Annotated in this window: 36 protein-coding genes and 2 pseudogenes; 19 read left to right on the forward strand and 19 right to left on the reverse strand. The window is 69.4% G+C overall.

Features of this window, described 5'->3' with window-relative positions; translation table 11 throughout:
* A pseudogene (locus R6V09_RS03585) lies at window positions 1-297 on the reverse strand (MFS transporter); the annotation flags it as partial.
* A gap of 99 nt (window positions 298-396) precedes the next feature.
* On the opposite strand from R6V09_RS03585, the gene R6V09_RS03590 reads away from it, so the two are divergent.
* Window positions 397-1,413, forward strand: coding sequence for a LacI family DNA-binding transcriptional regulator (locus R6V09_RS03590; RefSeq protein ID WP_317879856.1), 1,017 nt, complete (start codon window positions 397-399; stop codon window positions 1,411-1,413).
* A 78-nt stretch (window positions 1,414-1,491) separates the two neighbouring features.
* Here the strand turns inward: R6V09_RS03590 and prcA are convergent, their stop codons facing one another.
* From prcA to arc, 6 genes and pseudogenes are all read right to left on the reverse strand, one after another.
* Window positions 1,492-2,250 (reverse strand): proteasome subunit alpha, encoded by a 759-nt coding sequence (gene prcA / locus R6V09_RS03595; RefSeq protein WP_317879857.1) that lies wholly within the window; start codon window positions 2,248-2,250, stop codon window positions 1,492-1,494.
* Window positions 2,251-2,319: 69 nt separating this feature from the next.
* Window positions 2,320-3,165: a proteasome subunit beta gene (prcB, locus tag R6V09_RS03600; protein WP_317879858.1), complete on the reverse strand. Its 846-nt coding sequence runs from the start codon at window positions 3,163-3,165 to the stop codon at window positions 2,320-2,322.
* Window positions 3,117-3,308, reverse strand: a pseudogene (locus tag R6V09_RS03605) (endonuclease VII domain-containing protein); the annotation flags it as partial. The gene prcB and the pseudogene R6V09_RS03605, both read right to left, overlap by 49 nt.
* Before the next feature lie 173 nt (window positions 3,309-3,481).
* Entirely contained in the window at window positions 3,482-3,700 is a 219-nt protein-coding gene (locus R6V09_RS03610) for a ubiquitin-like protein Pup (RefSeq protein WP_317879859.1), read from the reverse strand.
* A 155-nt stretch (window positions 3,701-3,855) separates the two neighbouring features.
* Window positions 3,856-5,367, reverse strand: a complete 1,512-nt coding sequence (gene dop / locus R6V09_RS03615; protein ID WP_442809963.1) for a depupylase/deamidase Dop — start codon at window positions 5,365-5,367, stop codon at window positions 3,856-3,858.
* 245 nt (window positions 5,368-5,612) lie between these two features.
* Complete coding sequence (arc, locus tag R6V09_RS03620; RefSeq protein WP_317879860.1) at window positions 5,613-7,379, reverse strand: proteasome ATPase; 1,767 nt, start codon at window positions 7,377-7,379, stop codon at window positions 5,613-5,615.
* Between the two features lie 386 nt (window positions 7,380-7,765).
* On the opposite strand from arc, the gene R6V09_RS03625 reads away from it, so the two are divergent.
* Complete coding sequence (locus R6V09_RS03625; RefSeq protein ID WP_200680201.1) at window positions 7,766-8,071, forward strand: ferredoxin; 306 nt, start codon at window positions 7,766-7,768, stop codon at window positions 8,069-8,071.
* 28 nt (window positions 8,072-8,099) lie between these two features.
* Here the strand turns inward: R6V09_RS03625 and R6V09_RS03630 are convergent, their stop codons facing one another.
* The 3 genes from R6V09_RS03630 to R6V09_RS03640 form a co-directional block, all read right to left on the reverse strand.
* Window positions 8,100-8,684: a hypothetical protein gene (locus tag R6V09_RS03630; RefSeq protein WP_317879861.1), complete on the reverse strand. Its 585-nt coding sequence runs from the start codon at window positions 8,682-8,684 to the stop codon at window positions 8,100-8,102.
* Window positions 8,685-8,927: 243 nt separating this feature from the next.
* Window positions 8,928-9,833: a tRNA (adenine-N1)-methyltransferase gene (locus tag R6V09_RS03635; RefSeq protein WP_317879862.1), complete on the reverse strand. Its 906-nt coding sequence runs from the start codon at window positions 9,831-9,833 to the stop codon at window positions 8,928-8,930.
* A 50-nt stretch (window positions 9,834-9,883) separates the two neighbouring features.
* The gene (locus R6V09_RS03640) at window positions 9,884-11,719 is read right to left on the reverse strand and encodes a site-2 protease family protein (protein ID WP_317879863.1); all 1,836 of its coding nucleotides are present in this window, start codon (window positions 11,717-11,719) and stop codon (window positions 9,884-9,886) included.
* Window positions 11,720-11,894: 175 nt separating this feature from the next.
* On the opposite strand from R6V09_RS03640, the gene R6V09_RS03645 reads away from it, so the two are divergent.
* Window positions 11,895-12,902, forward strand: a complete 1,008-nt coding sequence (locus R6V09_RS03645; RefSeq protein WP_317879864.1) for a RecB family exonuclease — start codon at window positions 11,895-11,897, stop codon at window positions 12,900-12,902.
* 164 nt (window positions 12,903-13,066) lie between these two features.
* Window positions 13,067-13,738, forward strand: coding sequence for a response regulator (locus R6V09_RS03650; protein WP_019066105.1), 672 nt, complete (start codon window positions 13,067-13,069; stop codon window positions 13,736-13,738).
* Window positions 13,739-13,806: 68 nt separating this feature from the next.
* On the opposite strand, the gene R6V09_RS03655 is transcribed toward R6V09_RS03650, so the two are convergent.
* The 4 genes from R6V09_RS03655 to metH all read right to left on the reverse strand — a co-directional run bounded on the left by R6V09_RS03655 (window position 13,807) and on the right by metH (window position 21,791).
* Entirely contained in the window at window positions 13,807-15,387 is a 1,581-nt protein-coding gene (locus R6V09_RS03655; protein ID WP_317879865.1) for an ABC transporter substrate-binding protein, read from the reverse strand.
* A gap of 78 nt (window positions 15,388-15,465) precedes the next feature.
* On the reverse strand, window positions 15,466-17,064 hold the full coding sequence (locus tag R6V09_RS03660) for an ABC transporter substrate-binding protein (protein ID WP_317879866.1): 1,599 nt from the start codon (window positions 17,062-17,064) through the stop codon (window positions 15,466-15,468).
* A 414-nt stretch (window positions 17,065-17,478) separates the two neighbouring features.
* Window positions 17,479-18,177, reverse strand: a complete 699-nt coding sequence (locus R6V09_RS03665) for an HAD family hydrolase (protein ID WP_317879867.1) — start codon at window positions 18,175-18,177, stop codon at window positions 17,479-17,481.
* A 98-nt stretch (window positions 18,178-18,275) separates the two neighbouring features.
* On the reverse strand, window positions 18,276-21,791 hold the full coding sequence (metH, locus tag R6V09_RS03670; RefSeq protein WP_317879868.1) for a methionine synthase: 3,516 nt from the start codon (window positions 21,789-21,791) through the stop codon (window positions 18,276-18,278).
* A gap of 307 nt (window positions 21,792-22,098) precedes the next feature.
* Here metH and R6V09_RS03675 point away from each other — a divergent pair, with 307 nt between their 5' ends.
* From R6V09_RS03675 to R6V09_RS03690, 4 genes are all read left to right on the forward strand, one after another.
* Complete coding sequence (locus tag R6V09_RS03675; protein WP_019066101.1) at window positions 22,099-22,872, forward strand: IclR family transcriptional regulator; 774 nt, start codon at window positions 22,099-22,101, stop codon at window positions 22,870-22,872.
* A gap of 379 nt (window positions 22,873-23,251) precedes the next feature.
* Complete coding sequence (locus R6V09_RS03680; RefSeq protein ID WP_317879869.1) at window positions 23,252-24,031, forward strand: MIP/aquaporin family protein; 780 nt, start codon at window positions 23,252-23,254, stop codon at window positions 24,029-24,031.
* Window positions 24,032-24,114: 83 nt separating this feature from the next.
* Window positions 24,115-25,653: a glycerol kinase GlpK gene (gene glpK, locus R6V09_RS03685; protein ID WP_317879870.1), complete on the forward strand. Its 1,539-nt coding sequence runs from the start codon at window positions 24,115-24,117 to the stop codon at window positions 25,651-25,653.
* Between the two features lie 9 nt (window positions 25,654-25,662).
* Entirely contained in the window at window positions 25,663-27,279 is a 1,617-nt protein-coding gene (locus R6V09_RS03690; RefSeq protein WP_317879871.1) for a glycerol-3-phosphate dehydrogenase/oxidase, read from the forward strand.
* 116 nt (window positions 27,280-27,395) lie between these two features.
* Here R6V09_RS03690 and mtnK read toward each other — a convergent pair whose 3' ends face one another.
* From mtnK to R6V09_RS03710, 4 genes are read right to left on the reverse strand one after another with little or no spacing between them, the layout of a single operon-like run.
* On the reverse strand, window positions 27,396-28,565 hold the full coding sequence (gene mtnK / locus R6V09_RS03695) for an S-methyl-5-thioribose kinase (protein WP_317879872.1): 1,170 nt from the start codon (window positions 28,563-28,565) through the stop codon (window positions 27,396-27,398).
* A gap of 22 nt (window positions 28,566-28,587) precedes the next feature.
* Window positions 28,588-29,634 (reverse strand): ABC transporter permease, encoded by a 1,047-nt coding sequence (locus tag R6V09_RS03700; protein WP_317879873.1) that lies wholly within the window; start codon window positions 29,632-29,634, stop codon window positions 28,588-28,590.
* 25 nt (window positions 29,635-29,659) lie between these two features.
* The gene (locus tag R6V09_RS03705) at window positions 29,660-31,180 is read right to left on the reverse strand and encodes a sugar ABC transporter ATP-binding protein (RefSeq protein WP_317879874.1); all 1,521 of its coding nucleotides are present in this window, start codon (window positions 31,178-31,180) and stop codon (window positions 29,660-29,662) included.
* Window positions 31,167-32,264, reverse strand: a complete 1,098-nt coding sequence (locus R6V09_RS03710; RefSeq protein ID WP_317879875.1) for a substrate-binding domain-containing protein — start codon at window positions 32,262-32,264, stop codon at window positions 31,167-31,169. Before R6V09_RS03710 ends, R6V09_RS03705 begins: the two co-directional genes overlap by 14 nt.
* A 439-nt stretch (window positions 32,265-32,703) precedes the next feature.
* Between R6V09_RS03710 and R6V09_RS03715 the strand changes: the two genes are divergently transcribed.
* From R6V09_RS03715 to mtnB, 3 genes are read left to right on the forward strand one after another with little or no spacing between them, the layout of a single operon-like run.
* A complete protein-coding gene (locus tag R6V09_RS03715; RefSeq protein ID WP_317879876.1) occupies window positions 32,704-33,303 on the forward strand; it encodes a 1,2-dihydroxy-3-keto-5-methylthiopentene dioxygenase in 600 nt (199 codons plus the stop codon).
* A complete protein-coding gene (mtnC, locus tag R6V09_RS03720) occupies window positions 33,300-34,025 on the forward strand; it encodes an acireductone synthase (RefSeq protein WP_317879877.1) in 726 nt (241 codons plus the stop codon). Before R6V09_RS03715 ends, mtnC begins: the two co-directional genes overlap by 4 nt.
* Window positions 34,022-34,642 carry a methylthioribulose 1-phosphate dehydratase gene (gene mtnB / locus R6V09_RS03725; RefSeq protein ID WP_317879878.1) on the forward strand — a complete coding sequence of 207 codons (621 nt, stop codon included), beginning with the start codon at window positions 34,022-34,024 and terminating at the stop codon, window positions 34,640-34,642. Before mtnC ends, mtnB begins: the two co-directional genes overlap by 4 nt.
* A gap of 90 nt (window positions 34,643-34,732) precedes the next feature.
* On the opposite strand, the gene mtnA is transcribed toward mtnB, so the two are convergent.
* A complete protein-coding gene (mtnA, locus tag R6V09_RS03730; RefSeq protein WP_317879879.1) occupies window positions 34,733-35,764 on the reverse strand; it encodes an S-methyl-5-thioribose-1-phosphate isomerase in 1,032 nt (343 codons plus the stop codon).
* 309 nt (window positions 35,765-36,073) lie between these two features.
* Here mtnA and R6V09_RS03735 point away from each other — a divergent pair, with 309 nt between their 5' ends.
* The 8 genes from R6V09_RS03735 to R6V09_RS03770 all read left to right on the forward strand — a co-directional run bounded on the left by R6V09_RS03735 (window position 36,074) and on the right by R6V09_RS03770 (window position 44,579).
* Window positions 36,074-37,126 carry a BMP family ABC transporter substrate-binding protein gene (locus tag R6V09_RS03735; protein ID WP_317879880.1) on the forward strand — a complete coding sequence of 351 codons (1,053 nt, stop codon included), beginning with the start codon at window positions 36,074-36,076 and terminating at the stop codon, window positions 37,124-37,126.
* Window positions 37,107-38,630, forward strand: coding sequence for an ABC transporter ATP-binding protein (locus R6V09_RS03740; protein ID WP_317879881.1), 1,524 nt, complete (start codon window positions 37,107-37,109; stop codon window positions 38,628-38,630). The genes R6V09_RS03735 and R6V09_RS03740 overlap by 20 nt, the downstream gene beginning before the upstream one ends.
* A gap of 1 nt (window position 38,631) precedes the next feature.
* Window positions 38,632-39,684, forward strand: coding sequence for an ABC transporter permease (locus R6V09_RS03745; protein ID WP_317879882.1), 1,053 nt, complete (start codon window positions 38,632-38,634; stop codon window positions 39,682-39,684).
* Window positions 39,684-40,556: an ABC transporter permease gene (locus tag R6V09_RS03750; protein ID WP_317879883.1), complete on the forward strand. Its 873-nt coding sequence runs from the start codon at window positions 39,684-39,686 to the stop codon at window positions 40,554-40,556. Before R6V09_RS03745 ends, R6V09_RS03750 begins: the two co-directional genes overlap by 1 nt.
* A complete protein-coding gene (locus R6V09_RS03755) occupies window positions 40,553-41,305 on the forward strand; it encodes a nucleoside phosphorylase (protein WP_317879884.1) in 753 nt (250 codons plus the stop codon). Before R6V09_RS03750 ends, R6V09_RS03755 begins: the two co-directional genes overlap by 4 nt.
* Window positions 41,302-42,597 carry an amidohydrolase gene (locus R6V09_RS03760; protein WP_317879885.1) on the forward strand — a complete coding sequence of 432 codons (1,296 nt, stop codon included), beginning with the start codon at window positions 41,302-41,304 and terminating at the stop codon, window positions 42,595-42,597. The genes R6V09_RS03755 and R6V09_RS03760 overlap by 4 nt, the downstream gene beginning before the upstream one ends.
* An 85-nt stretch (window positions 42,598-42,682) precedes the next feature.
* Window positions 42,683-43,354: a FadR/GntR family transcriptional regulator gene (locus R6V09_RS03765; protein WP_019066078.1), complete on the forward strand. Its 672-nt coding sequence runs from the start codon at window positions 42,683-42,685 to the stop codon at window positions 43,352-43,354.
* A 208-nt stretch (window positions 43,355-43,562) separates the two neighbouring features.
* Entirely contained in the window at window positions 43,563-44,579 is a 1,017-nt protein-coding gene (locus R6V09_RS03770; protein WP_317879886.1) for a PAC2 family protein, read from the forward strand.
* Window positions 44,580-44,737: the final 158 nt, after the last annotated feature.

A 44,737-nucleotide genomic window follows, 5' to 3' on the forward strand; every position in this document is an offset into this window, starting at 1 on the left:
GGTTCCCCAGCAGGCGAAGACGGTCATCGCGAGGGCCGACAGGACCGCGGCGGGCAGCTGCACACGCGGCTGTCCGTGGATGTCCACCAGCCGGCCGAGGAGGGGCTGCCCGACGGCGTTGGCGACGCCGTAGACGGCCGCCAGTGCCCCGGCGAGGCTGTACGTGCCGCCCTCCGCACGGATGAACAGCACGATCGCGATCGCGGCGGTGGCGTTCGGCAGCCGGCCGACCAGCGTGCCCACCAGCAGACGAGTGGCGTGTCTCGCCCTGAGGATCTCCAGATATCCCACGGCCATGCCCCACCCTCACGTTTTACGTATAACTTCCACTGTCATACGTACCATGTGCCCTGTTCACGAGTCCAGACGGAGCACAGCCGAAGGAGCAGTCCCACGGTGGCACGAGGCAGCACCCGCCCCACGAGCCGCGACGTCGCCCGGGCCGCGGGGGTGTCCCAGGCCGCGGTCTCGCTGGTGCTCGGCGACAAGTGGCGGGGCCGCGTCTCGGAGACCACCGCCGAACGCGTCCGGGAGGCCGCACGCGACCTGGGGTACCGCCCCAACCTCGCGGCCCGCAATCTCAGGCTGGGACGCACCCGTACCGTCCTCCTGGTCGTCCCCGCGCTGACCACGGAGTTCTTCGCCGGCGTCTACACCGGCGCCGCCCGCCTCGCCGCCGAACACGGCTTCGGCGTGGTCCTCTACCCCTCCCCCGAGGGCATCGGCCCCGCCCGAGACCCCTTCGCCTCCGCGCAGGCCGCCCTGGACGGCGTCATCGCCTCCTCCATGGCCGCCGACGCCCTCACCGCGATCCGCGGCGACCAGCTGCCCCTGGTGATGCTCGACAGCGACCCTGAGGGCAGCCTCGGCGCCGCGACCGTCAACCTGGACATCGCCGACGGCGTCCGCCAGGTCGCCGAGCACCTGCTCACCCTGGGCCACCGCCGCTTCCTCCACCTCGCCGCGGACATCCCGTCCTGGACCTTCGAGGTACGCGCGCGTGAACTGGCCGCACGGGTGGGCGAGTTCGAGGGCACCACGATCCGTACGATCCGCGCCCCCATCTCGATCGAAGGCGCCCTGACCGCCGCCGAGGCCGCCCTCTCGGCGCCGGGTCCCCGGCCCACCGCCCTGGTCTGCGACGACGACAAACTCGCCGCCGGCGCCTACAAGGCCGCCCGCCGCCTGGGCCTGCGCATCCCGGAGGACGTGTCGATCACCGGCCTCGACGACCTGGCCCTGGCCACTGCCATCGACCCGGAACTGACCACGGTCCGCCTCGACGCCGAGCTCTTCGGCGAACACGGCATGCGGGCCCTCCTGGCGGTCCTGGACGGCCGTGTGCCGGAAGAGGGGGACATCCCGGTGGAACTGGTCGTACGAGGTTCCACAGCGCCGCCGAGCGGCCTCTGACGCCCTCTGCTACGCCGTGCGCCCCAGCCGGTGACCGGCTGGGGCGCACGAGGGGCCAGTGACTGGGCGAACCCCGACTCACTTCTCGGCGTCGTCCTCGTCCTCGGCGTCGTCGGACTCCGACGAGGCGTCCGCGTTGCCACCGTCGAGCAGCCGGGACAGCTCGCCGCCGACGATGCGCTTGAACTTGCGGGCCTGCGGGCGGGTACGGTCCAGCACCGCGACCTCCAGGCGCTCGGCGGGGATCTCCCGCTCGCTGCCGTTCGTGTCGCGGGACAGGGACTGCACGGCCAGCTTGAGCGCCTCCGCGAGGGTCATGCCGTCGCGGTGGCGCTGGTCCAGATAGCTGCTGATCGTCTCCGCGTTGCCGCCGACCGCGACCGAGCCGTGCTCGTCCACGATCGAACCGTCGTGCGGCAACCGGTAGATCTGGTCGCCGTCGGACGTGTCCCCGACCTCGGCGACGACCAGCTCCACCTCGTACGGCTTCTCGGCCGCACTGGAGAAGATCGTGCCGAGCGTCTGGGCGTAGACGTTGGCGAGACCGCGGGCGGTCACATCCGCCCGGTCGTAGGTGTAACCGCGCATGTCGGCGTACCTGACGCCGCCGATCCGCAGGTTCTCGTACTCGTTGTATTTTCCGGCGGCCGCGAACCCGATCCGGTCGTAGATCTCGCTGAACTTGTGCAGCGCACGGGACGGGTTCTCGCCGACGAAGACAATGCCGTCGGCGAACTGCAGCACGACCAGGCTGCGGCCACGGGCGATGCCCTTGCGGGCGTACTCCGCCCGGTCGGCCATGGCCTGCTGGGGTGAGACATAGAACGGCGTCGACACCGGTATCCGTCCCTCTCTTTAAAGTTCCGTCGAAGTCACTGGATCACCTTGATGAGAACGGGCCCGCGGTCAGAGCAGCGCGGCGCGCGGGCCGTCGGGCTGCTGCAGTCGCCGCTCCAGGATCGAGGCGGCGATCTCGGAGGACTCGTCGTCGGTGAGCCGGCGGAAGCCGTCCTCGGTGATCACGGTGACGATCGGGTAGATCCGGCGGGCCACATCGGGACCACCGGTCGCCGAGTCGTCGTCAGCGGCGTCGTAGAGGGCCTGCACCACGAGGGTCGTGGCCTCGGACTCGGTCAGTCCGTCGTGGAAGAGCTTCTTCATGGCGCTGCGGGCGAAGACCGAGCCGGAGCCGGTGGCCGCGTAGCCGTGCTCCTGGGAACGGCCGCCCGTCACGTCGTAGGAGAAGATGCGGCCGACGCCGCGGTCCACGTCGAAGCCGGCGAAGAGCGGGACCACGGCGAGGCCCTGCATGGCCATGCCGAGGTTGGAACGGATCATGGTGGACAGTCGGTTCGCCTTGCCCTCCAAGGAGAGTTGGGCGCCTTCGACCTTCTCGAAGTGCTCCAGCTCCAGCTGGAAGAGCCTGACCATCTCGACGGCGAGGCCGGCGGTGCCGGCGATACCGACGGCCGAGTACTCGTCCGCCGGGAAGACCTTCTCGATGTCCCGCTGTGCGATGACATTGCCCATGGTGGCCCGTCGGTCACCGGCGAGCACCACGCCGCCGGGGAACGTGACGGCGACGATGGTCGTGCCGTGCGGGGCCTCGATGACACCCTGGGTGGGCGGCAGCTGCCGGTTGCCCGGGAGCATCTCCGGCTGATGATCAGAGAGGAAGTCCATGAAGGACGACGACCCAGGCGTCAGGAAGGCAGCTGGTAGACGCCCGGTGCTACGAGTGTTGGCTTCCACGAGGATCCTTCCAAGTAGGCGGCAGCCCGACGAACAGCGTCGGGATCATCTCCCAACTTGCCGATGGCCGAATTGCAGTTGAAGCACAGTACGCCACGGACCCTACCCGTCTGATGGGAGTGATCCACATGAACGGCGGAGGCATTCCCATGCCGCTCAGAACGCGGCCGGCTCGCCCCGAATCGCACGCGATTCGTACGCCCGGATGCGAAGACTGCGTGCGGCTTGGTCTCGCCGCACCGCACGCAGCACTTCATCTTCGACTCGCGCGCCACCACGCCACCCCGTCCACCTTCGAATCGAAGGGTAGAGCGGCCTACTGGCCGCCCTTCTGAACGAAGGAACGCACGAAGTCCTCTGCGTTCTCCTCCAGGACGTCGTCGATCTCGTCCAGGACGGAGTCGACATCGTCGCTCAGCTTCTCGTGGCGCTCCTTGAGGTCGTCCGTGGCCTCCGTCTCAACGGCCTGCTCTTCGACCTCCTCCGTGGAGCGCGTCGCCTTCTGCTGTCCGCCGCCGGTGTCCTTGGTCGCCATAACCCTCACCCCGCTCGGTTCGACGTTCTTGATCAGACCCTACTTGCAGGGACTGACATCGGCCCCGCAGTTCCTACAACGTACGGCGGCCACCTCGATGATTCCCGGCCACCGGACATTCCACCCTGTCCGGCGCCCCGGACCCAAGGTTCCGGTCAGCCGCCCGACAGGACCCTGACCAGGTCTTCCGCCGTACGACAGCGGTCCAGGAGCTCCTTGACGTGATTACGCGTTCCGCGAAGCGGTTCCAGGGTTGGGACGCGCTGGAGCGAGTCCCGGCCCGGGAGGTCGAAGATCACGGAGTCCCATGAGGCCGCCGCGACGTCGTCGGCGTACTGCTCCAGGCAGCGCCCGCGGAAGTACGCGCGCGTGTCCTCCGGCGGCGACGTACGCGCCCGCTCGACCGTGTCCTCGTCCAGCAGCCGCTTGATGCGACCGCGGGCCACCAGACGGTTGTAGAGGCCCTTCTCGGCCCGTACGTCCGCGTACTGGAGGTCGACCAGCTGCAGCCGGGCCGCGTCCCAGTCGAGGTCGTCCCGGCGCCGGTAGCCCTCCATGAGCTCCCGCTTGGCGACCCAGTCCAGCTCGCCGGCCAGGCTCATCGGGTCGTTCTCCAGGCGGTTGAGCGTGTCCTCCCAGCGGGCGAGGACGTCCTTGGTCTGGTCGTCCGCGTCGGAGCCGTAGCGCTCCTCGACGTACTTGCGGGACAGCTCGAAGTACTCCATCTGCAACTGGACCGCGGTGAGTGTCCGGCCGCTGCGGAGGGTGACCAGGCGCTTGAGGGTGGGGTCGTGGGAGACCTGGTGGAGGGTGCGGACCGGTTGGTCCACGGCCAGGTCCACCGCGATGAAGCCGTCCTCGATCATGGAGAGGACCAGGGCCGTGGTGCCGAGCTTCAGATACGTCGAGATCTCGGAGAGGTTCGCGTCGCCGATGATCACGTGCAGGCGGCGGTACTTCTCGGCGTCCGCGTGCGGTTCGTCGCGGGTGTTGATGATCGGGCGCTTGAGGGTGGTCTCCAGGCCGACCTCGACCTCGAAGTAGTCGGCGCGCTGGCTGAGCTGGAAGCCGTGCTCGTGCCCGTCCTGGCCGATGCCCACGCGTCCGGCTCCGGTGACGACCTGTCGGGAGACGAAGAAGGGCGTCAGGTGGCGCACGATGTCCGAGAAGGGGGTCTCCCGCTTCATCAGATAGTTCTCGTGCGTGCCGTAGGAGGCGCCCTTGTTGTCGGTGTTGTTCTTGTAGAGGTGGATCGGCTGGGCGCCGGGGAGTTGGGCGGCCCGCTCGGCCGCCTCCGCCATGATGCGCTCGCCGGCCTTGTCCCACAGGACGGCGTCCATGGGGTTGGTGACTTCGGGGGAGCTGTACTCCGGGTGTGCGTGGTCGACGTAGAGGCGCGCGCCGTTGGTGAGGATGACATTGGCGAGGCCGATGTCCTCGTCGGTGAGCTGGGTGGAGTCGGCGGCCTCCCGGGCGAGGTCGAAGCCTCGCGCGTCACGCAGCGGATTCTCCTCCTCGAAGTCCCAGCGGGCCCGCCGGGCCCGGTGCATCGCCGCCGCGTAGGCGTTGACGATCTGGGACGAGGTGAGCATGGCATTGGCGTTGGGGTGGCCGGGGACGGAGATCCCGTACTCCGTCTCGATGCCCATTACTCGCCGTACGGTCATGCGGCCCTCCTTGCCCGGCGGCGCCCTCGGTCGGGGGCGCCGCTCAAGTACCGCTGGCGCTCCGGTGCGTGTGCGGTGCCCGTCCCCGCACTGCGCGACTCGGCGGTACCGAAGAGCCTAGAACGGCTTTGCGCTGGTGGGGAGATCATTTGCGTCATTGCCTTGCGCGCCCCTTGTCGCGGTCATGGCCTGAAAAACAGTTGGCTGCGGGTACCCGCCGAGGGCACCCGCAGCCACCCTGCTTTTTACAGGTACTGACCGGTGTTCGCCACCGTGTCGATGGAGCGTCCGGTGTCGGCGCCCTGCTTCCCGGTGATGAGCGTACGGATGTAGACGATCCGCTCGCCCTTCTTTCCGGAGATCCGGGCCCAGTCGTCCGGGTTGGTGGTGTTGGGCAGGTCCTCGTTCTCCTTGAACTCGTCCACGCACGCCTGGAGGAGGTGCGAGACGCGGATGCCCTTCTGCTTCTGGTCGAGGAAGTCCTTGATGGCCATCTTCTTGGCCCGGCCCACGATGTTCTCGATCATGGCGCCGGAGTTGAAGTCCTTGAAGTAGAGGACTTCCTTGTCACCGTTGGCGTAGGTGACCTCCAGGAAGCGGTTCTCCTCGGATTCCGTGTACATGTGTTCCACGGCCGTCTGGATCATGCTCTGGACGGTGGTGGTCTTGTCGCCGTTGTGCTCGCCGACGTCGTCGGGGTGGAGCGGGAGGCGCTCGGTGAGGTACTTGGCGAAGATGTCCTTGGCGGCCTCGGCGTCGGGACGCTCGATCTTGATCTTCACGTCCAGGCGGCCGGGGCGCAGGATGGCGGGGTCGATCATGTCCTCGCGGTTCGAGGCGCCGATGACGACCACGTTCTGCAGGCCTTCCACGCCGTCGATCTCGGCGAGCAGCTGGGGGACGATGGTGTTCTCCACGTCCGAGCTGACACCGGAACCACGGGTGCGGAAGAGGGACTCCATCTCGTCGAAGAAGACGATGACGGGGGTACCCTCGCTGGCCTTCTCACGCGCACGCTGGAAGACGAGGCGGATCTGCCGCTCGGTCTCACCGACGTACTTGTTGAGGAGCTCGGGGCCCTTGATGTTGAGGAAGAAGCTCTTGCCAGTGGCCTGGCCGGTGACCTCGGCGACCTTTTTGGCCAGCGAGTTGGCGACGGCCTTGGCGATGAGCGTCTTACCGCATCCGGGGGGCCCGTACAGCAGGACGCCCTTGGGCGGCCTCAGTTCGTGCTCCTTGAAGAGGTCGGGGTAGAGGTACGGCAGTTCGACCGCGTCGCGGATCATCTCGATCTGGCCGCCCAGACCGCCGATCTGCTCGTAGCCGATGTCGGGGACCTCTTCGAGGACGAGCTCTTCGACCTCGCTCTTCGGGACGATCTCGTAGACGTAGCCGGAACGGGGTTCGAGCAGCAGGGCGTCGCCGGGGCGGATGGTGATGTCCAGCAGTGGCTCGGCGAGCCGTACCACCCGCTCCTCGTCGGTGTGCCCCACCACGAGGGCTCGTTCGCCGTCCTCAAGGATCTCCTTGAGGGTGACGATGTCGCCGACGCGCTCGTACTCCATGGCCTCGACCACGTTGAGCGCTTCGTTGAGCATTACTTCCTGGCCGCGGCGGAGCTCTTCGAGTTCCACGCTTGGGCTGACGTTCACCCGGAGTTTGCGACCGCCGGTGAAGATGTCCGCGGTGCCGTCCTCGTTGGCCACGAGGAAGACACCGAAGCCGGCCGGCGGCTGTGCGAGCCGGTCGACCTCTTCCTTGAGTGCCACGATCTGGTCGCGGGCCTCACGGAGAGTGTTGGCGAGTCGCTCGTTCTGGGCGGACACCCCGGCCAGATTGGTCTGCAGCTCGACGATCCGCTCTTCGAGAATCCTCGTGTGTCGCGGAGAGTCGGCGAGCTTACGTCGCAGGACGGCGATCTCCTGCTCAAGGTAGGCAATCTGCCCGGACGGGTCGTCGGACCCTCGTCCCGGGCGGATGCCGCGGTTCATGTCGTCGTCGTGGGCTGCCACGGTCCTCACCTCCTCCAAGGGGAGCTGGACGCTTCCAGACCCTACCTGGGTGGGTGTCGATTGAAACCCCTAGATCACAAAGACTGTCAAGGTGTGTCGTCGGTCACCCTGCGCTCTCCCTCACGCCGAGTGGATACCCACTCAACGTGATTCAGAAGCCGACTGTTCCAAGGCCGGGTTGGTCAAAACCCTTCACGGCGGACGTGAGTTGCCGTAGCGACCGGTTCGGAACCCGTCGGAATCCCGCCATCGTGCCCCTGACTGAGAGTGTCCATGCGGACAGTGTCCGTCATGTCGTGGTGTGAAACCCGAGATCGCGGAGAAAGGTCGTCCGGGCGGGCGGAGGTAGGGTCGAAGATGTTCAACACCCGGCGGAAACAGGAGACATCACCGTGCAGGACGAGGCCGCGGCCGACGGCGAGGCGCTGGAGGTCTGGATCGACCAGGACCTCTGTACCGGCGACGGGATCTGCGTCCAGTACGCCCCCGAGGTCTTCGAGCTGGACATCGACGGCCTGGCCTATGTGAAGAGCCCGGACGACGAGTTGTTGCAGGACAAGGGCGCCACGACGCCCGTGCCGCTGCCGCTGCTGGTCGACGTGGTGGACTCCGCCAAGGAGTGTCCCGGCGACTGCATTCATGTGCGGCGGGTCGCGGACCGGGTCGAGGTGTACGGGCCGGACGCGGCCTGAGGGCGGTCGGGCCGGTGGGCCCGGGATGTCAGACGCTCTGGGTGTTGCCGGGCGTGGAGCGGACGAACGCGCCGTTCTTCCACTGCCACTTCGCGCTCTCCTTCACGTCCGGGCAGCAACTGGGCACGTCCTGGGTCGAGTACCCGAGCATTGTCGCGAGTACGGCGCCGTCGCGTACGGCGAACTCGGTGACCGTCTCCCGGGATTTCGGGGCGATCAGGGTGGCCACCACGCGCGGCTTCCCGGCGTTCGCCGCCTGGGTCAGGACGTAGACGCCGTCGGGCGGGGTGCCCATGCCGGCGTCGCAGTGGACCACGGCGACCGTCTCCGGCCTGCCGTCCCCGTCGAGGTCGCCGGAGGCCTGCTTCTGGACGACGGCCTTCTGGGGACCGCATTGGATGGGGAAGTCGACCCCTGTGGTCGCGGGGGCCGTGGCGGTGGCGGGCGCGGGTTTCGCCTGCGGGCCGGAGGCCTGGGCGGCGCGCGCCGAATCGGGCTGCAGGACCGAGGAGAGCGCCACGACGGCGGCGAGTGCCGTGGCGGTGGCGACCCAGTGGATGGGCCGGGTGTTCGTGTGTGCCAGTTCCAGTTCCGGGACGGCGGAGTGCTGCACTAGGAGTGTCTCCTGTGAGGGCTGTGCCGGTGGGGGTGGCCTGCATGGTGCCACACGTCACAATGCGGGGGAACGGCGGGGTCGACAGTTCGTTCGCGTGATCGCACGGCCTTCGTCACACGGGGGTTCGACGGTGGCGGTATGTCAGAAGAAAGACGCCGTGGCCGAGTTCCGGGGAACTTCCCGGAACTCGGCCACGGCGTTCGTTCGTTGAGTGCGGCACAGGGCCGCCAAGGAGCCGGATCAGCGGCCGGCGGCGCCGCCGTCGGCGTTCGGGCCGGTGTAGTCGTCGCCGTAGGCGCCCTTGGAGGGGCGGCGGCGGCGCATGGGGGGCTCGACGCCGTCCGCGAGGCGGCGGGCGGTGAGGAGGAAGCCGGTGTGGCCGATCATGCGGTGGTCGGGGCGGACGGCCAGGCCCTCGACGTGCCAGTTGCGGAGCATCGTCTCCCAGGCGGTCGGCTCGTTGAAGGAGCCGATCTCGCGGATGGACTCGACGGTCCGCGCGAGCTGGGTGGTGGTCGCGACGTAGCAGCACAGGATGCCGCCGGGCACGAGCGCCTTGGAGACGGCCTCCAGACACTCCCAGGGGGCGAGCATGTCCAGGATGACGCGGTCGACGTCCGTGTCGGACAGGTTGTCCTGGAGGTCGCCGACGGTGAGCTGCCAGGCGGGGTGCGGGCCGCCGAAGTAGCGCTCCACGTTCTGCTGGGCGATCTCGGCGAAGTCCTCGCGGCGCTCGTAGGAGTGCAGCATGCCCTGGTCGCCGACGGCGCGCAGCAGGAAGCTGCTGAGCGAGCCCGAGCCGACGCCCGCTTCCACGACGCGGGCGCCGGGGAAGACGTCGGCGAAGGACAGGATCTGCCCCGCGTCCTTGGGGTAGACCACGGCGGCGCCGCGGGGCATGGACAGGACGTAGTCGGGGAGCAGGGGGCGCAGCGCGAGATAGGCGACGTTTCCGGTGGTGCGGACAACGCTGCCCTCGGGTGCGCCGATCAGCTCGTCGTGCGGGAAGGAACCCTTGTGGGTGTGGAAGTTCTTCCCCGCTTCGAGCGTGAACGTGTAGTGGCGGCCCTTGGGGTCGGTCAGCTGAACCTGGTCCCCGACCTTGAAGGGCCCGCGCCTGCGGGCGGCACCGGTCGGTTCGGACATGTGACCAGCCTACCGGCGATTGCGGGGGCCGCCGACCACGCGCGCGTGCCTCAGTTGGGGCGGGCCATGGCCTTCACGAAGGCGCGCTCCACGTCGGCCGCGGACAGGACACCGTAGATCTCGCCGGTCTCCTCGACCACGAGGTATTCGGTGGCGGGGGTCGCGCGCAGGGTGTCGAGGAGGTCCTCGCCGGCCAGTTCCGCGGAGACGCGCATGCCCTCGGTGAGGTCCTGCGCGAGGCCGCTCACGGAGACCCAGGGGCGGCGGTGCTCGGGGACGCCGACGATGGCGGCCTCGCGGACGAGGGAGAGGGGCTGGCCGTCGGCGTCGACGACGACCAGGGCGCGGGCGCCGGCGGCGTTGGCGCGGCGCAGGGCTTCGGAGAGGGGGGTGTTGGTTTCGACGGGTACCGCGCGGCGGGTGAGGTTGCGGGCGCGGAGATCCGGTAGGTGTTCGCGCAGCCGGGCCATGCGGAGGCTGTTGCCGGCGCCGGTCCAGATGATCGCGGCGAGGATCGCGGCCAGGAGGGCGTCCGTGACGGTGTCCATGCCGCTGATGTCCTCGGTGTTGGTGCCGAGGGCGCCGGTCTGGGTGAGCAGCGGGAGGCCGATCAGGACGGAGACGGCGAGGGCGCGGCCGACCCAGGCGGCGGCGATCGTGCCGCTCATGGGCCTGCCGGTGATCTTCCAGACGACGGCGCGGAGCATCCGGCCGCCGTCGAGGGGCAGGCCTGGCAGGAGGTTGAAGGCGGCCACGATCAGGTTGGAGACCATCAGGCCGGCCAGCAGGACGCCGGGGACGGTGCCGGGCTCCACGGGCTGCATGGCGAGGTAGAAGATGCCCGAGAGGATCAGCGAGAGCAGCGGGCCGACGAAGGCCAGCACGAATTCCCTGCCGGGGGTCTCGGCCTCCTTCTCGATCTCGGAGACGCCGCCGAAGAACTGCAACTGGATGCGGCGGACCGGGAGTTTGAAGCGGAGGGCGGCGACGGTGTGGGCGAGTTCGTGCACCAGGACGGAGCCGTAGAAGGCGACCGCGAAGAAGAGGGCCACCAGGTAGCGGGCGGCGCCGAGTTCGGGCAGCACGCGGTCCAGCTGACCGCCGAACACCCAGGTGATGAGGGCTGCGACGAGGAACCAGCTGGGGGCCACGTAGACGGGCACCCCGAAGGGGCGCCCCATCAGGATGCCGCCGCCCGGCTCCTTGGGGCGCTGCGGGGGGCGGCCCTTGGCGATGCCGGGGCCGGTGTGGGGGGTGCTGTCGGGGTCGGTGTGGGCGTAGGGGTGGTTGGGGTGACTGGGGGCGCGGTCGTGTTCGTCGGTGTGGTCGGCGCCGTGGTCCTTGCCCGTGGGCGCGCCACCGGGTTTCGGTTCACCGTTCAGGCGGGCGGGCGTCGGGGCGGCGGAGGGTGCCTCAGCGGGGGTCGAGGGCGCGGGAGTGCGGTCGCGCGCGGCGTCGTGGGACGCGGTGTCCGTGTCCGTGCGGTCGAGCGGGGCGGAGGCGGACGACGGACCGGGCCCGGTGTGGTCCGCTGCGGCGGGCCCGGGCGACATGCCGGTCGCCTCGGCCGCCGTGCTGCGGTTCGGGGTGGGCCCGGAGGATTCCGCCGATGTCGCCGTCTCCGCATCGCCGTTCTCGGGCGACGTGCTCGCCTCCTGGTCGGACTCGGGCAGGGCGCCGGCGCCCTCGTGCTCCCCGGACGGCGTGCTCGCGTCCTTCTGTTCCTCGGGCGCCTGGGCGGATGTCTCGGGCCTCGACCGGTCGGAGTCGTCGTGTTCGGGTCGGGGGGTGCCGGGATCGGCGGCCGGGGTCGTGGCACCCGTGGCGTGTTCGGTCGGCTCGTCGTTGCCGGACCGCGGCTGTGCGCTGCCGCCGCTCTCGTCCACGATGTCCCCTCGTTCGAAGCGTCCTCCGCGCCAGCCGGGCGGAGGGGTCTCGGGTCGATGGTATGCGGCGGTCGCGACGCGTTCCGCCCCGGCACCCCCCGTGTTTCCCCGGCTGTCGCGGGCGCGTCGGCCGGGGGCGGGTCACTGTCAGTGGCGGGCCGTAAGGTCTGTGGGCATGGAGACGAGTGCGGAGGGCGTCGCGGGGACAGTCGGCGACGAGGGCGCGGCGGCGGGGCCGGGCGCGGAAGCGGCAGTGGAGACGGGGACGGTGGGCGTGGTCGAGCGGGTCGCCATAGCGCCCGCCTCGCTGTCCCCTTCGCGTGCCAGCGACTTCATGCAGTGCCCGTTGCTGTACCGGTTCCGGGTGATCGACCGGCTGCCGGAGAAGCCCAGCGAGGCGGCGACTCGGGGGACTCTGGTGCACTCGGTCCTTGAGCGGCTCTTCGACGCGCCGGCCGCCGAGCGTACGGCGCCGCGTGCGAAGTCGCTGATCCCGGGGCAGTGGGACCGGTTGCGGGAGACCCGACCGGAGGTCGTGGAGCTGTTCGCCGACGATCCGGAGGGCGAGCGGCTGGCGCGCTGGCTCGGGGAGGCGGAGCGGCTGGTGGAGCGCTGGTTCTCCCTTGAGGATCCGACGCGGCTGGAGCCCGCCGAGCGCGAGATGTTCGTCGAGGCCGAGTTGGACTCGGGGCTGAAGCTGCGCGGGATCATCGACCGGGTCGATGTGGCGCCCACGGGTGATGTGCGGATCGTCGACTACAAGACTGGCAAGGCGCCTCGGCCGGAGTACGCCGAGGGCGCGCTGTTCCAGATGAAGTTCTACGCGCTGGTGGTCTGGCGGCTGAAGCAGGTCGTTCCGCGGCGGCTCCAGTTGGTGTATCTGGGCAGCGGGGACGTGGTGACCTACGACCCCGTCCTCGCGGATCTGGAGCGGGTGGAGCGCAAGCTGCTGGCGCTGTGGGAGGCGATCCGGCTGGCCACGGAGACGGGCGAGTGGCTGCCGCGGCCGACCAAGCTGTGCGGCTGGTGCGACCACCAGGCGGTGTGCCCGGAGTTCGGCGGCACTCCCCCGCCGTATCCGCTGCCGGTGCGCGGGTCCGACGGGGTTTCGGCCGAAGACACAGTGGCCGACGGGGTTTCGGCCGACGGCACGGCAGCGGACGGTGACTCCACGGCGGGCTAGGGGAAGCCGACGGCGTTCAGCGGAAGGGCACAGCAACCGACGCTGGCTCCGCAGGCGGCCAGTGGCCCCGACCCTGCCGGTCGCGCCGGTCGGAGCGTCGGGCCGGTCGGGTCGGCGGGTGTCGAGCAGGGCAGAATGGGGCCGGGCTAGCGAAGGAGACTCACGTGGCCATCCGCGTCCTACTTGTCGACGACCAACCGCTGCTGCGCACCGGGTTCCGGATGATTCTGGAGGCCGAGCAGGATCTCGCGGTCGTCGGCGAGGCCGGTGACGGTCTGCAGGCGCTCGACCAGGTGCGGGCCCTGCAGCCCGATGTGGTGCTGATGGACATCCGTATGCCGCGGATGGACGGGGTGGAGGCGACCCGGCAGATCACCGGTCCCGGGCGGGACGGCCCGGCGAAGGTGCTGGTGCTGACCACCTTCGACCTCGACGAGTATGTCGTGGAGGCGTTGCGGGCCGGTGCCAGTGGCTTCCTGCTGAAGGACGCGCCGGCGAACGAGCTGGTGCAGGCGATCCGGGTGGTGGCGGCCGGCGAGGCCATGCTCGCGCCGAGCATCACGCGGCGGCTGCTGGACAAGTACGCGGGTCATCTGCCGTCCGGTGACGAGCCGGTTCCGGATGCCCTGCACACGCTGACCGAGCGTGAGGTCGAGGTGCTGAAGCTGGTGGCACGCGGGCTGTCGAACGCGGAGATCGCCGCCGATCTGTTCGTCAGCGAGACCACCGTCAAGACACATGTGGGGCACGTGCTCACCAAGTTGGGCCTGCGCGACCGGGTGCAGGCCGCGGTGTACGCGTACGAGAGCGGATTGGTGCGGCCCGGCGCGCAGTAGGGACGGGTACGAGCGGAGAGGGCGCCCCTTCCTGACAGGGGCGCCCTCTCCGTGTCTGCGGGGCGGGTTCAGCTCTTGCTGAGTTCCCAGAAGCGGAACACGGTCGACGCGTCGAGGCAGTATTCGAGGCCGTAGACATTGTCCCGGGTGACCGCGTACTGCTTGGCCTGCCAGATGGGGAGGACGGGCAGTCGGTCGGCGACGATGTCCTGGATCTTGGCGTAGTCGTCGGCGGTGGCGCCGCGGTCGCTCTGGGCGGCGGTGCGCGGGATGAGCGTGCCGGTGATCGTGTTGTTGGTGTAGTTGTTGCTCAGTACGTTGCCCTTGCCGAAGAACGGGGCGGTGAAGTTGTCGGCGTCCGGGTAGTCCGGCACCCAGCCCTTCACGTAGACGCCGTACTTGCCCTGGGCGATGTCCTTCTCGTACTGGCCGTAGGCCACGGACTTCACGTCGGCGTCGAACAGTCCGCTGGCGTTGAGCTGTCCCGCGATGGCCTTCAACTCCTGGTCGGTGGCCGGGCCGTAGCGGGACGGGGTGGACCAGAGGGTCAGTTTCACCTTGTCGGTGATGCCGTCCGCCTCCAGAGCGGCCCGTGCCTCGGTCCTGGAGGGGTGGGCGCCGTAGGTGTCGAAGAAGGCCGTGTTGTGACCGGCTATGCCGGCCGGGACGATCGAGTACAGCGCGGTCGCCGTGTCCTTGTAGACGTCCCGGATGAGGGCCTCGCGGTCCAGGAGGTGGGCGATGGCCTTGCGGACGCCGAGTTGTCCGGTGACGGGGTCGTCCATGTTGAAGACCAGGTGCTGGACCTCGGCGCTGCTGCCCTCGACGACCTCGACGCCGTCGCTGTCGCCGGAGTTCTCGATGCCGGCGATGTCGGTCGCGGTAAGGCCCCGGTAGGCGATGTCGACCTTGCTGTCCAGGAGGGCCTTCTTCAGGGAGGCCTGGTCGCCGTGGAAGAACTTGAGGGTGACGCCGGAGTTCTTGACCTCGGCGGTGCCCTTGTAGTTGTCGTTGACGGAGAAGACGGCCTCGTCCTCGCCGTACGAGTCGAGTGTGTACGGGCCGGAGCCGACCGCCTCGCCGTCCTCGCGGAGTCCGTTCGCGGCGTACTGGGTGTGGTCAACGATCGAGCCGGCGCCGGAGGCGAGCTTGCTCGGGAAGGTGGCGTCGGACGTGTTGAGCCGGAAGACGACGGTCTTCGCGTCCGGTGTCTCGACCTTGTCGAGCATGGGGAACATGACCGCGGGGCCTGCGGGGTCGTTGATCTTCAGCATGCGGTCGAAGGAGAACTTGACGTCCTTCGAGGTGAGCGCGTCGCCGTTGCTGAACTTGAGGCCGGCCTTGAGAGTGCACCGGTAGACCTGGGCCCGGGTGTCCGTGAAGGAGCACTCCTTGGCGGCCTCGGGCTGTGGTTCGGTGCCTCCCTTGGGGAAGCTGAGCAGCGACTGGAAGACGTTGTTGAACAACAGCCAGGAGCCGGGGTCGTAGCCGGCGGCGGGGTCGGTGGCCAGGACGTCGTCGGACATTCCCATGACCACGGACGAGCCGGTGTCGGAGGAGCCGCCGGTCGCGGTGCCGCATCCCGTCAACAGGCCGGTGGCCAGGCCCGCCGCGATCGGCAGGACTGGCCACTGGTGGAGCTTGTTCACTGCGTGTGCCTTGTCGTTGTTTCTTCGAAGCCCGGAGCCGCGTCCCGGGCTCCGGGCACATTGGGGAGCGTCAGCGGGTCACACTCCGCGGCCGAGCTCCCACAGCTGCAGGGTCGAGGAGGAGTTGAGCACGTACGCGGTGCCCGTGATGTCGTCACGGGCGGCGACGTACTGCTTGCCCTGCCACAGCGGGATCAGCGGGACGTCCGTGGCGACGATGTCCTGGATGGCGGTGAGACTCTTGGCGGCGGCGAGCCGGTCCGCCTCGCGACGGGACTCCGGGATCAGGGTCTTGATGATCTCGGGGTTGCTGTACGGCAGCTTGAGGAAGTTGTCCGTGTCGAGGAACGGCGCGAGGTAGTTGTCGGCGTCGGGGAAGTCGGGGAACCAGCCCATGCCCCAGACGTCGTACGAGCCCTTCCGCTCGGCCGGGACGAACGTCGACCAGGGCTCGCCCTTGATGGTGACGTCGAACAGGCCACTGCCGTTGAGCTGCGTCCGCAGCTGCTCGAACTCTTCCTTGGTGGCCGAGCCGTAGTGGTCGGTCGTGTAGTGCAGCGTGAGCTTCACCGGGGTGGTGATGTTGGCCTTGGTCAGCAGGGACTTGGCCTTGGTGGCGCTCGGGTTGCCGTACTTGTTGAAGAACGAGTTCGAGTGGCCGGTGATGGTCGCGGGGACCATCGAGTAGAGCGGCTCGGCCTCGGTGCCGTAGACCTTGGAGACGAGTTCGCCGCGGTCGATGAGCTGGGCCATCGCCTCGCGCACGGCCTTCGTCTTGACGGTCGCGGCGTCGGTGTTGAAGGCCAGGTAGCGGATTTCGAGGCCGGCCATCTCGACGAGGTCGACGTCGCCGTCCGTGTCGTCGCTGAGCTTCTGGATCTGCTCCGGCGACATGGTGCGCGTCATCACGTCGATGTCGCCCTTGCTCAGCGCGGTGCCCATGGAGGTGGCGTCCGCGAAGGAGCGCATCTCGACCTTGCTGTTGTTCACCGGCAGAGTCCCCTTGTAATTGGGGTTCTTGGTGAACGTGGCCGTGGTGATCGCGTCGTCCTTCTGGTCGACCGAGAGCGTGTACGGGCCGGAGCCGTCGACGCCGAAGCCGTCGCGCAGCTTGTCCTTCTGGTAGTCGTCGGGGTTCACGATGCCGGCGACCGGGGTGGACAGCTTGTACGGGAAGGTGGCGTCGGCCGTCTTCAGGTGGAAGATGACCTCACGGTCGCCCTGGGTCTCGACGGTGTCGATGGTGGACAGCAGGGCGAACACACCACTGTCGGCCTTGATACGCATCGCGCGGTCGATGGAGTACTTCACATCGGCCGCGGTGATCTTGTCGCCGTTGGCGAACTTCAGGCCCTCGCGCAGGGTGCAGGCGTAGCGCTCGCTGCCGGTGTCGGTGAAGCCGCACTTCTCGGCGGCCTCGGGCACCGGGTCACCCTCGCCCTTGGGCTGGATCATCAGGGTCTGCACGGTCTGGCGCAGGATGTTCCAGGTGCCGACGTCGTAGGCGTAGGCGGGGTCGAGCGGCGCCGGAGCGTCCTTCGTCGCCTCGAACCGGTCCGTGGTGCCGACGATTATCGCTCCGTCTCCGGAACTCCCGCTGCCGGAACCGCCACAGGCGGCGAGCACCGGCGCGAGCAGACCGATGACGGCCGGCAGCACCAAAGTCTTGCGGTTCATGCTCGAAGTTCTCCAGAGCTGTTCGAGTCCGTGTACCCGGCATACATAGGGTGGTGACGCCGAATCACGGGGGCAAGGGCGATGTTCTCGCGTTGAGATTAGTCCGGACCGCACAGGGGTTCGCAGTCACCGTAGTTGAGTTCCCATCACGCTGCGGAACCGGCTGTGGACAGACCGAAAACCCGTCGGCGGAAGGATTAGTGCAGCGTTTCACCAATCGGGACACAACGGTGCGCGATCGGCCTCAGAAATGGGGTGAACAGCACAGGACGGCGGCCATGTCGACTCCCCCGCACGTGGGGAACCTCACACCGTCAACTCGGTTGGAGAGCGCCGGAATTCGACCGGTCGACCGGGTGTGAATTCCTTTCCCATTGGACTTTGCACGCTCGGTGAACGGCTGACGCATTTCCGTCATCGGTCGGTCATCAGTCCCCGCAGAAATGCCAGGTCGACGACTTCCAGTGAGGTCACGACGGTGCGCCGGGCGGCCGGGGCGATGGGCTGCACGGACGGCACGGCCACCACCAGACAGCCCGCCGCCTCCGCCGCCGCGACACCGGTCGCGGTGTCCTCCACGACCGCGCAGCGGGCCGGGTCGACGCCCAGGCGGGCGGCGGCGAACAGATACGGGTCGGGGTACGGCTTGGTGCGCGCCACCTCGTCGCCGGCGACCGTCAGCGCGAAGTGCTGGGGGCCGAGCGCGGTCAGGACGCGGTCGATGATGCGCCGGTGCGAGGCGGAGACCAGGGCGGTGGGGATCTCGTACTCGGAGAGCTCGGCCAGGAGTCTGGCGGCGCCCGGCATCAGCGGCAGGGCCCGCCCGATGCGGTCCTCGAAACCCGTGTTGAGCAGGACGGTCAGCTCGTCGAGGGTGATGTCGGCGCCGGTGGCCTCGATCAGGAAGCCGGCGCTGCGGGTCATGGGGCCGCCGACCACGACATGGCGCCAGGAGTCGTCGAGGGTGTGTCCGAGGGCGGCGAAGACCTCGGCCTCGACGTCCCACCAGAAGCCCTCGGTGTCCACCAGGGTGCCGTCCATGTCGAGGAGTACGGCCTGCAGGGCAGAGCCTTCGGCCGTACGGGTTCCGAGCGCGGGGACCGTACTGGTCATCCTGGCGCACCTCCTGGAGGGACGATCAGGCCGGCCACCCCTGATGCACACAAGGGCGACCGGCCTGCTGTGGACCGACCAGTGTACGACTTATCCGATCAACGTGCGTTGAAGTATTTCGCCTCGGGGTGGTGGATGACGATCGCGTCCGTGGACTGCTCCGGGTGCAGCTGGAACTCCTCCGACAGGTGGACGCCGATGCGCTCGGGCTCCAGCAGGGCGGCGATCTTCGCGCGGTCCTCCAGGTCGGGGCAGGCGCCGTAGCCGAGGGAGAAGCGGGCGCCCCGGTACTTGAGGGCGAACATGTCCTCGACGTCGGCGGGGTCCTCGCCGGCGAAGCCCAGCTCGGAACGCACGCGCGCGTGCCAGTACTCGGCGAGCGCCTCGGCCAACTGGACGGACAGGCCGTGCAGTTCGAGGTAGTCGCGGTAGGAGTTGGACTCGAAGAGCTTGGCGGTCTCCTCGCCGATGCGGTTGCCGACGGTGACGATCTGGAAGCCGACCACGTCCTTCTCGCCGGACTCCTCGGGCCGGAAGAAGTCGGCCAGGCAGAGGCGGCGGCCACGGCGCTGGCGCGGGAAGGTGAACCGGGTCCGCTCGTTGCCCTCGTCGTCCAGGATGATCAGGTCGTCGTCCTTGGACACACAGGGGAAGTAGCCGTAGACGACGGCCGCTTCGAGGAGGTTGTCTGTCTGGAGCCGGTCCAGGAGGCCGCGCAGCCGGGGGCGGCCCTCGGTCTCCACCAGTTCCTCGTACGACGGTCCCTCGCCCGTACGCGCCTGCTTGAGGCCCCACTGGCCCTTGAAGAGGGCGCCCTCGTCCAGCCAGGAGGCGTACTCCTTGAGCTGGATGCCCTTGATGACCCGGGTGCCGCGGAACGGCGCGGTAGGGATCGGGTTGTCGACGGCGACGTCGGAGCGGACGTGGCCCTCCTCGGGGCGCTCCTCGACCTCCACGGCCGCGGTCGCCCGCACCCGGCGCTGCTTGAGCTCCGGCAGCTTCGCGCCGGGCACGCCGCGCTTGACGCCGATCAGGGCGTCCATCAGGCGCAGGCCCTCGAACGCGTCGCGGGCGTAGCGGACTTCGCCCTCGTAGATCTCGTGCAGGTCCTGCTCGACGTACGCCCTCGTCAGTGCGGCGCCGCCCAGGATGACCGGGTAGTCGGCGGCCATCTTGCGCTGGTTGAGCTCCTGGAGGTTCTCCTTCATGATCACCGTGGACTTGACCAGGAGGCCCGACATGCCGATGACGTCGGCGCGGTGCTCCTCGGCGGCTTCCAGGATCGCGGAGACCGGCTGCTTGATGCCGAGGTTGACGACGTTGTAGCCGTTGTTGGACAGGATGATGTCGACGAGGTTCTTGCCGATGTCATGGACGTCGCCGCGCACGGTGGCGAGCACGATGGTGCCCTTGCCCTCGGCGTCCGACTTCTCCATGTGCGGTTCGAGATAGGCGACCGCGGTCTTCATGACCTCGGCGGACTGGAGCACGAACGGCAGCTGCATCTGGCCGGAGCCGAACAGCTCGCCGACGACCTTCATGCCGTCCAGGAGCGTCGCGTTGACGATGTCCAGGGCGGGACGGGTCTCCAGCGCCTCGGCGAGGTCGGTCTCCAGGCCGTTCTTCTCGCCGTCGATGATGCGGCGCTTGAGGCGCTCGTCCAGCGGGAGGGCGGCCAGTTCCTCGGCGCGGCCCGCCGTCCGGGACTTGGTGGTGGCGCCCTCAAAGAGGGCCATCAGCTTCTGGAGCGGGTCGTAACCCTCGGCGCGACGGTCGTAGACGAGGTCGAGGGCCGTCTTCACCTCCTCCTCGGTGAAGCGGGCGATCGGGAGGATCTTCGAGGCGTGGACGATCGCGGAGTCGAGGCCCGCCTTGACGCACTCGTCGAGGAAGACCGAGTTGAGCAGGACGCGGGCCGCCGGGTTGAGGCCGAAGGAGATGTTGGAGAGGCCGAGCGTGGTCTGGACGTCCGGGTGACGGCTCTTGAGTTGGCGGATGGCCTCGATGGTGGCGATGCCGTCGCCGCGGGACTCCTCCTGGCCGGTGCAGATGGTGAAGGTCAGGGTGTCGATGAGGATGTCCGACTCGTGGATGCCCCAGTTCGTCGTGAGGTCCTCGATCAGCCGCTCGGCGATGGCGACCTTGTGCTCCGGGGTACGGGCCTGGCCCTCCTCGTCGATGGTCAGCGCGATGAGCGCGGCGCCGTGCTCCTGCGCCAGCTTGGTGACCTTCGCGAAGCGGGACTCGGGGCCGTCGCCGTCCTCGTAGTTGACGGAGTTGATGACCGCGCGGCCACCGATCTTCTCCAACCCGGCCCGGATGACCGGGACTTCGGTGGAGTCCAGGACGATCGGGAGCGTGGAGGCGGTGGCGAAGCGGCCGGCCAGCTCCTCCATGTCGGCGACGCCGTCGCGGCCCACGTAGTCCACGCAGAGGTCCAGCATGTGGGCACCCTCGCGGATCTGGTCGCGGGCCATCTCCACACAGTCGTCCCAGCGGGCCTCCAGCATGGCCTCGCGGAACTTCTTCGAGCCGTTGGCGTTGGTGCGCTCGCCGATCGCCATGTAGGCGGTGTCCTGGCGGAACGGGACCGTCTGGTAGAGCGAGGCGGCGCCCGGCTCGGGCTGCGGGTGGCGCTCGGTGGGCGTGGCCTCGCGGACCCGCTCGACGAGCTGGCGCAGGTGCTCGGGGGTCGTACCGCAGCAGCCGCCGACGAGGTTCAGGCCGTAGTCGCGTACGAAGTGTTCCTGCGCGTCCGCCAGGCCCTCGGGGTCGAGCGGGAAGTGGGCGCCGTCCTTGGTGAGGATGGGCAGGCCCGCGTTCGGCATGCACAGCAGCGGGGTGCGGGAGTGGCGGGCCAGATAGCGCAGGTGCTCGCTCATCTCGGCCGGGCCCGTCGAGCAGTTCAGGCCGATCATGTCGATGCCGAGGGGTTCCAGCGCGGTGAGCGCGGCGCCGATCTCGGAGCCGAGGAGCATGGTGCCAGTGGTCTCGAAGGCCATCGAGACCAGCAGGGGCACGTCGACGCCGGTCGCCTCCATGGCGCGGCGGGCGCCCAGGATCGACGACTTGGTCTGCAGGAGGTCCTGCGTGGTCTCGACGATCAGGGCGTCGGCGCCACCGGCGAGCAGGCCCTCGGCGTTCGCCTGGAAGCCGTCGCGGAGGGTGGCGTAGCCGATGTGGCCGAGGGTGGGCAGCTTGGTGCCGGGGCCGATGGAGCCGAGGACCCAGCGGCGGCGGCCGTCGCGGGCGGCGAAGTCGTCGGCGGTCTCGCGGGCGATGCGGGCGCCGGACTCGGAGAGTTCGAAGACGCGGTCGGCGATGTCGTACTCGGCCATCGCGGAGTGGTTGGCGCCGAAGGTGTTCGTCTCGACGCAGTCGACGCCGGCGCTGAAGTACTCCTCGTGGACCGAGCGGACGATGTCGGGGCGGGTGACGTTGAGGATCTCGTTGCAGCCTTCGAGATTCTCGAAGTCGTCGAGTGTGGGCTCCTGCGCCTGGAGCATGGTGCCCATGGCTCCGTCGGCGACCACCACGCGGGTGGCGAGTGCCTCTCGGAGCTCGGACACGCGGGTCCGGCTGTCGGCAGAAGGGGTCAGTGGCGACGAGGCCATGAAGGGGCTCCCTGGAGTGCGACGGCTGTCGGCTTTGCGGCTTCCCGGGGAACCTCTCACGGAACTCCCCCGGGAGCTTGCACGCCGCCAGGGTAACGGGGTCGGGCGGGAGAATGCTCGGCACGTCCATGGGGCGGACCGGGGTGACGGGCGGATCAACCCCGTCTAGGTTCTCGCGACGAGTGACGTAACAGGTGTCGACCGACCATTGGCGGGAGGTCGGCATGGACCGGTAGTGTTCGACATTGCCGAACGGCGGCGGCAGCGTCGCGCATCGGCGGTCGAACGGGACGGAGGCAGTACGGCGATGGCACGGAACATCCAGTCGCTCGAACGGGCGGCCGCGATGCTGCGCCTGCTCGCGGGCGGCGAGCGACGGCTCGGCCTCTCGGACATCGCCTCGTCGCTCGGTCTGGCCAAGGGCACCGCCCACGGCATCCTGCGCACCCTCCAGCAGGAGGGCTTCGTCGAGCAGGACGACGCCTCCGGGCGCTACCAGCTCGGCGCCGAACTGCTGCGCCTGGGCACCACCTATCTCGACGTGCACGAGCTACGCGCGCGTGCCCTGGTGTGGACGGACGACCTGGCCCGCTCCAGCGGCGAGAGCGTGCACCTGGGCGTCCTGCACCAGCAGGGCGTCCTGATCGTGCACCACGTCTTCCGGCCCGACGACAGCCGGCAGGTCCTGGAGATCGGCGCCATGCAGCCGCTGCACTCCACGGCCCTGGGCAAGGTGCTGTCGGCCTACGACCCGGTCGCGCACAGCGAGGTCCTGGAGGCCGACCGCAAGCCCTTCACCGAGCGCACGGTGTCCGAGCTGGCCGACTTCGAGCACGTCCTGGACGTCACGCGCGCGCGTGGGTACGCGGCCGACGTCGAGGAGACCTGGGAGGGCGTCGCGTCCATCGCCGCGCCCATCCACGACCGGCGGCGCATGCCGGTCGGCGCGGTCGGCATCACCGGCGCCGTGGAGCGGCTGTGCCGGCCCGACGAGGACGGCGCGCTGCGGCCCGAGCTGATCGCCGCGGTACGGGACTGCGCCCGCGCGGTGTCGCGGGACCTGGGCGCCGGGCGGTTCTGACCTCACCGGATTCACAGCGAGAACTCACCGGAACGTCATAGGGACGTTCCGGTGTTAGTCGTACTCTGGACGTCAAAGTCGGCCAAAACGCCAAATCGCCACACACGGTGTCCACTTGACTGCCGTGCGCATCGACCACGAGACCGATAGCTCACGCCAATCAATAACGATCGTGTTTTCGATAACAGCACTCTTGACGCGCCTGTAACCCCGGAGCAAGACTCCCGTCCATCGGTCGGCATTGTCGAACACCTACCGGCAATACGCGCTAGAGTGTGGCAACGCCAAAGGCCGACATCGCTCTCACCCCCGAGGGCGCACGAACCCCCGGCGGGACCCGGGGTTCGGCTTCCCTGGACGAAGGACAAAGGAGTCGCGGGTGTCCAGCTCCGACATCTTCATCGGCGAGACCATAGGTACCGCCGTACTCATCCTGCTGGGCGGTGGCGTCTGCGCCGCCGTCACGCTGAAGGCCTCCAAGGCCCGTAACGCCGGCTGGCTCGCCATCGCCTTCGGGTGGGGTTTCGCCGTCATGACGGCCGTGTACATCTCGGCACCGCTCTCCGGTGCCCACCTCAACCCGGCCGTGACACTCGCACTCGCGATCAAGGACGGTGGCTGGGACAACGTCCCGATCTACTGGGCCGGGCAGCTGCTCGGCGCCATGATCGGCGCGACACTGGTCTGGGTGGCCTACTACGGCCAGTTCCAGGCGCACCTGACCGACAAGGAGATCGTCGGCGAGCCGGCGGCCAAGGCCGTCGAAGCCGAGGAGAAGGGTGCGGGCCCGGTCCTGGGCATCTTCTCCACCGGTCCCGAGGTCCGCAACGTGGTGCAGAACCTCGCCACGGAGATCATCGGCACCGTCGTCCTGATCCTCGCCATCCTGACGCAGGGTCTGAACGACAAGGGCAACGGCCTCGGCGTCCTGGGCGCCCTGATCACCTCGTTCGTGGTCGTCGCCATCGGTCTGTCGCTCGGCGGCCCGACCGGTTACGCCATCAACCCGGCCCGTGACCTGGGCCCGCGCATCGTGCACGCGCTCCTGCCCCTGCCCAACAAGGGCGGCTCCGACTGGAGCTACGCGTGGATCCCGGTGGTCGGTCCGCTGATCGGCGGCGCGATCGCTGCGGGACTCTACAACGTCGCCTTTGCTTAGAACCGGATGAGAACCGGAACTCCGAGCACTGAAGCAGCAGTAGAACCAGTCCTCATGACCACGGAACCCCTCAGGAGCACACAGTGACCGACGCGCACACCGCCGGACCGTTCATCGCGGCCATCGACCAGGGCACGACCTCCAGCCGTTGCATCGTCTTCGACCGGGACGGCCGTATCGTCTCCGTCGACCAGAAGGAGCACGAGCAGATCTTCCCGAAGCCGGGCTGGGTCGAGCACAACGCCACCGAGATCTGGACCAACGTCCAGGAAGTCGTCGCCTCCGCCATCGAGAAGGCCGGCATCACCCGCGACGACATCAAGGCCATCGGCATCACCAACCAGCGTGAGACGACTCTCCTCTGGGACAAGAACACCGGTGAGCCCGTCCACAACGCCATCGTCTGGCAGGACACCCGCACCGACTCGCTCTGCAAGGAGCTGGGCCGCAACGTCGGCCAGGACCGCTTCCGCCGCGAGACCGGTCTGCCGCTGGCGAGCTACTTCGCCGGCCCCAAGGCCCGCTGGCTGCTCGACAACGTCGAGGGTCTGCGGGAGCGCGCCGAGGCGGGCGACATCCTCTTCGGCACCATGGACAGCTGGGTCATCTGGAACCTGACGGGCGGTGTCAACGGCGGCAAGCACTACACCGACGTCACCAACGCCTCCCGCACCATGCTGATGAACCTGCACACCCTGGCGTGGGACGACAAGATCGCCGAGTCCATCGGCGTCCCGATGAACATGCTCCCGGAGATCCGCTCCTCCGCCGAGGTCTACGGCGAGGTCACCGGCGGACGCCTCGGCGAGCTGCTCGGCGGCATCCCGGTCGCCTCCGCGCTCGGCGACCAGCAGGCGGCCCTGTTCGGCCAGACCTGTTTCGCCGAGGGCGAGGCCAAGTCCACGTACGGCACCGGCACCTTCATGCTGATGAACACCGGCGAGAAGATCATCAACTCCTACTCGGGCCTGCTGACCACGGTCGGCTACCGGATCGGCAATGACGCGCCGGTCTACGCCCTGGAGGGCTCGATCGCCGTCACCGGTTCGCTGGTGCAGTGGATGCGCGACCAGATGGGCCTCATCTCCACCGCCGCCGAGATCGAGACGCTCGCGCTCTCGGTCGAGGACAACGGCGGCGCCTACTTCGTGCCGGCCTTCTCCGGTCTGTTCGCCCCGTACTGGCGCTCCGACGCCCGCGGTGTGATCGCCGGCCTCACCCGGTACGTGACCAAGGCGCACCTCGCGCGCGCCGTCCTGGAGGCCACCGCCTGGCAGACCCGTGAGATCACGGACGCCATGACGAAGGACTCCGGTGTCGAGCTCACCGCGCTCAAGGTCGACGGCGGCATGACCTCCAACAACCTGCTGATGCAGACGCTCTCGGACTTCGTGGACGCCCCCGTGGTGCGCCCGATGGTCGCCGAGACCACCTGCCTCGGCGCCGCCTATGCCGCCGGTCTGGCCGTCGGCTTCTGGACCAGCACCGACGACCTGCGTGCCAACTGGCGCCGGGCCGCCGAGTGGACCCCCAACATGGACGCGGAGAAGCGCGACCGTGAGTACAAGAGCTGGCTCAAGGCCGTGGAGCGGACCATGGGCTGGCTCGACGACGAGGAGTAAGAACCCCACATGACCAGTCAGTCCACCCTGCAGTCCGTGCCTGCCCTCGGTACGCACCCGGCCTCCGGCTCGAACCCGAGCCGGGCCGAGACCCGGGAGCAGCTCTCCAAGGCGACGTACGACCTCCTCGTCATCGGCGGCGGCATCCTGGGCATCTCCACCGCCTGGCACGCCGCGCAGTCCGGGCTGCGGGTGGCCCTGGTCGACGCCGGCGACTTCGCCGGTGCCACCTCTTCCGCCTCCTCCAAGCTTCTCCACGGCGGTCTGCGCTATCTGCAGACCGGCGCGGTGAAGCTGGTGGCGGAGAACCACTTCGAGCGCCGTGCGGTGTCCCGCCAGGTGGCTCCTCACCTGGCGAACCCGCTCACGTTCTACCTCCCCGTGTACAAGGGCGGTCCGCACGGTGCGGCGAAGCTCGGGGCGGGCGTCTTCGCCTACTCCGCGCTCTCCGCGTTCGGCGACGGCGTCGGCCACCTCCTGTCCCCCGCCAAGGCGGCGCAGGACGTGCCCGAGCTGCGCACCCAGAACCTCAAGGCCGTCGCCGTGTACGGCGACGACCAGATGAACGACGCCCGCATGGCGCTGATGACGGTCCGCGCGGCCGTCGAGGCGGGCGCGGTCGTCCTCAACCACGCCCAGGTCACCGGCCTGCGCTTCACCCAGGGCCGGGTGACCGGCGCGGAGCTGCGCGACGCGACCTCCGGCGACGAGTTCGGCGTGAGCGCCCGCCTGGTGCTCAACGCGACCGGCCCGTGGGTGGACCACCTGCGCAAGATGGAGGACCCGAACGCGGCGCCGTCCATCCGCCTGTCCAAGGGCGCGCACCTGGTCCTGAAGCGGACGTCTCCGTGGAAGGCTGCTCTCGCGACCCCGATCGACAAGTACCGCATCACCTTCGCCCTCCCCTGGGAGGACATGCTGCTGCTCGGCACGACGGACGAGGAGTACGAGGGCGATCCGGCGGACGTCTCGGTCACCGAGAAGGACATATCCCAGATCCTGGACGAGGCCGCGTTCTCGGTGCGCGACCAGCAGCTCTCCCGTGACCTGATCACGTACTCCTTCGCCGGTCTGCGCGTGCTGCCCGGCGGCCCCGGCAGCACGGCGAAGGCCAAGCGCGAGACGGTGGTGACCGAGGGCAAGGGCGGCATGCTGTCCGTCGCGGGCGGCAAGTGGACGACGTTCCGGCACATCGGCCGTACGGTCATGCAGAAGCTGGAGGCTCTCCCGGGCCGCCCGCTCGGCGAGGACTTCGAGCCGATCTCCTCCCTCCCGAAGAAGCTGCCGCTGCCGGGTGTCGCCAACCCGCGCGCGGTCGCCCACCGCCTCCTGGTCGACAACCCGGCGCCGGGCCCGCGCATGGCGGCGGACACGGCGAAGCACCTGGCCACGCACTACGGCTCGTTGGCCTTCGACATCGCCCGACTCGCCAACGAGAACCCGGAGTTGGGCCAGCGTGTTCACCCGGACGCCCCGGAGATCTGGGCGCAGGTCGTCTACGCCCGGGACCACGAGTGGGCGGAGACTCAGGACGATGTGCTGCGGCGGCGGACGACGTTGACGATCCGTGGGCTCGCTACGGACGAGGTGCGGGCGAAGGTGCAGGATCTGCTCGACAAGAAGTAGGCGGTACGACGTTGAAGGGGCGGTTCCTTGGTGGAGGAGCCGCCCCTTTCGCTTGCCGTATGCGTTGTATGTCGTCTGCGGGTTTGTGGGGGCTGGTCGCGCAGTTCCCCGCGCCCCTAGGTTGGCTGCCCCAGCGTTCTTACATCGTTCGGGTTCTTCAACTCCTGGCGTCGCACGATCAGTTCGCGGCCCAGGAGAAGTGCCCGCCGAGACGCCGGCACCGGATCCGGAAGCGTCGTCAGGTCGGTCAGGTGGGCGAAGCCGATGATGCGGCGGACGATCTCCGTGCCTGCGTAGCCGACCGAGTCGGTCCAGACGCGGGAGAGGAAGCGGTCGAGGTAGGCGTCGTCGAAGAAGGTGTCGACGCGGGTCGGCCACAGGCGGCGGAACTCGGTCTCGAACGCCGTCCAGGAGAGGCGGAGTTGGTCGGCGTGGTCGGACAAGGTGCCCAGCTCGCGGGCCCGTTCCTCCGACACCAGCACGTTGGCCCAGTACAGGCCGAGGTCGTAGCCGATCGGGCCGACGAAGGAGAACTCGGGGTCGAAGACCCGTACCACCGGGGCGCCTTCGCGTTCGCCGACCATGACGCTGCCGGTGTGCAGGTCGCCGTGGAGCAGGGCCTGCGCGCTGGTCATGAACGTGTACCGGAGATCGGCGACCTCCGTGCGCAGGCGCGCGTCGGCACGGAAGTCGGCTGCCAGGTCCGTCAACTCCGGGAGCCAGTGGTTGTGTTCGTGCTCGATGTACGGCTCGGAGAGCACCACGTCCTCGGTGATCTTGCACAGCTCGGGGCTGACCGAGGTCGCGATCAGTGCCTTGCGATCGGCGGACGACATTCCGAAGTCGCTGGTCGCGAAGGCCAGTTGCGCGACGAACTCGCCGATCCGCGCCGAGGTGTCCGGGCCGTAGGACGCGCCCTCGTTGAGGACCGTGCGCAGGACCTGCAGGTCGGACATGTCCTCCATGACGAGGGCGTAGTTGTCGGCGTCGTAGCCGTGGATCGCCGGGATCTTGTCGGGCGCGACGCGGGCCACCTGCTCGTACGCCCTGGCCTCGGCGTCGGCGCGCTCGGGGCTCATCGGCCAGGAGGGGCCCGCGACCCGCACCCAGGGCAGCGCCTGCTTTACGGCGAGGCTGTGACTGCCGTCGGCGTTAGAGGCGAGGAACACCCGGTTCATGTTGCCGTCGGAGACCTCGCGGACGTGGATGTCGCTCACGTCCGCCCAGTGGCCGCGCTCGTGCAGGTACGCCGGGATGTCGTCGGTCTCCAGGATGCGGTAGCCCATCGTACGAACTCCTCGAACTTCCTTATGCGGTGCGGCGCTTGGACAGGGTGAAGCTGAAGACCAGGGCGAGGATGAGGACCGCGCCCTCGACGACGTCCTGGGTGTAGTACGGCAGGCCCTTGATGGTCAGACCGGTGGTGATGATGCCGATCAACACCGCTCCGAGTGCCGTGCCCCAGACGTTCGGGCGGCCCCTGCCGAGGACCGACGTGCCGACCAGCGCGACGGCGACCGCCTCCAGCAACTGCGAGGTGCCCGCGCTCACGTCTCCCTGGCCGATGCGGGACGCCAGGATCAGGCCGCCGATGGAGGCGAGGACGCCGGAGAGGACGTAGGCCAGGGCCCGGTAGGCGCCGACACGGATGCCCGCCAGGCGGGATGCTTCCGGGTTGGCGCCGATGGCGTACAGGACGCGGCCCCAGCGGGTGCGGGCCAGGAACACCCAGGCGACGACCGTCAGCGCGCCGAAGATCACCACCGAGACGGGGATGCCGAGGAGCGTGCCGCGGTCGATGCGGAGGAAGCCGTCGGTGAACTTGCCTGGGGCGGTGGTGCCGTCGGACTGGGTCATGCCGGCGGAGATGGACTGGCCGTCGACCAGGATGAGTTTGGTGCCCTGGATGACGAACATCGTGCCGAGGGTGGCCAGCATGTCCGGGATCTTCATCACGACGATCAGCAGGGCGTTCAGCAGTCCGGCCAGCGCGCCCGCCGCGATGACGGCGAGGATCGCGACCGTGCCGACCTGGTTGTACGTCACCATCGTCTTCGCGGCGACGGTGACACCGAGCCCGGCGACCGCGCCGACGGACATGTCCATTCCGCCGACGGCCATGGTGAGGGTGACCCCGAGGCCGAGGATCGCGGCGACGGAGACGTACCGGAGGGTGTCGAGGAGGGTCGCCGACTCGCGGAAGGAGCCCTCGCTCAGCGCGAAGTACAGGAAGAGCGCGACGGTGACGAAGATGAAGCCGTACTTGATGACGGCGTTCTGCACGAGCACGGCGGTGGAGACGGCGGGCGCCGCCGTCGCCTTCGGTGCGGCCTCGGGGCTCTGGGTGGTGGTCATGGCGTACTTCCTGAGTGGGCCGGGGTCACACGGACGCCGAGATGGTCTGGATCACGCGGTCGCGTTCCGCGTCTTCGCCGTAGGCGTCGAGGTGGACCTCGCCGGCCGCGAGGACGACGACCCGGTCGGCGATCTCCAGGACCTCGTCCACGTCGGCGGAGAGGACGAGTACGGCCGCTCCCTCGGCGGCCAGTGCGCGGGCGCGGCGGCCGATGTCGCGCCGGGCGCCGATGTCCACGCCTCGGAACGGCTCGTCCAGGATTAGGACGCGAGGAGTGTGCGCGAGCCAGCGGCCGACGACGACCTTCTGCTGGTTGCCGCCGGAGAGCTCCTCCACCGTGCTGTGCTCGTCGCGGGCGACGACACCGAGGGCGTCGATGGTCTCGCGGCCGAGGGTGTCCTCCTTCGCCGTGTTCACGAGTCCGCCCCGGGACAGGGACTTGAGGAACGGCAGCGAGATGTTCTGCGCCACCGACCAGCCGGGGACGAGCGCGTCGGCGTGCCGGTCCTCGGGGACGAGGTGGACGCCGGCGCGGATCGCGTCGGCCGGGCGGCGGGGCGTGTACGGCTTCGCGTCGAGCGTGACCGTGCCGGTGGTGAAGGGCTCGGCGCCGAACAGGCCGCGGGCGAGTTCCGTCTTGCCCGCGCCCAACAGGCCTACGACGCCGGTGACTTCACCGGCGCGGAGGTCGAGGTCCAGGGGTGCGCGGCCCTCGAAGAGGTGGACACCGTGCAGGCCGAGGACGACGTCCCCGTGTTCGCCGCTGTGCTGCGGGCGGGCGCTCGTCACCTCGTGGGCCTGGGCGAGCATCGCGCGCAGGGCGCTGTCCCAGTCGAAGGGCTTGACCTGGTCCTCGGTGAGACGGCCGTCTCGTAGTACGACCAGGCGGTCGGCGAGGGCGTCGATCTCGCCGAGGCGGTGGGAGACGTAGAGGACCGCGATGCCGTCGTCGCGCATCTTCTCGACGAGGGCGAACAGCCGCTCCGCCTCGGCGGCGGAGAGCGCGGAGGTCGGTTCGTCGAGGATGAGCAGCCGGGGGCGGGTGGCCAGCGCGCGGGCCAGGATGAGCAACTGACGGTCGGAAATGCCGAGTTCGGTGACGTCCCGGCGCAACACCGCGTCGCTCCAGTCGAGTTCCAGCGCGGCCTGGATCTCGCGGGCGCGGGCCAGGACGCGGCGGCCGTTCAGGAACGGGTTGCCGCGGCGCTGGGCCAGCTCCTCGAAGACCAGGTTCTCGGCGACGGAGAGGCCGGGCACGATGCCCTCACCGATCCGCTGGTGGACCGTCTGGATGCCCAACTGCCGGGCGGCCGACGGGGATTGGAGAGCTGCGGGCTCCCCGGCGACCCGCACCTCCCCGCCGTGGTCCGTGTGCACGCCGGACAGGATCTTGATCAGCGTGGACTTGCCGGCGCCGTTCGCGCCGAGCAGCGCGACCACGCTGCCCGGTGCGATGTCGAGCGAGACGGAGGCGAGCACCGTCTTGCCGCCGAAGGCCATGCTGACGTCACGGAGACTGACGGCGGGTGTCTCAGTGGGCGACATTGGGGATCCAGTCCGCGGTGCTCACCTTGGAGAGGTTCAGGGCAGGCAGGGCCGCGCGGAGCTGGTCCATGTTCTCGATCTTGTTCTTGCGCAGGAAGTCCTGGGTGATGGCGACGGCCGGGAAGTCGACGGAGGTCTTGCCCAGCTGACCGGCCAGTTCGAGGGCGGCCGTACGGACGACTGCCGCGCCGACGGCGGACGGGTCGGTGCCGGCCGTGGCGACCCACGGGCTGTTCGCGGCGGTCATGTTCTGGATGTCGGCGTTGGACACGTCCGCGCCGAAGACCTTCACCTTGCTCTGGAGCTTCTTGTTCTGGACGGCGAGGACGGTGCCCTTGGCGAGCTCGTCGTAGGGGGCGAAGACGCCCACCACGTCGGAGTGCTGGGTGAGCGCGGCGGAGACCAGGGGAACGTTGTCGGTGGCCGTGGAGTCGGTGACCTTGCCGACCTTGAACTGCTGCTTCCAGCCCTGGGCGGCGACCTCCTTCGCCCAGACGGTGTTGCGCTTGTCGAGGGCCGCGTAGCCGGCCACGTTGACGTAGCCGACCTTGGCGTTCTTGCCGACGGTCTTGGCCATCACGTCGAGGACGGCCTGCGCCATGCTGGCGTCGTCCTGCTCGGTGCTGATCACGGACTTGTTGGTCTGGTCGACGTCGTACACGACGACCTTGATGCCCTTCTTCACCGCCTGGTCGATCTCGGGCTGGATGGTCGAGGGGAAGCCGTGGTCGATGATGATCGCCTGCGCGCCGGAGTTGATGGCCGAGGACAGGTCGGTGGCCTGCTTGGCGTTGTCGGCCTGGGCGTCGTACACGGTCAGGTCGATGCCGAGGGCCTTGGCCTGTGCCTTGGCGCCGTTGCCCCACTGCTCGAAGTAGTCGCCGGCGCCGCTCTGCCGCACGAGGGCGACCTTGACCGTGCCCTTGCTGAAGGGGGCCGGCTTCTTGCCCGTGGCGGCCGAGGCCGAGGCGGCGGTGTCGGCGGTGTTCTTCGACGCGTCGGTGGACTGGGAGCAGCCGGCGAGGAGGAGGGCCGACGCGGAGGCCAGCGAGAGCGCGGCGAGGGGGACACGGGTGCGGGACATGAGGGGCTCCAGGTGCAAGGTGGTGCAGAAGGGGTGAAGAACGGGCGTGCGTGACCCGGAGCATGGGAAAAGGAATCAGCCACCGCGGAACGGGTGGTGGACCGCGGCACGAAAGGCTCGCGGGGCTCCGGATGTGGTCAGCGACAGCTGGCTGTGGTCGACCGGAGCAAGTCCACGTACAGCCGCCGCACGAGCAGCAGCGTCTTCATAGGGAGATCATGAGAATGTTTTCAGCCATTGGTCAAAGGGATGGAAGCGGTTTCTCAGTTGGTGAGACAACGACTACGTCACATCAGGCCTGGTCACCGACGGCGGTTACCATCACATAACCGGCCCCGACCCGGGACGACGGGCCTCGCTGTACCCCCTTTGCCTCCCCCACCGGTCCGGTGTTCGTCTCGGCATCCGGACATCCCTCCCACTTTCCGGAGTTGCTCCCATGACCCTGCTCACCACCTGGCCCGAGTCCGGTCCCGAGAACCTCGTGCGCCGTACCGCCGACCCCGTCGAGATCGCCGCCGCGCTCGCCCCCATCGGCGTCCGCTACGAGCAGTGGCCGATTCGCGAGGACGTCCCGGCCGACGCCGACAGCGACACGGTCTTCGCCGCCTACGGCCCGGAGATCGACAAGCTGAACGCCGAGGAGGGCTTCACCACCGTCGACGTGCTCGGCCTGCACCCCAGCGACGACCCGGAGTACCCGGCGAAGGCCGCGGGCGCCCGCGCGAAGTTCCTCCAGGAGCACACGCACGACGACGATGACGAGGTCCGCTTCTTCGTCTCCGGCTCCGGCATCTTCTACCTGCACGTGAACGGCGAAGTGCACGCCGTCTACTGCGAGAAGGGCGACCTGCTGGGCGTGCCGCGCGGCACCACCCACTGGTTCGACATGGGCACCGAGCCCGCCTTCACCGCGATCCGCTTCTTCCACGAGGAGGACGGCTGGGTCGGCAACTTCACCGGCTCGACCATCGCCTCGCGCTTCCCCGACTACGACACGATCGACGCGGGCTACCAGCAGGACAAGGCCGCCGCGTGACCTTGCAGTTCACCGTGGACGCCGTGGTGCTCGACATCGAGGGCACCACGAGCGCCACGGGTTTCGTCGTCGACGTGCTGTACCCGTACTCGCGCTCGCGCTTCGCCGCGCTGCTCGCCGAGCGGAGCGCCGATCCCGCGGTGTCCCGGGCGGTCGCGCAGGTCCGCGAGCTGACCGGCGCCCCGGACGCCGACGCCGTACAGATCGAGAAGACCCTGGGCGCCTGGCTCGACGAGGACCGCAAGGCCACCCCGCTGAAAACCCTCCAGGGCATCATCTGGTCCGAGGGCTTCGCCCGCGGCGACCTCGTCTCGCACTTCTACGACGACGTCGTACCGGCCCTGCGCGCCTGGCACACGGCGGGCCTGCGGCTGTACGTCTACTCGTCCGGGTCGGTGGCCGCGCAGCGCGCGTGGTTCACGTCGAGCCCGGAGGGCGACCTCCTCCCCCTCGTCTCCGGTCTCTACGACACGGAGAACGCCGGACCCAAGCAGGAGCCGGAGTCGTACCGCCGTATCGCGGCGGCGACCGGCGTCGAGCCGTCCCGGCTGCTCTTCCTCTCCGACCGGCCCGGCGAGCTGGACGCGGCCGTGGCCGCGGGCTGGCACGCCGTGGGTGTACGGCGACCGGGAGAGCCGTACTTCGAGCAAGGCGTCGGCGACCACGCGCAGGCGGGGGCGTTCGACGAGATCAGCATCACCAGTTCAAGGAGCACCACGTGACCACCGAGATCAGTGACCTCGACCTGAAGGAGGCGGGGGCTCAACTCGCCGCCGAGTCCGCCCGGTTCGCCTCGTTCGGCTGGATGCGGGGGACCTCCGGCAACTTGTCCGTGGTGGTGGGCCGGGATCCGCTGCGGCTGGCGGTGACGGCCAGCGGGCATGACAAGGGTGAACTGACTTCGGACGACGTGGTGTTGGTGGACGCCGATGGTGCGGCCGTCCGGGGTGGTAAGCCGTCTGCCGAGGCTGAACTGCACGCTCGCGTCGCCGCGTTGACCGGTTCGGGGGCCGTGGTCCATGTGCACACCGTTGCGTCTGTTGCCATGGGGCGGCGGGAGCCGGGCGGGATCGTGTTCAAGGATGTCGAGATGCTCAAGGGTGTCGGGCAGCCTGCGCATGATGTTGAGGTGACGCTGCCTGTTATCGCCAACAGCCAGGACATGAAGGTGCTGGGCGATCGTTTGGAGGCGGCTCGGGATCCTCGGATGCCGGCCGTTGTCGTCGCCGGGCACGGGCTTTATGTGTGGGGTGCGGATCCGCGTCAGGCTCGGCATCACACCGAAGTGGTTGAGTGGTTGCTGGAGTTGGAACTGAACACTCCGCGGGAAGCTCGGTAGTCAAAGCGCGGGACGGTGGGGGCTGGTCGCGCAGTTCCCCGCGCCCCTAAAAGATGGGCGCGGGGGCTTGCCAGTACTTCGCACTCGCCGCTACTTCAGGCGGTCGCCTGGGAGTTCGCCTGCCGAGACCTCCAACACGCCCCGTTCCGTGACCAGTCCGGTCACCAGGCGGCCCGGTGTGACGTCGAAGGCGGGGTTGTGGCCGCGCGACTCGGCGGGAGCCGTCCGGACTCCCGCCCACTCCAACACCTCGGCCTCACCCCGGAGTTCGATGTGGATCTCGTCGCCGGTCTTCGTGGCGAGGTCGACCGTGGTCGTCGGGGCCGCCACCAGGAACGGGATACCGGCGTCCGCGCAGGCCAGGGCGACACCGACCGTGCCGACCTTGTTCGCGGTGTCTCCGTTCGCCGCGATGCGGTCGGCGCCGACGATGGCCGCGTCGACCTCGCCGCGCAGGATGGTGCCGGCGGCGGCGCCGTCGGCCTGGACGTAGTGCGGGATGCCCTCCTGGACCAACTCCCAGGCGGTCAGGCGCGATCCCTGGAGCAGGGGACGCGTCTCGTCGGCGTAGACGACCTCCACCAGCCCACGCGCGTGCAGTTCACGGATGACGCCGAGCGCTGTGCCCCATCCGGCGGTCGCCAGCGCACCCGTGTTGCAGTGCGTCAGAAGCCTCAACGGCCGCTCCACGCCCACCTTCTGGACCAGCCAGTCCGCGCCGAACTCGGCCATCGCGCGGTTGCCCGCGACATCCTCGCGCTGGACGGCGGCGGCCTCTTCGAGGACCGCGTCGAGGCCTTCGTCGAAGCGGGTCATGACCCGGTCCACGCCCGCCATGAGGTTGACCGCGGTGGGCCGGGCCTCGCGGACCCGGGCGACCGCCGCGCGCACCTCGGCCTCGGTCCAGCCCTCCCGCTCACCCTCGATGATCGCGAGCGCGACGCCGTAAGCGCCGGCCGCACCGATCGCGGGCGCACCGCGCACGACGAGACGCTGGATCGCGTCGACCAGAGTGTCCACATCGTGGACAGCCATCGTCTCGTGGCGCTGCGGGAGCAGGGTCTGGTCGATGAGCGCGAGGCCGCCGCCGGTCCAGTCGACCGCGCGCAATTCCTGGGACATAACGGGACACTCCTGCTGTTCCGATGGTGTCGGACACCGTACATGACCTCGAAGAACCACAGTTCGAGACAGTCGAGCAGGTGTCTCAAAACGAATGTTAAAGTCCAGCACCCGCAGCCCGAAGGCCGAGACGAAGGAGGACGTGTGCTGTTGACGATGCGCCGTTTCCTCGATCACGGCCGCTGCGCGAGCGACTGCTGTCGACGCTGACCTGTCCCTCTCGCGTCCACCCCTCGTCTCCTCCCGTCTCACCATCTGGTCGCACGCGCTCCCGCCGGAGCGCGCCTTGCCGTACCCCGGAAGGTCCCCATGCTCCGCAGATCACGTCGCACCCTGCAGCTCGTCGCCGCCACCACGCTCATGGTCACCGCTGCCACCGCCTGCAACGCCGCCGCGAAGAGCGATGCCTCGGACAGTGCGAGCGGCAGCAGCGGGAAGTCGTTCACGCTGGTCACGCCGGACGCGGTCGGGCAGAACGAGTTCCTGAAGCTCGCCGTCACCGGCGTGAAGGCCGCGGCGAAGACGCACGACGGCACGGAGAAGGTCTACGAGTCGACGGACACCGCGTCCCAGCAGCAGAACGTGCAGGCCGCCGTGGACGCGAGCCCGAACGTGATCGTGCTGGTCGGCTTCGAGTTCGCCGACATCGTCGCGCAGCAAGCCAAGGCGCACCCCAAGCAGCAGTTCCTGATGATCGACGCGTGCACGACCAAGACGTATCAGAACGTCACCTGCGCCGTGTTCCGTGAGCACGAGGGTGTCTATCTCGCGGGCGCCGAGGCCGGGTTGCTCAGCAAGAGCGGCAAGGTCGGCGCGGTGGACGTGCTCGACACTCCCCAATTCCGGCGCTACAGCGACCCGTTCGCGGCCGGTGCCAAGAAGGTCGCCGCCAAGACGTCCGCGTCGACGCGCTTCGTCGGCGGCCAGTCCCCGTTCGACGACTCGGCCCGCGCCAAGGAGCAGGCCAACTCCCTGCTCTCCAAGGGCACCGACCAGATCATGGCGGCAGCGGCGGCCGGCAACTACGGCGTCTTCGAGGCCGCGAAGGCCAAGGGCGCGTTCGCGTACGGCGTCGACGTCAACCAGTGCGTCTCCTCCCCCGGCACGGTCGTCGACAACGTGATCAAGAAGACGGACGTCGCCGTGGAGAAGGGCGTCGAGCAGGTCCTCGCGGGCAAGACGGGCACCTCGGTGTCGTACGGCCTCAAGGAGGGCGGCATCAGCCTCACCGGCCTTGAGGCGGGCGTCGACTCGTCGAAGTGCGTGATCGCCCAGCACAAGGACGTCCTCGCGAAGGTCAAGGCGCTGCGCGACCAGATCGTCTCCGGAGAGCTCAAGGTCGATGACCCCGCCGCCAGTTGACCCAGCGGTCGAGCTCCGGGGAATCACCAAGCGGTTCCCCGGCACGCTCGCCAACGACTCCGTCGACCTGACCGTCGGGCGGGGCGAGATCCACGCCCTGATGGGCGAGAACGGCGCCGGCAAGTCCACCCTCATGTCGATCCTCTACGGCATGGAGCGCGCCGACGCGGGCTCCATCCGGATCGACGGCCGCGAGGTGACCTTCGGCGACCCGAGCGCCGCCATGGCCGCCGGGCTCGGCATGGTCCACCAGAGCTTCAAGCTCTTCGACTCGCTGACGGTCGCCGAGAACGTCGTCTACGCCGCCGAACCGCGCCGCTTCGGCCTGGTGGACCGGGTCGCGGCCCGCCGCCGGGTGCGGGAGCTGGCCGAGGAGCACGGGCTCGCCGTCGATCCGGACGCCAGGGTCGGCGACCTGCCGGTCGGGCTGCGCCAGCGCGTGGAGATCCTGAAGCTGCTGCACCGCGGCGCCCGCACCCTGATCCTCGACGAGCCGACCGCCGTGCTCACGCCCTCCGAGGCGGACGCCCTGTTCGCGGTCCTCAAGTCGCTGGCCACGCAGGGTCGTACGGTGATCCTTGTCACGCACAAACTGCGCGAGGTCCTCGAAGGCAGCGACAACGTGACCGTGCTGCGGGACGGCCGGGTGGTCGCCCGGCTGGTCACCGCCGAGACCTCCGCCGACGAGATCGCCGCCGCGATGACCGGCCGCGCGGTCGACCTGGACCGCGTCCACGCAGCGGGGACACCCGGTGACGTGGTCCTGGACGTGAGAGACCTCACCACGGACTCCGTCCACGATGTGGGACTCACTGTCCACGCCGGGGAGATCGTCGGGATCGCGGGCGTCGCGGGCAACGGCCAGAGCGAGCTGATCGAGGCACTGGCAGGACTACGGCCGGTCGCATCCGGACAGGTGAGTCTCAAGGGGCGGGACATCACCCACGCCTCGGCCACCGAGCGCCGGGCGCAGGGCCTCGCCTACGTCCCGGAGGACCGGCACGCGGTCGGTACGGCACCGGCGGCCTCCGTCGCGGACAACCTCGCGATGGGCCACCACCGAACGTCCCTCTCCACCAAGGGACTTCTGCCGCCCGCGTCCGTACGCGCCCACGCCCGGCGGCTCATCGAGCGCTTCGGCATCAAGGCGGCCACCCCCGAGGTGCCCGCCGCCGCACTGTCCGGCGGGAATCTGCAGAAGCTGCTGATCGGCCGCGAACTCGCCCATGAGGCACCGCTGTTGCTCGTCGAGCAGCCCACGCGCGGGGTCGACATCGGCGCCATCCAGAACATCCACGACCAGATCGTCGCCTACCGCGACGCCGGTCACGCCGTCCTCCTCGTCTCCGCCGAACTGAGCGAGATCCGGGGCCTCGCGGACCGGGTCCTCGTGATGTACGAGGGCCGGGTCACGGCGACGTACCCGAAGGACGAGGCCGACGAACGGGCGCTGGGGCTCGCCATGGCGGGCGGGGCCGTAGCGCCGACGGAGGCCGTCGACTGACATGACACTCACCCGAATATCCGGAGCTCTGCGCTCCCCCATCACCTTCTCCGTGCTCGCGGGCCTGGTCATCGGCGCACTGTTCCTCGTCGGCACCGGCGCGGACCCGTTCACCGCCTACAGCGCCGTCCTCACCGGCTCGCTCGGCGCCGACGGCATCGGCTCCACGCTGAGCACCGGCACCAGCGTGCTCGGCATGGCGCTCGCGCTGGCGATCCCGCTGCGGGCCGGGCTGATCAATCTCGGCGGCGACGGACAGATGGTCCTCGGCGGCACCACGGCGGCCGTGACCGGCCTCTACTCCCCGCTGCCCGCACCGCTCACCGTCGTACTGGCGCTGCTCGCGGGCATGGCGGCGGGCGCCGCGTACGCCGCACTGGCCGCCCTGTGCGAGAACCGCCTCGGCGTCCCGCTCCTGGTCAGCAGCCTGCTGCTGAGCTACCCGGCGGTGTCCCTCGCCTCCTACCTGGCGCGCTACCCGCTCAAGGAACCCGGCTCCAGCCTCCCCCAGACCCGGGCGATGCCGGACGGCGTGGCGCTGCCCGCGTTCGGCGACTCGACGGTCACCATCGGGCTCCTCCTCGTCGTCCTCGCGGCAGCCGCGTACTGGTTCACCGACAAGCGCACGGCCTTCGGCTACGAGATCCGCATGACGGGCCTCAACTCCCGTTTCGCCGCCTACGCGGGTGTCGAACGCCGGGGCCTGACCCTCAAGTTGATGTCCGTGTCCGGCGCGCTGGCCGGACTCGTGGGCGCCATAGGGGTGTTGAGCTTCCCGTACCGCTTCGTCGACGGCTCGCTCACCGCACCCGGCTACACCTGGACGGGCCTGACGGCGGCGCTGTTGGCAGCCGCCGCGCCGCTCGGCACAGTCATCGCCTCCTTCTTCTTCGCCGTCCTCGCCGTCGGCGGCCTGGCGATGGAGCGGACGACCGAGGTGCCGCGCGAGCTGACGCAGGTGCTCCAGGCCATCGTGATCGTGTTCCTCGCGGCCCGACTCCGCTTCCCGACGAAGTGGTTCACCAGGCGTACTCAGGAAAGCGAGGCCGTCTGATGTTCCTCGACTCCGATCTGCTGATGTCGGCGCTGCGCGCGCTGACCCCGATCCTGCTGGCCGCACTCGGCGGTGCCCTGTGCGAGCGGGCAGGGGTCTTCAACATCGGCCTCGAAGGCATGATGCTGATGGGCTGCTTCACGTCGGTGGCCACGAGTTGGTTCACCGGAAGCGCCTGGCTCGGCGTGCTCGCCGCCGCCCTCGCCGCAGCCGCCTACTCCCTCATCCTGGCCGTCGGCGCGGTAACTCTGCGCGGTGACGCAGTGGTTCTCGGAATCGCCATGAATCTCCTGGCAGTTGGCCTGACCAGCTTCCTCCTGCGTACGGTCTTCGGTGTGCAGGGCACTTTCGACGATCCGTCACTCGCCGGGCTGCCGTTGATCGGTGGCTTCACCCCGCTCGCGTATCTGGCGTTCGTCGCGGTCGCGGTGGCCGCGGTGATGCTGTCCCGGAGTGTGTGGGGGCTGAGGCTGCGAGGAGTGGGCGAGGCGCCGGACGCGGCGGCGACGCTCGGGGTGAGCCCGACGAAGTACAAGTACGCGGCGGTGCTGATCTCCGGCGTCCTGTGCGGGCTCGCGGGGGCCCAACTCGCGCTCGGCAACGTCACGTTGTTCTCCGAGAACATGACGGCGGGCCGGGGCTGGATCGCCGTCGTCGCGGTGATGCTCGGCCGCGCGGCACCCGTCGGCGTACTGCTCGCCGCGCTGCTCTTCGGTCTCGCCGAGGCCGCCGGCTTCCGCCTCCAGGGCGTCGGCCTGCCCCAACAGGCCACCGACGCCGCGCCGTACGTCGTGACGCTCGTCGCCCTCTTCCTCTCGACGGCCCGCCGCCGTCGCCGTACCGCCAACTCCCCTTCCGGAGCCACCACATGACGCAGGACCTGCTGCCCATCACCCGCATACCGCGCACCGGACTTCCGGCGCACGCGGTCGTCGTCGGCGACCCGGCGCGCGCCGCCGCCGTCGCCGCGCTGCTGGACGGCGCCGAGGAGGTGTCGTACCACCGCGAATACCGTGTGTTCAGCGGGAGTTGGAAGGGCCTGCCGGTCACCGTCGCCTCGCACGGGGTGGGCGGACCGGGCGCGATCCTGCTGTTCCAGGAACTGGCGGACGCGGGGGTCCGCACCTTCCTGCGCTTCGGCACGGCGGGCGCGATGAAGCCCGGCATCGGCGACGGCGACCTCGTGATCGCCGAGGCGGCCGTACGCGACGACGGTGTCACGCAGCAACTCCTCCCGCCGGAGTACCCGGCCGTCTCCTCCCCCGAAGCCGTCCTCGCCCTCCAGCGCGCGGCCCGCGAGACCGGCGCCCCGCACCACCGGGGCATCGTGTGGACCCGGGCGGCCTTCCAGCCCGGTCTCCTCCCCCTCTTCTCCTACGACGGCGCCGGGCTCGCGGCGATCGAGATGGAGCTGTCGGCGCTGCTGGTGACGGCCTCGCTGCGAGGGTTGGTCGCGGGTGGGGTGCTCGTTGTCGATGGCGCCAACGCCGATGAACTCGTCGACGCGGAGACCACCGGCGGGTACGACCCGCACCGGGAGGTCGTCGCGGCCGGTGTCGAGCGCGGCGCGGTGGTCTCGCTGGAGGCACTGCGGCTGCTGGCGGAGGGGAACGAGGCGTGAGCATCGACCTGTTGGTGCACGGCGGTGACGTCCTGACCGTCGACGAGGCCGGAACTGTCGTACGGGACGGGGCAGTTGCCGTCCATGAGGGCGAGATCGTCGCCGTAGGACCCGCTGCCGAGCTGAAAGCACGGTTCACGGCCGCCGAGTCGATTGACGCCGAGGGCTGTCTCCTCCTGCCCGGGCTGATCAACACGCACACGCATCTCGCGATGACGCTGCTGCGCGGTCGCGCCGACGACGTCACTCTCCAGGGCTTCCTGGAGCGGGTGTTGAAGTGGGAGGCCGAGCTGCTGGCGCCGAAGAACGTGGCGGCGGCGGTGCGGCTCGCGGTGGCCGAGAGCGTACGGGCCGGGGTGACCTCGGCGCTCGACATGTACTGGTTCCACGAGGCGGCCGAGCAGGCGGCCCGTGAGGCGGGCTGGCGGCTGCACACCGGGCCGACCTTCATGGACGTACCGGAGCCGCCGGACGGCATCGCGTACGAGGACCGACTCGACTGGGCGCGGCGGGACTTGGCGGCGCGCGGCGAGGCCCGCCCCGGTCTGCGCCCGATCCTGTTCGCGCACTCGACCTACACCCTCGCGCCCGACCAGCTCGTCGAAATCGCCGCCCTGGCGCGGGAGTTCGGGGCGCTGCTGCACATCCACGCGGCGGAGAACGCCACCGAGGCCGCCACCGTCGAGGTCAAGTACGGCAAACGCCCTGTGGAGTTGCTCGACTCGCTGGGGCTGCTCGGTCCCGATCTGCTGCTCGCGCACGCCGTGGACCTGACCGGCCCGGAGATCGCGGCGCTGGCCCGCACGGGCACGTCGGTCGCCCACTGTCCGGTGTCCAACCTGAAGTTGGGCTGCGGGATCGCGCCGGTGCCGCGGCTGCTCAGCGCGGGTGTCACCGTCGGGCTCGGCACGGACGGGGCCGTCAGCTCCAACACGCTCGACGTGCTGGGCGCCGTACGACAGGCGGCGCTGGTGCACAAGGCGGGCGGTGACCCGACGGCGGTCGGTGCCGAGCAGGCCGTACGGATGGCGACGATCGAGGGTGCGCGGGCGCTGGGGCTCGGGGAGCACCTCGGTTCGCTTGAGGCCGGCAAGCGGGCCGACCTGATCGTCCTCGACCTGGGCGCACCGCATCTGCGGCCCCTGCACGACCCGTGGTCGACGCTCGCCTACGCGGCGCACTCGGCGGACGTAAGGGACACGGTGGTGGACGGCCGGGTGCTGATGCGGAACCGGACACTGGGCACGCTGGACGAGGAAGCCGTGATCGCGGAGCTCGAATCACTTGCCTGAGCTGTGGATTTCCCTCCCGTTCAGCCTGCTGAACCCCCATAATGTCGCTGATACATCGGATGTCTGAGTTACAGGGAGGCCGGCCATGGCAGTCACCGATGAGGCGATCGAGAAAATCAAGGGAATGATCGTCTCCGGCGCGCTGCGTCCCGGGGACCGGCTGCCCAAGGAGAGCGAACTCGCCGCCGAACTCGGCCTGTCCCGCAACTCCCTGCGGGAGGCCGTGCGTGCTCTGTCGCTGATCCGCATCCTGGACGTGCGGCAGGGCGACGGCACGTACGTCACAAGTCTGGATCCTCAACTCCTGCTGGAGGCACTGAGTTTCGTCGTGGACTTCCACCGCGACGACACGGTCCTCGAATTCCTGGCGGTGCGGCGCATTCTGGAGCCCGCGGCCACCGGGATGGCGGCCCTGCGGATCAGCGAGCAGCAACTCGACGCGCTCACCCTCCAGTTGGACGCGCTGGGCGGCGCCCCCTCGGTGGAGGAACTGGTCGCCTGCGACCTGGAGTTCCACCGGGGCATCGTGCAGAGTTCCGGCAACTCGGTGCTCTGCTCGCTCCTTGACGGTCTGTCCGGCCCCACCACGCGGGCCAGGATCTGGCGCGGGCTGACCCAGGAGGACGCGGTCAGCCGGACCCTGCACGAGCACCGGGCGATCCTGGGCGCGCTGCGCGACCGGGACGCGGAGGCTGCGCGGTCGTGGGCGACGGTGCACATCGCGAGCGTGGAGCAGTGGCTGCGTTCGACCCTGTGAACGAGCCGGTGATCGAGCGGGGGCCGGTTGATCCATCGGAGGAGTGACCGGCCGGTCCGCGTCCGCACCGGGTGGCGATCTTGTGTGTTCGACCGGCTCGGACGGGGCAGGCATGGGGTCACTCCCCTGTGCAAGGGGGCTGCGGGCGCCCCCGTCGGACGCCGTAAGGTTGGGGCGTACGCGAGGGCAGATCGGAAGGAGGCGCTGGGTGATCGAGCTGGAGGGGGTTCCCGAGCTGATCGACCCAGTGATGGTGGCCGCGTTCGAGGGCTGGAACGACGCCGGCGACGCCGCCTCCACCGCGGTCGCGCATCTCGACAAGGAGTGGAAGGGCGAGGTCTTCGCAGCGCTCGACGCCGAGGACTACTACGACTTCCAGGTGAACCGGCCCACGGTGTGGATGGATGCCGGGGTGCGGAAGATCACCTGGCCCACGACCCGTCTCTCGGTGGTCCGGGTCGGTGGCGAGAAGCCGCGTGACCTCGTACTCGTCCGAGGTATCGAACCGTCGATGCGCTGGCGCTCGTTCTGCAACGAGCTGCTGGGCTTCGCGCACGAGCTGGGCGTGGAGCTGGTGGTGATCCTGGGCGCGCTGCTCGGTGACACCCCGCACACACGTCCGGTACCGATCAGCGGGACCACGTCCGACTCCGACCTGGCGCAGCGGATGGACCTGGAGGAGACCAAGTACGAGGGTCCCACCGGGATCGTCGGCATCCTCCAGGAGGCGTGCACGCACGCGGGCGTCCCGGCGGTGTCGCTGTGGGCGGCGGTGCCGCACTACGTGTCCCAGCCGCCCAACCCGAAGGCCACCCTGGCGCTGCTGAACCGCCTGGAGGACCTGATCGACGTGCGCATCCCACTGGGCGAGCTGCCCGAGGACGCGCGCGCCTGGCAGGTCGGCGTGGATCAACTGGCCGCCGAGGACAGCGAGGTCGCCGAGTACGTGCAGACGCTGGAGGAGGCCCGGGACACCGCGGAGCTGCCGGAGGCGTCGGGCGAGGCGATCGCCCGCGAGTTTGAGCGCTACCTGCGAAGGCGGGACGGCGGGGGCAGCCCGTCGCCCGGTGGGCACGCCACGGCGGACGGCAGCGACAGCGCGTCGTATCTCCGGGACAACCCCGGCGGCGGCCGTGCGAAGCCGACGAGGCCTCCGAAGCCGGAGACGGAACCCGAGACCGGGCCCGACGCCGAGGCCGACGACGAGGATTCCTCCGAGGAGTGAGTCCGTCGGTCGACAGGGTTCCGTCGGTCGACCGGGCGTGAAACAGGGGCGGTTCCTCCCGCGAGGAGGAACCGCCCCTGTGCTGTCCGCTGTTGTTAGAGGGCCACGCCCAACAGGGCGTCCACCGCGCGGGAGACGACGCCGGGGGCGCCCTCGTC

The sequence above is a fragment of the Streptomyces sp. W16 genome, assembly GCF_033194735.1.
Classification (GTDB): Bacteria; Actinomycetota; Actinomycetes; order Streptomycetales; family Streptomycetaceae; genus Streptomyces.

What these genes read in the sequence shown, in the direction of transcription:
- R6V09_RS03610 (WP_317879859.1), bottom strand. Translation starts at nt 3,700, where the DNA reads ATGGCGACCAAGGACACCGGCGGCGGACAGCAGAAGGCGACGCGCTCC.
- dop (WP_442809963.1), bottom strand. Translation starts at nt 5,367, where the DNA reads ATGACCGTACGGCGAGTAATGGGCATCGAGACGGAGTACGGGATCTCC.
- R6V09_RS03635 (WP_317879862.1), bottom strand. Translation starts at nt 9,833, where the DNA reads ATGTCCGAACCGACCGGTGCCGCCCGCAGGCGCGGGCCCTTCAAGGTC.
- R6V09_RS03645 (WP_317879864.1), top strand. Translation starts at nt 11,895, where the DNA reads ATGGAGACGAGTGCGGAGGGCGTCGCGGGGACAGTCGGCGACGAGGGC.
- R6V09_RS03660 (WP_317879866.1), bottom strand. Translation starts at nt 17,064, where the DNA reads ATGAACCGCAAGACTTTGGTGCTGCCGGCCGTCATCGGTCTGCTCGCG.
- R6V09_RS03665 (WP_317879867.1), bottom strand. Translation starts at nt 18,177, where the DNA reads ATGACCAGTACGGTCCCCGCGCTCGGAACCCGTACGGCCGAAGGCTCT.
- metH (WP_317879868.1), bottom strand. Translation starts at nt 21,791, where the DNA reads ATGGCCTCGTCGCCACTGACCCCTTCTGCCGACAGCCGGACCCGCGTG.
- R6V09_RS03675 (WP_019066101.1), top strand. Translation starts at nt 22,099, where the DNA reads ATGGCACGGAACATCCAGTCGCTCGAACGGGCGGCCGCGATGCTGCGC.
- R6V09_RS03690 (WP_317879871.1), top strand. Translation starts at nt 25,663, where the DNA reads ATGACCAGTCAGTCCACCCTGCAGTCCGTGCCTGCCCTCGGTACGCAC.
- mtnK (WP_317879872.1), bottom strand. Translation starts at nt 28,565, where the DNA reads ATGGGCTACCGCATCCTGGAGACCGACGACATCCCGGCGTACCTGCAC.
- R6V09_RS03700 (WP_317879873.1), bottom strand. Translation starts at nt 29,634, where the DNA reads ATGACCACCACCCAGAGCCCCGAGGCCGCACCGAAGGCGACGGCGGCG.
- R6V09_RS03705 (WP_317879874.1), bottom strand. Translation starts at nt 31,180, where the DNA reads ATGTCGCCCACTGAGACACCCGCCGTCAGTCTCCGTGACGTCAGCATG.
- R6V09_RS03710 (WP_317879875.1), bottom strand. Translation starts at nt 32,264, where the DNA reads ATGTCCCGCACCCGTGTCCCCCTCGCCGCGCTCTCGCTGGCCTCCGCG.
- R6V09_RS03715 (WP_317879876.1), top strand. Translation starts at nt 32,704, where the DNA reads ATGACCCTGCTCACCACCTGGCCCGAGTCCGGTCCCGAGAACCTCGTG.
- mtnA (WP_317879879.1), bottom strand. Translation starts at nt 35,764, where the DNA reads ATGTCCCAGGAATTGCGCGCGGTCGACTGGACCGGCGGCGGCCTCGCG.
- R6V09_RS03735 (WP_317879880.1), top strand. Translation starts at nt 36,074, where the DNA reads ATGCTCCGCAGATCACGTCGCACCCTGCAGCTCGTCGCCGCCACCACG.
- R6V09_RS03740 (WP_317879881.1), top strand. Translation starts at nt 37,107, where the DNA reads ATGACCCCGCCGCCAGTTGACCCAGCGGTCGAGCTCCGGGGAATCACC.
- R6V09_RS03745 (WP_317879882.1), top strand. Translation starts at nt 38,632, where the DNA reads ATGACACTCACCCGAATATCCGGAGCTCTGCGCTCCCCCATCACCTTC.
- R6V09_RS03750 (WP_317879883.1), top strand. Translation starts at nt 39,684, where the DNA reads ATGTTCCTCGACTCCGATCTGCTGATGTCGGCGCTGCGCGCGCTGACC.
- R6V09_RS03755 (WP_317879884.1), top strand. Translation starts at nt 40,553, where the DNA reads ATGACGCAGGACCTGCTGCCCATCACCCGCATACCGCGCACCGGACTT.
- R6V09_RS03765 (WP_019066078.1), top strand. Translation starts at nt 42,683, where the DNA reads ATGGCAGTCACCGATGAGGCGATCGAGAAAATCAAGGGAATGATCGTC.